47 protein-coding genes and 3 pseudogenes (1 of these 50 only partly in view) are annotated in these 57,671 nt (G+C 46.7%); 9 read left to right on the top strand and 41 right to left on the bottom strand.

What is annotated here, in order from left to right:
• The 4 genes from DFP94_RS04830 to DFP94_RS04815 form a co-directional block, all read right to left on the bottom strand.
• Positions 1–549, bottom strand: the 5' portion of a protein-coding gene (locus DFP94_RS04830; RefSeq protein WP_114495271.1) for an MBL fold metallo-hydrolase. 261 nt of this gene lie to the left of the window's left edge; only the first 549 of its 810 coding nucleotides appear in the window; its start codon is at positions 547–549; its stop codon lies off the left edge, out of view.
• Between the two features lie 101 nt (positions 550–650).
• Complete coding sequence (locus DFP94_RS04825; RefSeq protein WP_114495270.1) at positions 651–1,634, bottom strand: substrate-binding domain-containing protein; 984 nt, start codon at positions 1,632–1,634, stop codon at positions 651–653.
• Positions 1,631–3,430, bottom strand: coding sequence for a cache domain-containing sensor histidine kinase (locus DFP94_RS04820; RefSeq protein WP_114495269.1), 1,800 nt, complete (start codon positions 3,428–3,430; stop codon positions 1,631–1,633). The genes DFP94_RS04825 and DFP94_RS04820 overlap by 4 nt, the downstream gene beginning before the upstream one ends.
• Complete coding sequence (locus tag DFP94_RS04815; RefSeq protein ID WP_114495268.1) at positions 3,427–5,085, bottom strand: response regulator; 1,659 nt, start codon at positions 5,083–5,085, stop codon at positions 3,427–3,429. Before DFP94_RS04815 ends, DFP94_RS04820 begins: the two co-directional genes overlap by 4 nt.
• 260 nt (positions 5,086–5,345) lie before the next feature.
• Here DFP94_RS04815 and DFP94_RS04810 point away from each other — a divergent pair, with 260 nt between their 5' ends.
• The gene (locus DFP94_RS04810; protein ID WP_114495267.1) at positions 5,346–5,933 is read left to right on the top strand and encodes a C40 family peptidase; all 588 of its coding nucleotides are present in this window, start codon (positions 5,346–5,348) and stop codon (positions 5,931–5,933) included.
• A gap of 154 nt (positions 5,934–6,087) precedes the next feature.
• A complete protein-coding gene (locus tag DFP94_RS04805) occupies positions 6,088–6,963 on the top strand; it encodes an AraC family transcriptional regulator (protein ID WP_114495266.1) in 876 nt (291 codons plus the stop codon).
• 60 nt (positions 6,964–7,023) lie between these two features.
• On the opposite strand, the gene DFP94_RS04800 is transcribed toward DFP94_RS04805, so the two are convergent.
• The 14 genes from DFP94_RS04800 to lepB all read right to left on the bottom strand — a co-directional run bounded on the left by DFP94_RS04800 (position 7,024) and on the right by lepB (position 24,934).
• Positions 7,024–7,476 carry a GNAT family N-acetyltransferase gene (locus DFP94_RS04800; protein WP_245954479.1) on the bottom strand — a complete coding sequence of 151 codons (453 nt, stop codon included), beginning with the start codon at positions 7,474–7,476 and terminating at the stop codon, positions 7,024–7,026.
• Positions 7,473–8,654, bottom strand: a complete 1,182-nt coding sequence (gene purT, locus DFP94_RS04795; RefSeq protein WP_114495265.1) for a formate-dependent phosphoribosylglycinamide formyltransferase — start codon at positions 8,652–8,654, stop codon at positions 7,473–7,475. Before purT ends, DFP94_RS04800 begins: the two co-directional genes overlap by 4 nt.
• 131 nt (positions 8,655–8,785) lie before the next feature.
• On the bottom strand, positions 8,786–12,526 hold the full coding sequence (locus DFP94_RS04790) for a dynamin family protein (RefSeq protein ID WP_114495264.1): 3,741 nt from the start codon (positions 12,524–12,526) through the stop codon (positions 8,786–8,788).
• 584 nt (positions 12,527–13,110) lie between these two features.
• A complete protein-coding gene (locus DFP94_RS04785; protein WP_114495263.1) occupies positions 13,111–13,395 on the bottom strand; it encodes an NAD/NADP transhydrogenase alpha subunit in 285 nt (94 codons plus the stop codon).
• 35 nt (positions 13,396–13,430) lie between these two features.
• A complete protein-coding gene (gene nth, locus DFP94_RS04780) occupies positions 13,431–14,099 on the bottom strand; it encodes an endonuclease III (RefSeq protein ID WP_114495262.1) in 669 nt (222 codons plus the stop codon).
• Positions 14,100–14,353: 254 nt separating this feature from the next.
• Positions 14,354–17,083 (bottom strand): S-layer homology domain-containing protein, encoded by a 2,730-nt coding sequence (locus DFP94_RS04775; protein WP_114495261.1) that lies wholly within the window; start codon positions 17,081–17,083, stop codon positions 14,354–14,356.
• A gap of 74 nt (positions 17,084–17,157) precedes the next feature.
• Complete coding sequence (locus tag DFP94_RS04770; RefSeq protein ID WP_114495260.1) at positions 17,158–17,778, bottom strand: GerMN domain-containing protein; 621 nt, start codon at positions 17,776–17,778, stop codon at positions 17,158–17,160.
• A gap of 27 nt (positions 17,779–17,805) precedes the next feature.
• A complete protein-coding gene (locus DFP94_RS04765) occupies positions 17,806–19,251 on the bottom strand; it encodes an N-acetylmuramoyl-L-alanine amidase family protein (protein WP_114495259.1) in 1,446 nt (481 codons plus the stop codon).
• A gap of 176 nt (positions 19,252–19,427) precedes the next feature.
• A complete protein-coding gene (locus tag DFP94_RS04760) occupies positions 19,428–20,036 on the bottom strand; it encodes a GerMN domain-containing protein (protein WP_114495258.1) in 609 nt (202 codons plus the stop codon).
• Positions 20,037–20,079: 43 nt separating this feature from the next.
• Positions 20,080–21,582 (bottom strand): N-acetylmuramoyl-L-alanine amidase family protein, encoded by a 1,503-nt coding sequence (locus tag DFP94_RS04755; RefSeq protein WP_114495257.1) that lies wholly within the window; start codon positions 21,580–21,582, stop codon positions 20,080–20,082.
• Positions 21,583–21,814: 232 nt separating this feature from the next.
• The gene (gene leuD / locus DFP94_RS04750) at positions 21,815–22,405 is read right to left on the bottom strand and encodes a 3-isopropylmalate dehydratase small subunit (protein WP_114495256.1); all 591 of its coding nucleotides are present in this window, start codon (positions 22,403–22,405) and stop codon (positions 21,815–21,817) included.
• Positions 22,406–22,434: 29 nt separating this feature from the next.
• The gene (gene leuC / locus DFP94_RS04745; RefSeq protein WP_114495255.1) at positions 22,435–23,859 is read right to left on the bottom strand and encodes a 3-isopropylmalate dehydratase large subunit; all 1,425 of its coding nucleotides are present in this window, start codon (positions 23,857–23,859) and stop codon (positions 22,435–22,437) included.
• A gap of 209 nt (positions 23,860–24,068) precedes the next feature.
• Positions 24,069–24,305, bottom strand: coding sequence for a hypothetical protein (locus tag DFP94_RS04740; RefSeq protein ID WP_114495254.1), 237 nt, complete (start codon positions 24,303–24,305; stop codon positions 24,069–24,071).
• 32 nt (positions 24,306–24,337) lie between these two features.
• On the bottom strand, positions 24,338–24,934 hold the full coding sequence (gene lepB / locus DFP94_RS04735) for a signal peptidase I (protein ID WP_114495253.1): 597 nt from the start codon (positions 24,932–24,934) through the stop codon (positions 24,338–24,340).
• A gap of 144 nt (positions 24,935–25,078) precedes the next feature.
• Here lepB and DFP94_RS04730 point away from each other — a divergent pair, with 144 nt between their 5' ends.
• Positions 25,079–25,987, top strand: coding sequence for a LysR family transcriptional regulator (locus DFP94_RS04730; RefSeq protein WP_114495252.1), 909 nt, complete (start codon positions 25,079–25,081; stop codon positions 25,985–25,987).
• Here the strand turns inward: DFP94_RS04730 and DFP94_RS04725 are convergent.
• Positions 25,975–26,784 (bottom strand): carbon-nitrogen family hydrolase, encoded by an 810-nt coding sequence (locus DFP94_RS04725; RefSeq protein ID WP_114495251.1) that lies wholly within the window; start codon positions 26,782–26,784, stop codon positions 25,975–25,977. The two genes, DFP94_RS04730 and DFP94_RS04725, sit on opposite strands and share 13 nt — an antisense overlap.
• Positions 26,785–27,277: 493 nt before the next feature.
• Here DFP94_RS04725 and proB point away from each other — a divergent pair, with 493 nt between their 5' ends.
• The 5 genes and pseudogenes from proB to DFP94_RS04695 all read left to right on the top strand — a co-directional run.
• Complete coding sequence (gene proB / locus DFP94_RS04715; protein ID WP_114495249.1) at positions 27,278–28,384, top strand: glutamate 5-kinase; 1,107 nt, start codon at positions 27,278–27,280, stop codon at positions 28,382–28,384.
• A 480-nt stretch (positions 28,385–28,864) separates the two neighbouring features.
• Entirely contained in the window at positions 28,865–30,112 is a 1,248-nt protein-coding gene (locus DFP94_RS04710; RefSeq protein ID WP_114495248.1) for a glutamate-5-semialdehyde dehydrogenase, read from the top strand.
• A 16-nt stretch (positions 30,113–30,128) separates the two neighbouring features.
• Positions 30,129–30,989 (top strand): pyrroline-5-carboxylate reductase, encoded by an 861-nt coding sequence (gene proC, locus DFP94_RS04705; RefSeq protein WP_114495247.1) that lies wholly within the window; start codon positions 30,129–30,131, stop codon positions 30,987–30,989.
• A 136-nt stretch (positions 30,990–31,125) separates the two neighbouring features.
• Entirely contained in the window at positions 31,126–31,788 is a 663-nt protein-coding gene (gene mtnB, locus DFP94_RS04700) for a methylthioribulose 1-phosphate dehydratase (protein WP_114495246.1), read from the top strand.
• A gap of 157 nt (positions 31,789–31,945) precedes the next feature.
• Positions 31,946–32,157, top strand: a pseudogene (locus DFP94_RS04695) (aminomethyl-transferring glycine dehydrogenase subunit GcvPB); the annotation flags it as partial.
• A gap of 217 nt (positions 32,158–32,374) precedes the next feature.
• On the opposite strand, the gene DFP94_RS04690 reads toward DFP94_RS04695, so the two are convergent.
• The 20 genes and pseudogenes from DFP94_RS04690 to DFP94_RS04595 all read right to left on the bottom strand — a co-directional run.
• Positions 32,375–33,289 carry an undecaprenyl-diphosphate phosphatase gene (locus DFP94_RS04690; RefSeq protein ID WP_114495245.1) on the bottom strand — a complete coding sequence of 305 codons (915 nt, stop codon included), beginning with the start codon at positions 33,287–33,289 and terminating at the stop codon, positions 32,375–32,377.
• A gap of 102 nt (positions 33,290–33,391) precedes the next feature.
• Positions 33,392–34,000 (bottom strand): DedA family protein, encoded by a 609-nt coding sequence (locus tag DFP94_RS04685; protein WP_114495244.1) that lies wholly within the window; start codon positions 33,998–34,000, stop codon positions 33,392–33,394.
• A 30-nt stretch (positions 34,001–34,030) separates the two neighbouring features.
• Complete coding sequence (locus tag DFP94_RS04680; protein WP_342768212.1) at positions 34,031–35,959, bottom strand: ABC transporter permease; 1,929 nt, start codon at positions 35,957–35,959, stop codon at positions 34,031–34,033.
• A 4-nt stretch (positions 35,960–35,963) separates the two neighbouring features.
• Positions 35,964–36,734 (bottom strand): ABC transporter ATP-binding protein, encoded by a 771-nt coding sequence (locus DFP94_RS04675; RefSeq protein ID WP_114495242.1) that lies wholly within the window; start codon positions 36,732–36,734, stop codon positions 35,964–35,966.
• 80 nt (positions 36,735–36,814) lie between these two features.
• The gene (locus tag DFP94_RS04670; protein ID WP_114495241.1) at positions 36,815–37,816 is read right to left on the bottom strand and encodes a sensor histidine kinase; all 1,002 of its coding nucleotides are present in this window, start codon (positions 37,814–37,816) and stop codon (positions 36,815–36,817) included.
• Positions 37,813–38,514, bottom strand: a complete 702-nt coding sequence (locus DFP94_RS04665; RefSeq protein WP_114495240.1) for a response regulator transcription factor — start codon at positions 38,512–38,514, stop codon at positions 37,813–37,815. The genes DFP94_RS04670 and DFP94_RS04665 overlap by 4 nt, the downstream gene beginning before the upstream one ends.
• A gap of 143 nt (positions 38,515–38,657) precedes the next feature.
• Complete coding sequence (locus DFP94_RS04660) at positions 38,658–39,332, bottom strand: NAD(P)H-dependent oxidoreductase (RefSeq protein ID WP_114495239.1); 675 nt, start codon at positions 39,330–39,332, stop codon at positions 38,658–38,660.
• A 68-nt stretch (positions 39,333–39,400) separates the two neighbouring features.
• A complete protein-coding gene (locus DFP94_RS04655; RefSeq protein ID WP_114495238.1) occupies positions 39,401–40,084 on the bottom strand; it encodes a hypothetical protein in 684 nt (227 codons plus the stop codon).
• A 140-nt stretch (positions 40,085–40,224) separates the two neighbouring features.
• Positions 40,225–41,007: a VOC family protein gene (locus tag DFP94_RS04650; protein WP_114495237.1), complete on the bottom strand. Its 783-nt coding sequence runs from the start codon at positions 41,005–41,007 to the stop codon at positions 40,225–40,227.
• Complete coding sequence (proC, locus tag DFP94_RS04645; protein ID WP_114495236.1) at positions 41,007–41,816, bottom strand: pyrroline-5-carboxylate reductase; 810 nt, start codon at positions 41,814–41,816, stop codon at positions 41,007–41,009. The genes DFP94_RS04650 and proC (DFP94_RS04645) overlap by 1 nt, the downstream gene beginning before the upstream one ends.
• A gap of 18 nt (positions 41,817–41,834) precedes the next feature.
• On the bottom strand, positions 41,835–42,665 hold the full coding sequence (locus DFP94_RS04640) for a MetQ/NlpA family ABC transporter substrate-binding protein (protein ID WP_114495235.1): 831 nt from the start codon (positions 42,663–42,665) through the stop codon (positions 41,835–41,837).
• Positions 42,666–42,676: 11 nt separating this feature from the next.
• Positions 42,677–43,696: a uroporphyrinogen decarboxylase family protein gene (locus DFP94_RS04635; protein ID WP_114495234.1), complete on the bottom strand. Its 1,020-nt coding sequence runs from the start codon at positions 43,694–43,696 to the stop codon at positions 42,677–42,679.
• A gap of 29 nt (positions 43,697–43,725) precedes the next feature.
• Entirely contained in the window at positions 43,726–44,385 is a 660-nt protein-coding gene (locus DFP94_RS04630) for a methionine ABC transporter permease (protein WP_114495233.1), read from the bottom strand.
• Positions 44,360–45,403, bottom strand: a complete 1,044-nt coding sequence (locus DFP94_RS04625) for a methionine ABC transporter ATP-binding protein (protein ID WP_114495232.1) — start codon at positions 45,401–45,403, stop codon at positions 44,360–44,362. Before DFP94_RS04625 ends, DFP94_RS04630 begins: the two co-directional genes overlap by 26 nt.
• A 34-nt stretch (positions 45,404–45,437) precedes the next feature.
• The gene (locus DFP94_RS04620) at positions 45,438–46,598 is read right to left on the bottom strand and encodes an amidohydrolase (RefSeq protein WP_114495231.1); all 1,161 of its coding nucleotides are present in this window, start codon (positions 46,596–46,598) and stop codon (positions 45,438–45,440) included.
• Positions 46,599–46,618: 20 nt separating this feature from the next.
• Positions 46,619–47,287 carry a GntR family transcriptional regulator gene (locus DFP94_RS04615; protein ID WP_114495230.1) on the bottom strand — a complete coding sequence of 223 codons (669 nt, stop codon included), beginning with the start codon at positions 47,285–47,287 and terminating at the stop codon, positions 46,619–46,621.
• A gap of 337 nt (positions 47,288–47,624) precedes the next feature.
• The gene (locus tag DFP94_RS04610) at positions 47,625–48,269 is read right to left on the bottom strand and encodes a hypothetical protein (RefSeq protein WP_114495229.1); all 645 of its coding nucleotides are present in this window, start codon (positions 48,267–48,269) and stop codon (positions 47,625–47,627) included.
• Positions 48,270–48,428: 159 nt separating this feature from the next.
• Positions 48,429–48,518, bottom strand: a pseudogene (locus tag DFP94_RS04605) (DUF255 domain-containing protein); the annotation flags it as partial.
• Between the two features lie 108 nt (positions 48,519–48,626).
• Positions 48,627–50,408 carry an HNH endonuclease gene (locus tag DFP94_RS04600; RefSeq protein ID WP_114495227.1) on the bottom strand — a complete coding sequence of 594 codons (1,782 nt, stop codon included), beginning with the start codon at positions 50,406–50,408 and terminating at the stop codon, positions 48,627–48,629.
• A gap of 216 nt (positions 50,409–50,624) precedes the next feature.
• Positions 50,625–50,744: pseudogene (locus tag DFP94_RS04595) on the bottom strand (DUF255 domain-containing protein); the annotation flags it as partial.
• Positions 50,745–50,909: 165 nt separating this feature from the next.
• Between DFP94_RS04595 and DFP94_RS04590 the strand changes: the two are divergent.
• Complete coding sequence (locus tag DFP94_RS04590) at positions 50,910–53,249, top strand: nSTAND3 domain-containing NTPase (protein WP_114495225.1); 2,340 nt, start codon at positions 50,910–50,912, stop codon at positions 53,247–53,249.
• Positions 53,250–53,478: 229 nt separating this feature from the next.
• Here DFP94_RS04590 and DFP94_RS04585 read toward each other — a convergent pair whose 3' ends face one another.
• Together DFP94_RS04585 and DFP94_RS04580 are read right to left on the bottom strand one after the other, a co-directional pair.
• A complete protein-coding gene (locus DFP94_RS04585; protein WP_220270888.1) occupies positions 53,479–55,362 on the bottom strand; it encodes a UvrD-helicase domain-containing protein in 1,884 nt (627 codons plus the stop codon).
• Between the two features lie 5 nt (positions 55,363–55,367).
• Positions 55,368–57,656: an AAA family ATPase gene (locus DFP94_RS04580; RefSeq protein ID WP_114495224.1), complete on the bottom strand. Its 2,289-nt coding sequence runs from the start codon at positions 57,654–57,656 to the stop codon at positions 55,368–55,370.
• Positions 57,657–57,671 lie beyond the last annotated feature (15 nt).

The following is a 57,671-nucleotide window of genomic DNA, read 5'->3' as shown; positions in this document are numbered from 1 at the left end:
ATCGCCGGCAATCAACGTGTGATCCTGCTGGCGGTACAGTGATACGTGCCCCGGACTATGTCCCGGAGTAGCAATCCATTTCCATCCCGTTGCTCCTGGAACTGTACCATCTTCGGGTAGCGGTTCCAGCCTGTCCTCCAGATTTATCGCCCGATTCGGATATATCGGTGCCACACCGGCAAGCAGTCCTCCTCCAACTGAAGGATCGCCTTCCGGATAATCCCGGAGTCCGGTTAGATAGGGGAATTCCTCAACATGGGCATAGACCGGAACCTTCCAGTAGTCCGATAACTCAATCACGCACCCGACATGATCAAAATGGCCGTGCGTTAAAATGATCGCCTTGGGCGGCCTGCCGTAGATAGCGTCCGCTTCCTGAATCAATGCCTCTTTAAACGGGCCCAGCCCGGTATCGACCAGTACCCAGTCTCCCTGATCCGGACCGCCCACGAATACCGTATTCACCATGAGAGTACGAACGCACCAGACGTCCTTCAGCACCTTGGTCGTATCAACGGTTCCCGTATGCAGCAAATCCTTATCGCTCATATTCTCCCTCCTAAGGAATGGGAATTTAATGCTAGCCCATAATTTACCCCGAAGATGTAAAAATACTCCCCAGCAGTCTGGGGAGTATCTTATTCATCAACTTATTTAACGAATGGGAACAGCAATTTTTGATTTTCCGGCCAAAGCATATTGTCCAAATCGATCAGCTTCGTGCCCGTAGGAATTTTATCTTCCAGCTTCTCTCCATGGGCAGCCTTGACCGCGGCGGCCACCGCCATATATCCGTTATTGAACGGGTTTTGCACCATCATCGCCTGAACCGTCTCCTCTTGAAGCAGTTCCAGCATTTCCGGCGGATTATCGAAAGCGATCATCATCAGTTTATCGCCATAGTCCATTTCTTCCACGGCCCTGCCCGCACCGATGGAAGATTCCGCACTCAAGGAGACCAGCCCGTCAAGACCGGGATGTTCCTTCAGCATATTCCGCGTCAAGCGATATGCCAGTTCCTCATCCGACCCGCAATATTGGATATCCACCACGGTAATTCCGGAGAATCGCGCCACATAATCCAGAAAGCCTTCTTCCCGCTGGTCGGCGTTACGTGCTCCTTTTACGAAATTAACGATTCCGATATCGCCCTGTTTCCCTGTCAGCTCGATCAACCGTTCGGCGGCTTTCTGACCGGCTTCGTAGTTATTCGTTCCGACATAGGTTTTCACCTTTGTTGACGCTACCTCGGAATCCATGGAGATGACCGGAATATCATAATAGGAGCTCCTGTCGGTGACCTGGCCCAGCGCCTCATAATCGCTTGCAGCCAGAATAATCGCATTCGGCCGGCGGGCGATCGACTCTTCCATCAGCTGAATTTGTTCCTTATAATTATTCTCGTTGCCTGGAGCCAAAAAATTCAATTTCACGTTGTATTCCTTAGCCGCCACTTCGGCCCCCATTTTGATCGTTTTCCAATAATCTCCCCTGTCCATTTTCACGATCATGTCGATAACGGTCATTTTTTCGCCTTTTTGCAAGTTGCCGGAAGGAGCGCAGGAAGCCGTTAGCGGCAGCAGCAAGAGCAGGAGCAGCCAACCTTTACCTAGCATGAAAACCAGCCTCATCATTGATCCCCTTCTTTCCTCGGGATTTCCGGTTTGACGACCGGCAATTTAATCGTTACCGTCGTTCCCTCTTCCGGCTCGCTCTCAAAATACAGCCCGTAGGCTTTGCCGTAATAAAGCAAGATGCGTTCCTGGACGTTGTTCACGCCGACGCCCGAGCCCGAACCCGAGCCGCCTTCGCTGCGAAGTTTTCCGGACACTAGCTTATTAACACTTTCCGGTGTCATCCCGACACCGTTATCCTTGATCACAATTTCCAGATGCTCGCCGGAAATCCCGGCATAGACTCCGATAAATCCTTCTTCGGCCGATTTTTCAATGCCATGATGAATCGCATTCTCGACCAGGGGCTGCAGGATGAGCTTCAGAGTCAAACAATCCATCGTCTCTGCTTCCGCATGGATTTCATACCGGAATTTATTTTTGAACCGGATCGTCTGGATGATGAGGTAATGACGGACATGCTCCAGTTCGTCTTCCAGCGGAATAATATGATTTCCCTTGCTCAGACTGATGCGGAAAAAGCGGGACAGCGAGGTGATGGTCGTGACGACTTCCTCATTCCGGCCCAGTTCGGCCATTCGGGTAACCGAATTCAGCGTATTGTAAAGAAAATGAGGATTAATCTGGGACTGCAGCACATCAAGTTCACTTTTGCGCTTGGCCTCCTGCTCCTGGATGATCTGATCCATCAGTTCCCGGATACGCCGCAGCATCAGATTGAACCGCTTTGATAACTGCTCGACCTCGTAAGCGCCGCTGACATACACATGGGTGCCGAAATCGCCCTTTTCCACCATCTGGACGGAACGCTCCAAGCGACGAATCGGTTGCGATATTTTTGCCGAAACGTACAAATTGATAATCAAAACGACGAAGACCGCTGCCAACAAAAAGCCGTACAGGAAGCCACTCAGCTCTTTTTTCGTAGTCAGGAATTCGTCCGCATAAGCCACACCTACAATTTTCCATCCGGCCGGTTTCACCGTCTGAATCGTGATGAGCCTTTGTTCGCCGTCGGATTCATCGAGGTAACTTCCGTATGCGTAATTCAGCACCGGTTCCAGATTTTCATATTTCAGACCGGCATAAATCAGCTGTTGCTGCGGGTGATATACGATATTCCCGACACTGTCGATGATATACACATATCCCTTTTTACCGAGGCCTACCCTTTGGCTGAGCTCGTCGATCGTCCGGAAATTAATATCCATAACGAGCACTCCCTGTTTGACTCTGGAATCATCCCGGTAAGTGATATTTTTGCTCATCGAAACGACCCAGCGGTAATCCGACTTAAACAGATTTTGAATGTGCGGCGGGGTGAACTGTAGCGTGCCCGGGTTTTGAATCGCCGACTCAAACCAGAGTTGTTCGGTAAGCTTCGTATTTTGCCGCATCGGCAGGACCGGTACCCCGCGCACCAGATTGCCTCCTTTGGTAAACAGCGCAATTGAAACCAGATCTTTACGCGTATTCAGAATGGTCCCGAGCTGTTCTCCAAGCTGCCGGTCGTCGGGAATATCCGAGGCCGCATTGATTTGCTCCTGGGCTACATTGAAAATATCCTGCATCCCGCTAACATACAGTTCCAGATTTGCATTCACCTGCTCAATGATTTGGCCCAAATTCAAATAAGCGTTGTCTTCGGCCGCTTTGGAAAATCGATTGAAGAGCAACATGCTGACCAACACGACGGCTAATAAGGTAATCGTGATCGAAGACATCGAGATAAGCACTTGTATTTTCCGGAAATGAAAACTTCTGAACAACCGGGATATAGCCCTTGCCCATGTCATACCGTTCTGGCCCCGCCCCGGTATTCTTTGGGTGATATGCCGAATTTTTTGCGGAAACAAAAGCTGAAATAATTGGGATCGCCGAATCCGACCCGCTCCGCGATTTCAAACGCTTTCAAATCCGTAGTCCGAAGCAGATGCTGCGCCGACTCCATCCTCACGCCCATTAAGTAATTGACGAACGTCATTTTGGTTTCTTTTTTAAATATATTGCTAAAATAACCCGTGCTGATATGAAGCTGTTTGCACACTTTATTGATCGAGATGTCCGGCTCTCCGAAATGAATTTGTATATATTCCTTGGCCTCTTCCACCAGCTTGTTGTAACTGCTTTGCCGTTCGCTCGCAATGGAATACTTCAGTTTATGGCAGATCCCGGTAAACCAGGACTTCGCCTCACTCGCCTGCGACAATTTGGAGAGTTGGCCGAGAAAAGCGGAACCATCGCCGAACAGTTTGTCCATATCCGCATGGACATCCTGCGACGCCTTGATGACGGCGGTAAGCATCATCAGCAAATAAACCTGGAAATCCTGATACGAAATCCGGCTGTCCAGCAAACCGCTGAACTGCTCATCCAACAGTTCCTGAAGCTCCAGATCGCTGCCGACCTTCAAGCATCGGATCAATTCCTTCTCTTTCACTTCGTCAAAAACGAGCGGGACAACCTGTCGCGACTCCACGTCATTGATCCAGATTACTTTGTTGCTGCCGAGGATCAGTCTATAATCCAGCGCCCGTTGAGCTTCCAGATAGGATGAGAAGACGTCGCCGAGATCCGGGATGGCAGATCCTGCCCCGATCGTAACCGTCAGCTTCAAGTACCGCTCCACACTTATGCGAACTTCCTCCAGCAAGTCGAAAATACGACCTGTCATGCGCTCATTGTCAGTGCTGTCAAAAATGCTGAGCAGCACGACATCGTCGTGGTGAATGAACACCTGGTCCCGCGATGTCCGTTTGATCAGCTCGTCGACGATGTTGAACACGGCGAATAGCTGAAGTTGGGTGTCGTTCGTTTCTTTCAGAGACGGGGAGTAACCGGCTTGCACGGTTAAGACTCCATCGCCGTTACTTGCCCCTAGGGGATCAATTCGCAGCACCGATACCATATAACCTTCACCTTCGAGTTCCAGCTCGTATTGTCGGCTCTTGTCGCGAATCTCCTGTTTCGGCAGGCGCCGGGATACCAGAGAAGATAGAAACAAACTTTGCAAAACCGGAAGGTTTTTCCGGTAATGTTCACTCAACAACTGGACATTTTCCCTTTCCGACCTCTCATCATCGATCTTCCCCTTGACCTTTCCTATAACGGCCGTGAGCTCGCCTGCGGAAAAAGGTTTGAGAACATATTCGTCAATACCGAGCCGGATGGCCTTTTGGGCATATTCGAATTCTTCATAACCGGTTAAAATGATGATTTTCGTATCCGGATAGGATTCCCGGATCCATTCGGAGAGCTGCAAACCGCTCATGAACGGCATCTGGATATCCGTAACGACGATGTCGGGCAGATGCTTCTCCACCATTTCCAACGCCTCTTTCCCGTTCTCCGCCGAGTCGGCGACGACCATCCCAAGAGTTTCCCAATCAATTAACTGAAGAAGCCCTTCCCTTACGTCTTCCTCATCATCGGCCAAAATCAGCTTGTACATTGAAGACCATCCTCTTCCCATTAACGTTGCTTTCCATAGCCTATACTGGATTTCCCCCGATTTTATCTCATCGTCCGTATTTTGTAAACGTGATCAAACCGGGCGTTCCCGGAGCGGCCACGACCTTAGTCCAGTATTATTTCCGCCTTCAGTCCGTTTCGGTATTCCCGGAAAGGCCGTACCATGTTAATATCAAATGAAAGAAGTACAAATGGAATACATAACCAAATAACCAATAATTTAATGGCGGTTGAATAATCATGAAAAATAACAAGCAAATCTTCATTCTTCTTAGTAATCCCAATACGGTTGTTGCGAAAATGATAGGCTTATACACGAGAGCCCCTTATAATCATGCTTCGATAGCATTTGATTCCCAGCTCGGCGAAGTTTACAGCTTTGGGCGAAAACACCCGATGCTTCCCATATTCGGCGGTTTCGTAAAAGAAAATATCCATGCCCGCGTCTTCGAGCGAGCCACCTGTGCGGTTTACAGCTACACCGTAAGCGAGGCAACCTATATCGAAATGCGGGCTTACGTCCGGCAATTCGAAGAGAACAAGGACCTCTACAGCTATAATTTCCTCGGGATTCTCGGCATCGTCTTGAATATGGAGCTCGGCGGAGAGAATTCCTACTTCTGCTCCCAATTTGTCAGCAGCGTATTCCAAAATGCGGGCGTCAAGCTGCTTGACAAGTCCGCCGGCCTTACGACGCCCGATGATTTTTCCACTTGTTCATTCCTGAAACTCATCTTCCGTGGCGAAATGGAAATATACCGGCGCAATTATTGCCATCTTTCCAGTGCGGCAGCCTTGGAGCAGCGCTCCATGTATGCTGCAAACTGACCGCTCTCCGAACACAACAAGGCCGTTATGCAGTCTTATATTGCAAAACGGTCTTTTTTCTGTCCAAGTCGCAAACCCTGCAATATTGTGCATGAAAAGTCGGAAGACCGGAAAGCATCTCAACTACACTAAGACTTAGAGGGAGGTTAACACCATGGATTTGCTGAAAAGTATGAACCGGGCCATGAACTATCTCGAACAGCATCTGACCGATGACATCGATATGTTGGAAGTAGCAAAGATCGCATGCTGCTCGGAATATCATTTTAAAAGAATGTTCTCCTTCCTGGCCGGGATTCCGTTGTCGGAATATATCCGCCGCAGGCGGCTCACGCTCGCTGCACTGGAACTGAGAAACAGCGGTCTAAGAATCATCGACGTGGCGGTTAAGTATGGGTACAGCTCGCCTGATTCTTTTACCAGAGCTTTTACCGGATTGCATGGAGTCAATCCTTCCGAAGCCAGAGATAACGGTTCGTTGCTTAAAGCCTATCCGCAAATGACCTTCCAGCTAACGATCAAAGGAGGAAGCGAAATGAATTTTCGGGTTGTGGAGAAGGACGCCTTCCGCATTGCTGGAATTATGAAAAGAGTGCCCATCATCTTCGAAGGAGTCAATCCTCATATGGCATCGATGTGGGAAAGTTTAACCGAGGAGAAGATCAACAGGCTAAAACAATTAAGTGATGTGGAGCCGGTAGGCCTGATCAGCGGTTCCACCAATTTTTCGGAAGGGCGTATGGAGGAAAAAGGCGGGCTTGATCATTATATCGGTGTGGCAACGACCAAAGAGTGTCCGGACGATTTCGTTGCCTTGGAAGTTTCTGCTTCGACCTGGGCCGTCTTTGAAGCGGTGGGCCCATTCCCCTCGATGCTGCAAGAAGTGTGGGGCCGCATTTATTCAGAATGGTTCCCATCCACCGGCTATGAAGCTACCGAGGGGCCGGAAATACTGTGGAACGAGCATAAAGACTTGACCGATCCCGCTTTCAGAAGTCAAATCTGGATTCCTGTCAAGAAAAGCAGCTAACAAAAAAACTGTGGAGTCAAGGCGGGTCTGCCTCACTCCACAGTTTTTTTACGGGCTAATTTAAAGGTCCTTGCTTAAGCGGTAGCCCGCGCAGGTAAATCCGGAATATTCATAAAATGATTTGGATGTCAAATTGTTGTCTCCTGCTACGGAAACAAACATCTGAGAGCTGCAGCGCTGTCTTCCCCAGGATTCCGCTTCAAGAAGAAGACGTTTGCCGATCCCGTTTCCTCTGTGCTTCTCGTCAACGACCATCGCCGTAATGCGAGTAACAGGCTTCACCATATCATGCGTCTGATGCTGCTTCAGAAAGATCGTTCCGATCACAACGCCATCGACTTCCGCTACCAAACTGCATAGTTGATCGTGGCCTTCCAGCATAGAAAGACGTTCCTTCAATACACTTGGCGTAGTCGGATAGCGAAGCTGGCGCATCAGAGGAAGCATAGCATGCACATCTTCACTGCAACATCTGCGGATCACGAGTGCCGGAGCACAAACCTGAATACTCAATTGGACCATTCCACCTTTAATAGACTCGCCGCTTGCTTGGCGCGGCTGCGGGCTGTTTCTACGTCATCTGCGCTGCTAAGTGCGACAGCCATCCGTCTGCCTGGTTTGGACAACGGTTTGCCAAAGACGCGGATCTGCGTTCTTGGCAGGCTGAGCGCTTCATCCATTCCGCCGATCAGAAAATCTTCCCCTTCACGAACAGCTTTTAAGGTAGCCGAAGCTCCGGGCGTCAAGAGTTCCACCGACGGAATCGGAAATCCCAGAATCGCCCGGACATGCAGGGCAAATTCCGATAGATCCTGACTCACCATCGTCACCATCCCCGTATCATGGGGTCTTGGCGACACTTCGCTAAAGACGATCCCTTCCGACGTTACAAACAATTCCACGCCGAATAATCCGTAACCGCCGAGTGCGTCGGTAATTTTCAGAGCGATGGACTGGGCCTCGCGAAGCTGACCCTCACTCAAAGGATGAGGCTGCCAAGATTCCACATAATCCCCGTCTTGCTGGATATGCCCGATTGGAGGGCAAAAGACCGTACCTGAGGAAGAACGCACGGTAAGGAGCGTAATCTCGCTCGTAAACGGGACAAACGCCTCTACGATCACCCGCATTTTCTTGGCACGGGCACCTTCCAAGGCCAGATTCCAGCAACCGGCAGCCTCTTCCTGCCTGCGGCATACGCTTTGACCTTTGCCGGACGAACTCATCAAAGGCTTGATTACGCAAGGAACGCCGATTTCAGCCACGGCTGCTTCCAATTCTTCGAGACCGTCCGCAAATCGATAGGCGGCAGTCGGGAGACCCAGTTCTTCGGCCGCGAGCCGTCGGATCCCTTCACGGTCCATGGTAAGAAGAGCGGCTTTTGCCGTAGGAATCACCGTAAAGCCCTCCTGCTCCAATTCCACCAGTACCTTTGTAGCGATCGCCTCAATTTCGGGTACGACGAGATCCGGAGAAACCCGGACAATCAGCGCTCTTAATGCTTCTTCGTCGAGCATGTCCAAGCAATAAGCTTCATGGGCCACGCCCATCGCCGGTGCATGCTCATACCGGTCGGCGACAATGGTTCGGAGACCGAGACGCTGCGCTTCAATGATGACTTCCTTGCCCAGTTCCCCACCGCCAAGCAGCATGATACTCTTGGCGCGATCTGATACAGGAGCACCCCACATGAGTTCCGATATCCCCCTTGATTTTACATAGTTCTACTTCTATTTTCATGTTTAATTGACAATAATGCAATAGTCCAAATTTAAACTCCGGTACATTTCGACAAAAAGTTACAATTTTCGAAACTGTGACATTAGTCACCGAAAACCGAAACTAATGAATTTAAGACGCTTATTACCTCATTCCACTGTGTTTCATCTTCCTGATCGGCATTTTCCGGTCCCGCCGCAAGTTGGGCCATGGCTGACTCCCATTCCTCCCATTCCGACTCATACCGGGAAGCCAACTCGGAGAAACGTCGTGCGGTTTCCGAGCAGTAAAACCTTGCAAGTTCCTGCCCTGCTTCCTCCGTCGCCTCTTTCAGGATCTTCTCGATTGGTTCCGAGAGGACTTCGCGAAGTTTTTGTTTGCCGCCTCCCTCAAAAAAAGCTCTCGGGCTTTTAAAGTAGGACAAGTAATCCTCGGCACGCAGGCGCTGCTGCAGCGTTCCCTCCCGGATCTCAGGGGATGTCCAAGCGAAAGAAAAAGGCTCCAGAGTAAAGACGGGAACGTTTTTTAAGCTTTCTTTTACCTTCTTGTACCACTCTATTGCCCCCGATGCCACCAAGTGATCGCACTTCTTCTCCAGCCTTAATGTAGTGGCTTGAAGCTCACGCTCCAGTTCGACGGACAATTGGCTCAGCCATCCGCGGAATGAAGCCGCGAACTTCACTTTAAGATTGCCGCCGTCTTCCTGCAGCAGGGTCGGATGGAAAAATTCGTGAAACATATCTCCCGCCGACAGCCGAAGCCGGTTCCGCACATGAAACAGCAATTCCTCTGCTTCCTGCCGCAAAGTAATGCTTTGATCGTTCTCCGCCAAATTTTGCAGCAAGCCGGTAAGTTTCCGCTTGTCTTCCTGAATAATTGCCAACATCTCCTGCCGTTCCTCGCGGCTCTGAGCCAGCGCTCCGCTCCATTCCCGGGCCCGCTCCATCACGGTTTCCAACTCGCGCCGGGCGGTATTCACTGCAAGCCCGGTGAGCTCTGTGCCAATAAAATCAAAGAACGCATCTTCGAATTGCGCAAATCCAGGTTCTGCAAATGGTTCTCCGTCATCTAAAGTCTTAGCCGTGAGCGCAGCGAGGCTGGAAACGGCATGAATTCGCGGCTCCTCAATACCCGCTCCGCGCAATCCGTCACTCACATGCTCCACGACCATAGCCAGTTCTTCCGGGCTGGAAGCCAAATCTGCAGCATTCACGATAAAAAACATCTTATCGAGTGCAAAGCTCCCCTTTACCCGCCCGAGATGTGCCAGAAACTGACGATCAGCCCGGGAAAAAGCATGGTTATAGTAAGTGACGTACAATAATGCGTCACTATTCTTCATATATTGAAACGTCACGCCGGTATGGCGGGCATGAATCGAATCCGCGCCCGGCGTATCTACAATTACGATCCCCTGTTCCGTAAGCGGACAGGCGTAATAAAGATCCATCTGCTCAACAAAACAGGCTTTACTCTCCTCAGCTACATATGAGGCAAATTCTTCTAATCCGGTTATCCTGACTGTTCCTAGTAAGGGCGCACTTTCGTCCCAGCCGGAAGCGGCGGCCTTCAAAAAGCTGTAATGGGCGCGTCCCGTCGGGGGGACATCCGCCACTCGCAGTTTATGCACGGCATCCCGCCAGTTCCGTTCCTTCCAGCTTCCGAGTTGCAGCGCTTCAAAAGAGTACGCGAGGTCTTCATGCATCGCCTCAGGCGACTTGAAAATAATTTTCGCGCGTCCGTGCTCCATACCGTCCTCGGGAGCAAGGATACGGTTGATCGCCGCCGTGGTCGGATGCGGCGATACAGGCAGTACCGCCCCGCCGAGCAGCGCGTTGGCGAAGGAAGACTTGCCCGCGCTGAACGCCCCGAACAGCGCGACCGTGAAGCGGCCGCCCCGCAGGTGGGACGCACGGGCGTGCAGTTCCCGTACTCCGGACCCGAAGGCCGGATACGGGGACAGTGCCTCCGCCGCGGCATCCAGCGCCGCGGCGGCTGCCATGAGCCGCTGCCGGCCTGCGGTAGCGGCCGGCGGCGCCATGGCTGCGCTGGGCGTTACGCCTGCGGCGGCAGCGGCGGCTGAGTCCGTCGCTTGGGCGGACTCCGTTTGCTGCGGCGCGGATGCGCTCGCACGCGCCGGCGATACCGGTGGCGGCGGCTGCTGCGCAGGCTGCCGCGTCGCCGGAACGCCCCTCACCTCCGGCAGAAGGCCGGGAGGGAGGGACGCGGGGGGGCCGAGCAGCGCGTGCAATTGCTCGGCACGCTCATAAGCGGCAGCGCGCTGCGCTTGCAGCTGCGCTCCGGCCGCAGACCGTGCGAGCAAAGCCTCGCGCTGCGCGGCAAGAGATGCCTGCGCCGACACCAGGCGCGGTGCCAGGGCGTCCAGCAGCCCGTCCAAAAGGACGAGGGCCGCGCGGCGGTACCGGCCGGTAATGCCGGCCGCGACATCCGCGGTATAGCGAAGCGTATACTCGCCGGATAGAACCGCGCCGTCTTTGGCCGGTCCGCTGATCCAGGCTTCCTCCGCCCTAGGGAGCTCCTGCTCCATCCGGCTCTCCCAAGCCGGATCCCAGAGCTCATGGCTACGGCCGAACTTGCGGAGCAAGTCACGGACATGCCAGTCCACCTGGGCGTCCCCCTGTTCTTTCAGCTTCGCTAAGAAATCATCGCTGCGCCGCTGCTGTTCCCGTTCCGTTTTGCCGCGTTGAAACAGCAGCCCCGTCTTGAATCCGGGCTGCCGGCTTTCCAGATAAAGTCCCGCGGCTTCCCGAAGCCCGGGCGTCATTAAATAAGCGCTGCCCAGGAGAGAGTCCAGTTCCATGAGCCACTCGCGGCGCAAAGATTCCATCTTGTCCTGGCTGCTTTCGAGCTCATGATCAAGAGCAAGCAACTCTGTTTTCAATGCTTCAACTTGCTTCTCGCCTCCGACTTCGGCCAACAACCGCTCTTGCTCCTCTTCCCCCGCCGCCTTGCAGCGTTTCAGGTAATCCTCGCCACCGTGGAGAAGCGAGCAGGTAATACTATACTCTAAAAGCCCCTGCGGAGAACTTAAGAGGGATTGTATCGTTTGTTTCAGTATTGGCAGCATATTTAAACGATGCTCAGGCTCTTTCAACGAAATATAAAAAACCCCGGCAGTAACAATATTCCACAGTTCAAAAGCCTGCTCCACCGAGGCGCGGTAATTCTCAAACTTCAACTCGCGTTCCCGGTGCTTATCGATCTGATTAACAACCAGATAAAACGGTTTTCCCCAGTCGGCAAGCCGCCTTGCAAAGGAGAGGTTACTTTCGGAAAGCACATGGTTATAATCCATCACATAAAAAACAACATCGCCCAAATGCAGCGCGGAATTTGTCGCCAAAGCATGAGCCGCATCCCCGGAGTCCACACCGGGAGTATCCAGCAACACGCCATGATCCCTTAACAGAGGGATATCGTCCCAAATCGAGACCATCTCATATGAATTGCCGTCCCGGCAATATTCATCCAGCGAATCCAGAGTAACCTCAAGCGTTTTTGTCCGTCCCTCTCTACCATTCAATGGATCAACCGGCGTTAACATCGCCTTGGGCGGGCCGTGATGCAACGCCGCGATATTGGCCGTCGTCGGGATCGGTCCTGAAGGAAGTACCGCTTTTCCGCACAAAGTATTAATCAAGCTTGACTTACCCGCAGAAAAATGACCACAAAACGACAGCGTCAATTTTCCCGCTGACCATTTTTCGCGCAAATCATGAACCTCCCGACGCACAGCGGCATCTCCATGTAAAGCATACCATTCTTCCAACGTGACAAGTTGTTCATCCAAATTGAAGTCATGTCTCTTTGTAATCGTTTCCATCGGCGCACTCCTTCTTCCAGCCTTAAGCTTGGCTTAAAGCACGAAAGTCCCAATTCAACTTGATCTATTGTAAATACATACATTTTACCCTACCCATTAAGGACATGGAAGCTTTCCCGGATAATTCATTAAAATTGTGAATAATACTAAAAAAGCACTGTACTGCTTGCTAAAAACACCTTATTTGTACGCCTAAAACGGACAAACGCTCAAAAATGTCCACCCAAAAGTGGATATTCGGGTATCCTCTCACGAAAAACAAAGAAATCATTATTTAGTAATCCAATTCGGCTGAAAATACTATATATAGGAATTTTTTAATAACTACGATGTATCTCTCCCGGAGAACAGTGTCCACCCTTTTAAAAACAAATCCCCAAAATATCCGTCCTGGATGGACAAGCTGCACAGCATCAACGACAATGTTTCGGGGTTTCGGGGTTTCGGGGTTTCGGGGTTTCGGGGTTTCGGGGTTTCGGGGTTTCGGGCCTTCCAAACTTCGGGATTATAGGACTGGTCCGAAACACAAAAAAAACGGCAGCCGGGAAGTTGGGCCCGGCAGCCGAGTAAACTCGTCTATGTTATTACAAAGAAGCAGATTCTACTTCATCCGCTTCGGACGGAATCAAAATTTCAAACACTTTACCGTGCTGCAAAATCGTAATTCCTTTGCTACGGTCTTTCATTACAACCACTTCGGGTTTAACCGACATACGCTCAAGATAGTGCTTCGGTACTTCACCAGAGTCGCTGACCGTTACGCCTTCCAGTTCACGCTCGTCATTTTCCTGCAATTCGATTTCAATTACTTTTTCAAAAACATCGGAAAACAATTCAAAATTGTCTGTATAAACGGAAATGCATTTCATGGGTTCTCATCCTCTACAATCGTTGTCTTTTTTTGTCACTCTTCTCTATTTTTACTGACTTGTGACCTTTTCATACGTTTTTTGCCTTCTCTGCACACATCGAGTAGTGGACAAACCTGGCAGTTCGGATTTTGGGCTTTGCAATGGTACCTGCCGAAAAAAATCAGCCGATGATGCGTTAATGTCCACTCTTCCCGTGGAACGCGCTTCATCAATTTCTTCTCGACTTCCAGCACCGAATCGTTCCAATTCGCCAGCCCAAGCCGCTTACTGACCCGCTCTACGTGTGTATCCACCGCAATGGCAGGTACGCCAAAAGCATTGGAAACCACCACGTTGGCGGTTTTTCTACCTACGCCCGGCAGTGTCACCAACTGATCATGCTCGCTCGGCACATCTCCGCCATACTGCTCAATCAAAATTCTGCACAGGTTCTGAATATGCTTCGCTTTGCTGCGGAACAGGCCGATTCTGCGAATATCCTGTTCCAGTTCTTCCAGCGGAACGGAGATGTAGTCTTCGGGTGTTTTGTATTTTTGGAACAAATCCACCGTGACTTTGTTTACCGTCGCATCGGTGCACTGTGCCGACAACAATACAGCGATCGTCAATTCGAAAGCGTTACTGTGATCGAGCTCGCAATGCGCGTCCGGAAACATAGCGGCGATGGTGTCCAGGATATGGCGCACCCCGGCAGCATTCATTCCTCCACCCCCTAGAGGTAATTTAATAATTTCTCTTTTGATCACGATGTATTGCTCCGAAGCATACTCGACATCGAATCTTGCATTCAGCCGGGCCTTCCGGTGCTCACGTAGGCTTCTCCTACGTTCCGCTCCTCTGTCCCTATCTTCTTGCAACCTTCTCGGTGCTACCTTTGGATACCTTCTCCCGACGTTCAAAAAACCGCCTTGAGCGGAAATATCCCGCATCAAGACGGTTATTCTCACGAAAACGATTATTGTTTTTCTACTTCAACCAGCTTGTCGCCACTGAAATACAGAACAATTTTATCATTTTCTTGGAGGGATTGCACGGATAATGTCGTGTCACCTTGGTGAATATATGTTTCCGGTGTCACAACAAAGCGATAATTGTTTTCGGCGAGATTGGATCTGAAGATAATAATTTCTTTGCTTACCCCGTCATAACGCGACATTTTCCGCTCTAGCGGAGTCAATACCTGAATGACAATCGAACCATCGGTATCCTTACGGACTTCGACATGATCCGACGTTGTCAGGCTGGCAATGCCGGTGCTGACCGCTGTACCGCGCACGACCTTGACTCCTTTACTCAAGGAGAACGTCTCCTGTGACCCGGTAAAAGACTTCACGATCAAGTTCGATGCATCCACGCTCAACACTTTGCCCAGCGTCAGCTTGACGATTTGGAGCGAGCTTGCATTCCAGCCGTTAAAGACAACATTGATCGTTTGACCCGCTTGGATGTCAGAGACTTTGATGGCCATTCCGTTATCCGCCAGCAATGTCGCTTGATCTACATAGAAATCTTTCGAGATTCCGTTGGCCATCACACGAATCCGGCTATTCGTATTATTCACCGAAACGACCTGGAATTGAACCGCCGTCTTCACGGCCAAAGTTTGCAGGACGTCCTGATTCGAGGACAAAATAGCGGCTACCGGTTCGCCGACTTTGATATCAGCAAGCGTAGCGCTGCTCTTTCCATAAATTTCAATGGATGGCGCGGTTCCTTGATAGGTCAAAGTAGTCGTTTTGCCGGAAGGCAGAAGGATGGAAATTTTCTTGGCGTTCGTATCCGCTGACAAGAAGGTTCCTTCGTATTTATAAACAACCTGCAAAGATAATACCCGGTCTCCAATATGCGTTACGCTGATTTTTCTGCCTTCGGACAACAAGGACTCCGCCCCTGACAGTGTTGGCGTCGTTGAATTGTACTCGACTTTTGTCTTGTCATCCAACGTAAAAGCGTGAACCTTCTTTGCCGAATCGACAACCATCAAAGCTTTATACTTTGCTTCATACTTCACGACGGACAGGTCGTTAAGCTGCTCCGATTGACGGCCAGTAACTACGATTTTGGTAATTTGATCGTCCGGGCTCAGCGTTAACTCCACTTTGTCGCCGCCGTTTACATCCGCGATCAGATCAGTCAGCGCTGCTTCGGCTATGCCGTTGATAACAATGGTCGGCTTGTCTGCAAGAGATTTAATTTCCGCCTTGCCGGCAGAATTCGTAAAGCTCAGCAGTTTGCTTCCTTCAAGGCTCAGCAAGGTTCCGGTCACGGTCCGTTCCATCCCTTGGGTAATTTCCAAACGTGTCAACACATTGTTTTCAACGGCATACTTGACAGAAGCCCCGGTTTGAATTTCACCTGCATTGTTCAGAAGCTGATTTTGGTAGACGATCACAGAACTGTCGTTGAATTTGTAAGTTTCCGTATTCCCGGATGCATCTTTGATCCGGATAGTCTTATCCGTCAGGCTGACCGCATCCACGGTCCCATTGCCGGTTTTGTTGACGATCGCGGATTTCACTTGAACGATCACCGGCTTCTTCTCCGCACTGAACGTTTCCCGCTGTACAATGATGGTGCTGTCGTTCGTTAGATTTTCCACACTGATTGGATTCCCGTTTTGATCCAGAAAGCTTGTACTGCTGTCGAACGTGTAGGTTATTGAGTCATTGTTGATCAGCATGAGCAGTTTGTTGCCCGAAAGCACACGGAGCAGCGTTCCTTCGGTCTGTTCCAACTGCTGTTTCGCATCCCGGACTTCTACATAAGCCGCAGACCCGACTTTATCGACTGCGAGAACTTTCGTATACAGTTGAAGTTGATTTTTGGAGCTCTTGGTTTCGGAATCTTTTGTAAAATACACGGAGCGGCTATCAAGCGTAAAGCTCTTCATTTTACCGTTCGTATACAACGTCAGCTTATTGTCCGTCAGTTCCGTTACAATACCTTCGTAGACGGTATCGTAGCCCGGAGTGACATATTCGCCGCCGCGGCTGAAGAACGTGGCAAGTTGCGCCCGCGTCACCTTGCCTAGCGGATCAAACTTGTTCCCCTCCACCCCTTTGGTCAACTCAAGCTGCACCGCAACATTGACATAACCGCGGGCGGACGCCGTAATACTGGCTTGGTCGGCAAAACCGGTAGCTGCTCCGGCAGCTGCTTTTGCTTCGGCATCTTTGCCCAGCGCACGCACCAGAATTTTTGCTACCCACTCACGCGACGCTTTTTTCTCGCCCCAGGATTCTTTGGCTCCCGTTGCTTTGACTTCCTCACTTTTATCGATCAGCTTCTGCTGAACCGCAAGTTCCAGGTAAGGTTTGAAATAATTGCCCACCTTCATGTCCGAAGGAGCGCCCGCGCCGTCCCCGAGCTTGGATTCCAGATTCATAAAACGGATCGCCATCGTAATCGCTTCCTGTTGGGTTACGCTGTCACCCGGGCGAAACTTTCCGGCGTCGCCAAGAATAATCCCTTCGGCAGCCAGCTTGTATATATGCTTTTCCGCCCAGAATCCGTCTTTCACATCGCTAAAAATCAAGGAGGTAGCAGCAACTTGCTTAGTCGTTGCCGAACCGGCAGCCTGATCCGCAAATGCAGCCGCTCCTCCGCTAAGGCACATTGCCGTCACAAGCATGGTGGATACTGCCTTCTTGGTGCTTCGTCTAAAAGTACGTTTATAAGATGACATTACATTCTCCCCTTTTAAAAAATGTTCACTTTACCATGTTCGACGGCCGGCCCCCCGGTTCCTTTAAATATCGACTAATTTCTTATCATCGGATGTTCAAGCTCTTCATGACCCATCAAGGTATCGACTTGCTTTCCGTCAACTAGCAGTTCAATCGACTTTACTTCCTGGAACTGAAACATCGTCTGTTTCAACGCGTCCAGGGCTAACACTTCGCCCCCGGCACCCAGACGGGCTTCATCCGGAAGCGTAATGTCGATACTCAGTTCTCCATTCTCAAGCTTGGCCGTGTGAAACTCGACTTTCCCCCACAAAGGGATCAAATCCGAACTCCCGCTCTCTTTTAGCGTTTTCAGAGCCGCCAAATACTTGTCTTGCTCTTCCTTGTACGTAATCTCTGCGGACACCTTCTTAAGCTCAAGCAACTGATCATCCGTAAAGAACGAATCGATCGTTTTCTTAATCGATTCCTCTTCTGAAGTTTGACCACCAGAAGCTTGTCCCGGTGTCTGTACTCCCGATGATCCGGAAGTAACCGGATCTGAAGATGTTTCGTCTTGATTTGTCTCGGTGCTATTCCCGGCAGCCCCGCTAACGGGGCTGTCAGCCGGAGCAGCTCCAGGCTTTTGCCCGCACCCGGTACTCAAAGCGAGTAGGAGAACGAGCATCCCGGTGATATAAAATTTTCTGTTCATTGTCGCTTCCTCCTTAACCGAATGCGGTCAATTTACACCCAGGTATTCTTTGATTCCTTTAACGATCCCCTCAGCCACCCGATTCTGAAAATCTTCCGTATACAGCTTGGCGTTATCATTCTTGTTGCTAAGATAGCCGCATTCCAACAGTACGGCGGGCATTTTGGTCTCCCGCGTCACGTGCAAACTCTTGGAGCGTACGCTTCGATCACTGAGCCCGGAAGATTCCACAAGATATTTGTGCATGACTTTGGCCAAAGGTAAACTATCCGCCCGTGTGTAGTAGGTTTCAACTCCGCTCGCGGTGGCACTGCCGGCGTTGGCGTGGACCGAAATGAACATATCTGCTTTCAGATCATTCGCGATCTTGACCCGGTCCTGTAAAGTCGGATAGGTATCACTGCTGCGGGTCAGCACAAAATCAATATCAGATTCTTGTTTCAGCAACTCCTGAACTTTTAGTACGACTGCGAGGTTGAAATCTTTTTCCTTCTTCTTCGTAACGCTAATTGCGCCAGGGTCGCTCCCGCCGTGACCGGCGTCGATGACGACCAGCTTTTTACCGTTCCCACCGGGAGCCGTGCCCGGGGTCGAAGCATCCGTATTCAGATTTACGATGATCAGCCCATCGTTGTTATTGATCAGCTCATATTCTTTCGCATAGTTCATATCCAAGACGATCCGGATGGTTGAAGGCTTGTCGCTAAACAGCGCATAACGCACCTTGGACAGGTCCGGATATTCGGTAACGTCAATATAGCCGTTCAGGGTTGGATCCAGCATTTGACCATTCGAAAATGAGTCAGCAAATTTCGTGTTCGGCAAATCGATGACGATCCGGTCCGGTCCGCTCATCGTGAAAATGCTTGGCTTCACATTTTTGTCGACAGCGATCATAAGCCGGTTGTCACTGAAGCTGATGCCTCCGACATTCGCCAGATTGGCCGAAGTATCAGGAACTTGTCCGGGCTCTTGCCCTTCGTTACCGCCGCTTCCTTCGTTTTCTCCGGAACCTGTTCCGTTTCCGCTACCGGAATTCGGGGTAATGAGGTATGCAGACTTCTCTTCATTGTTCCAGTTGACCTTTAGTCCCATTTGCTCCCCGACAAAGCGAAGCGGAACAATAGTGGTGTCGCTGATTAATTTCGGCGCGACAGCAAGCTTAATCTTTGTGCCGTTCACCATAGCCGTGCTCTGACCCACGACCAGTTTCAATTCTGTATTGGACTGCTGTATGGTTATCGTGCGCGTCTCTTTTTCCCAGTCGACATCAAAACCCAGCTCCTCTACGACGACACGAATTGGAATCATCACATTTCCATTTACGTTTTGGACTTGGCCGTTTTTAGACAATTCCAGCGCTTTACCATCCAGATAAATGCTGGTCCCTCCCGCGGCAGCTTGTCCCCATTGCGGAAAAACAAACATGAACATGGCAAAAAACAAAAACATTGTAAAACCTATTTTTTTCATCCGTCACCCCTACCATCCTTAGATTTTGCCTCATGATGACCGGGTGAAAAGCCTAGAGTCCCAGGCACCACCAGACGACATATTAGACGCCCAAAAACATCAAAAGTTGCGATATAATGCTATTTTTCTTGCCAAAAAAAGAGAGCCCCGGAATTCCTACGAGGCTCTCTTGTCTATTATTTTTTGAACGGATGTTCGAGGTCCACATGTCCCATCAGGGAATCCAGTTTTTCTCCATCAACCGTCAATTCCAACGTCTTCACTTCATCAAACTGAAAATATGTCTGTTTAATGGCATCGATCGCCAGCGATTCTCCTCCGGCTCCTAGTCTGGCTTCATCAGGCAGCGAGATATCGATGGCAACTTCGCCTTCCGCAAATTGAACGGAATTCAGAATTACTTTTTCCCATAACGAGATGTGTCCCGGGTCAGCGGTTTGAAGCGCCTTAAAAGCTTGTTTGTATTTTATGAGATCCTCAGTGTATGTAATTTCCCGCTCCACTGTTTTTAGGTCTGTTACCTGATCATCCGTAAAGAAAACTTCAATCTTCTTCGTGATCACCTCCGGGGTCTGGACATTCGGTTCAGACGATGTTCCTTCATCCTTTCCCGCCGTTCCTTGTTCACCCTCGCTCCCGCCCCCCGCATTAACTGTGGCAGGGGTCGTAATCGGGCTGTCTTTACTTGGCTCCGCCCCGCCGGGGGAAGCTTGCGGTTTTTGTCCGCATCCCGCCGCAACAATCAATAAAAGCAGGAGAAGTCCGGTAACTCCTATTTTTTTCATGCCTTTACCTCCTATTCGAACACTTCAGATGATTAGGTACGATCTACATGCCCACATATTCCTTAATCCCCGCTACAATGCTTGCAGCGACACGCTGCTGGAAATCTTCCGAATACATCAGAGCTTCGTCTGTTTTGTGCTTAAGATATCCTACTTCAAGCAAAACGGCCGGCATTTTCGTTTCACGCGTCACATGCAAGCTTTTATATCGGACTTTACGGTCCGGAAGCCCCGTGGCTTCGACAAGGTGTTTATGCATCACATTGGCAAACGGAATGCTCTCATCCCGTGAATAGTAAGTTTCGGTACCACTTGGGCTTGTCTTTGCATCTACGCTGTTGCCATGGATGGACACAAAAACGGTCGCATTCAAATCATTAGCCATCTTGGCGCGATCCTCCAAAGACAACGTAGCATCGGTAGTGCGGGTGAGCACATAATCCAGCCCGGCTTCTTGCTGAAGCAATTGGTCCACTTTTAAGGCTACGGCGAGGGCGAAGTCTTTTTCCTTCTTGTTCGAAATGCTAATTGCTCCGGGCGCACTGCCTCCATGACCCGCATCAATTACGACAAGCGGTTTCCCGCTGCTGCCCGGCTGTTCGACAGGGGTTGATGAAGTTGCAGCCAAATCGACAATCACTAACCCGTCCCCGGCGTTTGTAACTTGAAACTGACTGGCCTGGTTCAAATCCACCACGACCCGGACCGTTGAAGGATTGCTGCTGAACAGGGAATACCGGACCTGAGAAACTTCGGGGTAATCCGTAACGGCAAATTGCCCCCTAAGCGTGCTGTCCAGTTGATGACTATCTTTGAAAGTATCAGCAAAGGTAACGTTCGGGATATCGACAACAAGCCGATTCGGTGCACTCATGGTGAATACATTCGCTTCAATTCCGTGAGATGCCGAGATCATAAGCCGATTTTCACCGAAACTGATTCCATTTATGTAGCCAATATCTGTCACCGGTGGTGTATCCGTTCCGTTAGAGGCTCCGGGGATGTAAGTATCTTCTTCTCCGGTACCTCCTTCCTCCAGTTGCGAAACCTCGCCGGCTCCATTCTCCGGTGAAGAACTACCCCTGCCTGGGACTACTGTACCTGCGGCTCCCCCATCCGGGCTATAGAGATGGGCGGATTTCGTTTCATTGTCCCAACTGACTTTAAGCCCGGTTTGCTCGCCTACAAACCGTAGCGGTACCATCGTTGAATTATTTTGAAGGAGTGGGGAAGCGGACAAATTTACATCCTTGCCGTCAACACTAGCCTTGCTGCTGCCCACGGTCAATTGCAAATTCTTGTCGCCCTGACGGATCGTTACGACCCCGGTTTTTTGCTCCCAATTCACATCGTATCCCAGACTCTCAATAATAACGCGGAGCGGAACCATCACATTCCCCTTCACATTGCCAGCCTGTGCCTGAGACGGCTGCTCCAGTTCGACTCCATCCAGGAAAATATGCGTGCCGCCTGAAGCGGCTTGGCTCATCCCGGGAAAAGCCAGCAGAAAAAACATCAACATCATCAAAAAACCGATTTTCTTCATTTTGGAATCCCTACCATTCTCGTTATTTACCGGATGAGCACCGGTATGCGCGAGGAATTGACACATTCTGCGGCAACAGCAACGACAAAACCAGCACAATTTACTAATTGCTTCCATAATATCAGAAAAAACTTCACACTGATAGACTTATATTTTCATAGACAGACAAAAAGGGACAAAAAAAAGCCGCCCGGATTCAGAAGAATCCTGTGGGCGGCACTTGCTTTACAAATTAGGCGAATTTCTTCTGCTCATAGGCTGCGATCAAATCTTCATGCTGCAACGTAAGTCCGATATCATCCAAGCCTTGCAGCAGAAACTGGCGGCGATGCTCGTCAAGATCGAAGGAGAGATTCAGTCCATAATTGTCGCTGATCTTCTTGTTGTCCAGATCGACCGTCAATTGATAGCCTTCATGCTCCTCCGTGCGCCGGAATAAGTCCTCGACTTGCTCTTCGGACAATTTGATCGGCAGAATGCCGTTCTTGAAGCAGTTATTATAGAAAATATCCGCAAAAGAAGGAGCGATTACACACCGGAACCCATAGTCTAGAATCGCCCACGGTGCATGTTCCCGCGAGGAACCGCAGCCGAAGTTGACGCGCGAGATCAAGACGGAGGCGCCCTCGTAACGCGGCTTGTTAAGTTCAAACTCCGGATTCACATTGCCCTCTGTATCAAAACGCCATTCGTAGAACAAAAACTGTCCGAAGCCGGTTCGTTCTATACGTTTCAAAAATTGTTTGGGTATAATTGCGTCGGTATCGACGTTCACGCGGTCCACCGGACCGACGATACCGGTCATTTTTTTAAATGCTTCCATAGTTTATATACTCCCCTCTTCGCCTCGAGTTAGCTAACGACTTCGCTCTTTACGTTCCACTCGCGCACATCGACGAACCGGCCCTTGATCGCTGCCGCCGCCGCCATTGCCGGAGAGACAAGATGCGTTCTGCCGCCGCGCCCCTGACGTCCCTCAAAGTTACGGTTGGAGGTGGAAGCGCAGCGTTGCCCCGGTTGAAGTACGTCCGGGTTCATTGCCAGACACATGCTGCAGCCCGCTTCGCGCCATTCAAATCCGGCTTCGATGAATACTTTGTCGAGCCCTTCTTTCTCCGCCTGGATCTTCACGCGTCCGGAACCCGGAACAACGATAGCCGTTACTTTGTCGGACACTTTGTATCCTTTGGCAACTTGTGCAGCTGCGCGCAAGTCCTCGATCCGGCCGTTTGTGCAGGAACCGATAAAAACATAATCAATTTCAATATCGGTTATAGGCGTTCCTGGGGTAAGACCCATATATTCAAGCGCCTTTTCGGCTGCTTTCCGTTCGTTGTCGGACGTAAAGTCCGCCGGATTCGGCACGCTTTCGCTGATGCTGGTCCCCATGCCCGGGCTCGTTCCCCAGGTCACTTGCGGAATCAGGGAATCAACGTCGAAGTCCACTACACGGTCGTAAGTCGCTCCCTCATCCGTCGTGAGGTTCTTCCATTCAGCCACGGCTTGATCGAAAGCTTCACCTTGAGGCACATGCTCACGGCCGCGCAAATAGCTGAACGTCGTTTCGTCCGGGGCGATCAGGCCGGCTCTGGCTCCAGCTTCAATCGACATGTTGCATACCGTCATACGCTCTTCCATCGACAACTCGCGAATCGCTTCGCCGGTGTACTCGATGACATAGCCGGTCGCAAAATCCGTGCCGTATTGGGCTATGACACCAAGAATCAAATCCTTGGCCGTAACGCCAGGTTTACGCTTGCCAACGAAACGTACTTCCAAAGTTTTCGCTTTGGCTTGCTGCAAGCATTGAGTCGCCATTACGTGCTCAACTTCACTCGTCCCGATCCCGAAGGCAAGAGCGCCGAACGCCCCGTGCGTTGACGTATGGCTATCGCCACAAACGATCGTTTTGCCGGGATGCGTCAGCCCAAGCTCAGGCCCCATAACGTGAACAACACCCTGGTCGATCGTATCCAGATCGTACAGCGTAACCCCGAAATCGCGGCAATTTTGCGACAGCGTATCAATCTGCTGTTTGGAAATCGGATCCGTAATATTATAGCGGTCTTTCGTCGGAACATTATGATCCATCGTAGCGAATGTAAGCTCCGGACGGCGGACCTTACGGCCGCTCAGGCGCAAACCTTCGAACGCTTGCGGCGAAGTTACCTCATGAACGAGATGCAAATCGATGTACAAAATGCTTGGCTTGCCTTCTTCTTGATAGATCACATGATTATCCCAAATTTTCTCATACATTGTCTTTTTGCTGGTCATAGAAATCACCCCACACAAGAATTCGAACATGTGACGAACTAAAAGTCATGTCCGTCTGCTGAAATCAATATATCATCTCCTATCTCATTGTTCCAAGATATAAAAACTATAATTGTAATAGGTTAAACCTATCGACAATTCAAATGGTCCGTTTATTGATTAAAAAAAACAGGCGAAGAGTTTCCCTCTTGACCTGTTAAAGTTAAATTCTATGGTTTCCATTTATGTCTGCAGGAAGTGCAGCGATTCACTCTGGGCATCATGAAGCTGAAAATGGATACGATAATAAAAAGAAATCCCGCAATCATCGCCGGCCAGTATACTAGCAGTCCGGTCCACATCAGAATTCCGCCTGCCGCGAACCAAAGCAGGAAATAATACAGCTTTCCTCTCGTAACAACCTGATCGGATTTACATCTGGGACAAGATTCCCACATATCTGCCATTGCTTTCTCTCCTCTTTCATAACTTGCGGCGTTTAGAATGAATCGATTCCCATCACATGATCCTGGGGTACAGGGCCGATACTCCGGCTATCGTTGCTGTTGTTGCGGTTGTCTCCCATCACGAAAATGTGATCTTCCGGAATTTCCCACACCTGATCCATGCCGCTTTCCATTTGCTCCTTGATGTACGGCTCATGCAGTTCCTCTCCGTTGCGGTAAACGTGGCCGTTTCGGACTTCAATTTTGTCGCCCGGTAAACCGATCACTCTCTTGACGTAAAAAATCTCTTCTTCGCCGGTTCCCGAAAGCAGCTTGATCAACGGATGTTCCCGGAGATCGTCCATAAATGACCGTTTGCGGTCCACCCGGCTATCTATGATTACGATTTCTCCATACTCCGGCAGTTTGTCGAGCGCATGCCGCACTTTCCAGGCATAGATCCGCTGATTGTCATTCAGCGTCGGCTCCATGGAATGCCCATCAACCTTGTATGGCTGAATTACAAAAATGCCGATAAACAGGCTAAGCACGAAACCGATTACGACAGCAATGCCCCACCCCTGTATCTCTTTCCAAATCTTTTTCAATAGACTTACCTCCAAAGCAAATCGTTTGATTCTATTATACATAGAATTCCAGTTGCATCTCAAACTTGTTTACGGGTCTGAAATATGAACAAAATAATATCAGGTTTCTTCTATTTTGCCTATGTAGTATATAATATCCATAGGCAATACTTATAAATAAATCAGAACAAATTATGAGGTGAAAGTATGGAACTTCGTCAGCTTCTATATACTTTGCAGATCGCCGAAGAGCGGAACTTTTCCCGGGCCGCCGACAAGCTGCACATCGCTCAGCCTTCGCTGAGCCAGCAGTTGTCAAAGCTTGAACAGGAGCTTGGCGTAAAGCTTTTTCAACGAAATACAAGCACTGTCGAGCTCACCCACGCCGGAGCCAGCTTCATTGAACACGCCCGGAAAATCATGGATTCCGTGGAACAGCTTCGTCAGGAGATGGACGATATCTCCCAACTCCGGGCTGGTCGGGTCGTCATCGGAAGCATGCCGATTACCGGATCGCATTTGCTCCCCTACGTGCTGCCTGCATTTAATGCGGCATACCCTGAAATAAAAGTGACGTTGCTCGAGGATACGTCGCTTAATCTCGAAAAATTAACCGCCGGCGGGGGAACCGATCTCAGTCTCCTTTCGCTGCCTTTGCAGGAGCCGAGCCTTACTTACGAACCGATCGGCGAAGAGATCATCGACTTGGCCGTTCCTCCGCAGCATCGATTGGCCGCAATGGAACCGGATCCCGGCGGCATCGATTTGGAACAACTGAAAGACGAACCTTTTATTGTCTTGAAGAAAGGACAGGGCTTCCGCAAACAGACCATGGACCTGTGCCGGGCAGCGGGCTTTGAGCCCAACGTCGTTTTCGAGAGCAACAATATCGAGACCGTGCAATCCCTGGTCGCGGCCGGGATGGGGATCACGCTGGTTCCCCGGTTTATCGCCCGTGCCAAACGAAGCGAGTTGATTCCGGTATATATCCCGCTGTCCTCGTCTCCAAGCCGAACACTGGTGATCGCTTACCGCCGGGGCCGGTATTTATCCAAGGCAGCGGAAGCGTTCATCGAAACGTTCAAAACAACACTGGCGGAGCGCTACAAATCATAAAGCTGACTCTGTCTGTCGGCAAAGACGGGGATACGCTCACGCACCTGAGTCACTAGCGTCAGATCGACCCGACCGGTCATGATCTCCTCGCCTTCCCCGCCTTCGGCCACAATTTCTCCCCATGGGTCGATGATGAGCGAATGGCCGAAAAAGGCGTCACTGCCGCTGATCCCCGTACGGTTGCATGCGACAACGTACATTTGGTTCTCGATTGCTCTGGCCATGAGCAACGTCCGCCAATGTTGAAGCCGCGGATGGGGCCATTGCGCAGGAATGAACAGCGCCCGCGCTCCTTTTAGAGCAAGCGTGCGGGCCAGTTCCGGAAACCGGATATCATAGCAGATGGAAGCGCCGGACTTCACCCCGTCGAGTTCAAACAGCACCGGTCGTTCGCCGGACGTCAGATATTTCTCTTCCTCCATCAGCCGGAAAAGATGGATCTTGGAGTAAGCATCCACTTCCTGACCGTCCCGGTCAAAAATCAACATTGTATTGTACACTCGGCCATCCCGTTTCTCGGCGATCGACCCGGCAATGACCTGAATGCCGTGCCGCCGGGCAAAGTCCGAGATCCAGGACCGCGTTTCTATGCCACCGGGATCGGCGAGCTGTCCGATTTGCGCAAGCGCGTACCCCGTGTTCCACATTTCCGGCAGCATGATCACATCCGGTTTCACGCTGGACGCCGCGGCTTGCTCCATTCTAGCTTCAAGACGTTCCCGGTTCAATTTCGGATCTCCCAAAGCAATATCGCACTGCACTAATGCTATCTCCCATACGATCGTCTGCCGACTCATCCGTTTCGCCATCCTTTCAGTTTATGATTTTATTCCGGGTCCATCTATCTGCTTTTCATCTTAAAGGGCTCTTGTAGACTGTGCAAGCGCATCAACAGGAAAAGGCCCCTTCACCGGGATCAATCCAACGAAGGCTTGCGAGATAGGCAAGCGGGAATCTCTAATTAGACTCCGCCATTTTCTTTTGCAATGGCTTGTTCCGCATGATATCCTATCAGTAAACGTAATGACGGGACCAGTAAGAGATTGCCGCGGACCACCAGAGAGCAAATTCCCGAGGCTGAAAGAATTTGCAAATCCGCCCCTCCGAATCCTATCCCCGAACGGCCGGCCGCAATGCCGGACAGCACCCCTGTTACCGGGTTTTCGAGTCGGATGTTGAATCATCAATAAAGGTGGTACCGCGGAAGTCAAACTTTCGTCCTTTGCGTGCAAAGGCGGAAGTTTTTTTATTTTCCAGAATGCATTGTACATCTAATAAGGAGTGATCTCCATGCAACGCCGTATAGTGGTCAAAATCGGAAGCAGTTCGCTGACTACCCCGGAAGGAGGTTTGAATCGCGATTCCATCGCTTACTTCGCCGCAGAACTAGCCGCCCTGAAGTCGGCGGAGATTCAAGTGGTGCTTGTTACGTCCGGTGCCGTCGCTGCCGGGTTCCGCGAAATCGGCTATCAAGAACGGCCGAAGCTTCTGCACGAAAAACAGGCCGCCGCGGCCGTCGGCCAGGCGCTGCTCATGCAGACCTACCGTGAGGCGCTCGTCGTCCATGGCGTTTCAGCAGCCCAAGTCTTGCTGACGCGCTCCGACTTCCAGAACCGTAAGCGGATGGGAAACGCCAGTATGGCACTGGAGGAGTTGCTCACCCGGGGCATATTGCCGATCATTAACGAGAATGATACGGTGTCCGTCGACGAGCTGAAATTCGGGGATAACGATACTTTGTCCGCTTTGGTGGCCAATCTGATCAAAGCCGATCAGTTGCTGATCCTGACGGATACGGACGGGCTTTATACCCGTGATCCCCGAATCGATCCTTCCGCCGTTCACATCGGCACCGTGAAGGAAATCACCGAAGAAATTTACGGTATAGCCGGCGGCGCCGGAACTTCTGTCGGTACCGGGGGCATGCGGTCTAAAATCGATGCGGCCAAAATCGCTTCCCGAGGCGGGGTGCCGGTTTTTGTCGGGAAAGTGAATCTCCCGGGCGAACTTCGACAGTCGGTTGACGGGCATGGGCGCGGGACCTATTTTGAAACCCACAGCTCCGCCCTGCCAAGAAAAAAGCAGTGGCTTGGCTTTATATCTACCCCGATCGGAACGCTAACAGTCGATGCCGGAGCCGAGGAAGCGCTCATTCACGGCGGCCGCAGCCTGCTTCCGGTCGGTGTGCGCGGAGCCAAGGGACATTTCCAGACAGGGGATGTCGTGGAAGTGCAAAATCCGGACGGCGAAGTGCTCGGGCGCGGAATCGTCAACTATGACGCCGAACTGCTTCAAGACATCCTCGGCCTGCCGAGCAGCGAAGTGATGAAGCGGGTCAATGATGTTCACCGTTTGGAAGTCATTCACCGAGATGAATGGATTTCATTAAAATCATAAATTAACACCAATTTTAATAAAGCCATCAGGAAGCTTGCCAATATGCAAAAAAACGCTTGGCTACCTGGATGTTAACGGCCGGACATCCCTTTCCCCAACTGGCGAATGACTGTTTGACCAATCCTTGTTTTTTCTTTGCATTGCAGCATTTTGCATGGTATTCTATCAGTAATCAAAACGGATTAGTATACAAACGTGTTGACGGGACCAGTAAGAATGTGAAGCGGCGTTTTCCAGAGAGTAAATTCCTTTGGCTGCAAGAATTTACCGCCTGCCCATTCCGAACCTATCCCCGAACGGCCGGCCCCCAAAAGCCGGACAGCGCCCCTGTTACCGGGCCAAAAGATGAATGACTTTGTCATTAATTAAGGTGGTACCGCGGAAGTTAAACTTTCGTCCTTTGCGCTGCGAGGACGAAAGTTTTTTTGCTATCGCTATAACTAAGGCAAGCTTATTAAAATGAATAACGGAGGTATTAAGATGAGTGAAGTGATTCAAAAGGCAAAGCTGGCCGGCACAACGGCTCCCGTATTGAACCGGCTTACGACAAAACAAAAAAATGACGCGCTGCTTGCCGCATCAAACGCCCTTCTTGCTAATGCTGACGCTATCATCGCGGCCAATGGCGAGGATTTGGAGCGCGGACGAAATGACGGCACCTCGGATTCTCTGCTTGACCGTCTGAAGCTGGATCAATCCCGGATCGCCGGGATTGCCGAAGGGCTGCGGCAAATCGTTGAATTGACCGATCCAATCGGCGAAATTCTTGAGACCATCGAACGTCCTAACGGCTTGCATATCCAGAAAAAACGCGTTCCGCTTGGGGTCATCGGCATCATTTACGAAGCCCGCCCGAACGTTACCGTCGATGCCATCGGACTTTGCCTCAAAACCGGAAATCCCGTTGTATTGCGAGGCGGATCCTCCGCCATATCGTCCAATAAAAAAATTGTTGAAATCATTCACCATGCTTTAGAAACGACTGCGGTGCCCGTAGAAGCGGTGCAATTGATCGAAGATACGCGCCGCGAATCGGTGGACGTCATGTTGCGGGCCAACGGTCTGCTCGATGTAGTCATTCCTCGCGGGGGCAGTGCGCTGATTCAAAACGTTGTCCAAAATGCCACGGTACCCGTGATTGAGACGGGGGCGGGCATCTGTCACACTTACGTCGATGAATCGGCCAACGCGCAGATGGCGCTCGACATCGCGATCAATGCAAAAGTGCAGCGTCCTTCCGTTTGCAATGCCATGGAAACACTGCTCGTCGACGAACAGTTTGCGGCTAATCATTTGCTGTCGATAGCTGAAGCAATGCAGGATGCCAAAGTAGAACTCCGGGGATGTCCGGAAACAAGAAAGCTTCTCCCTTCGGCGAAGGAAGCGACGGAACAAGATTTTGCCACCGAATACAATGACTATATTCTTAACGTAAAAATCGTGTCCGGTTTGGACGAAGCTTTGGCACACATTGCGCAGTTTGGCACGAAGCATTCCGAATGCATCGTCACGGAAAATAAGGAACATGCGGAGCACTTTTTGCAAGAAGTGGATGCCGCGGCGATATATCATAACGCTTCGACCCGCTTTACCGACGGATTCGAATTCGGGTTCGGGGCGGAAATCGGAATCAGCACCCAAAAGCTGCATGCGCGTGGACCTATGGGTCTGCCTGCCTTAACTTCAACGAAATATATCATTCAAGGAACCGGCCAGGTCCGGCCGTAAAAGGAGGTAAAATCCTATGAATTTTCCGCAAACAGCCAGCGAGGAGCATATTGCGTTTTACGGGGCCGGTTCTATGGCAGAAGCAATCGTACGGGGCATGATTCATCGTTCTGTCGTTAATCCCGGACAAATTTCTATGATCAACCGCAGCAACCGGGAACATCTGGAATATTTGACTAACCGTTACGGTGTAGTAACCGGCCAAGATCCGGCAGCAAAAAATGAGCTGCTGCGCGGCGCATCCATCATCATTCTGGCGATGAAACCGAAAGATGCCGGGGAAGCCATCGGCCAACTGCGCCCGCTGCTATCCGAACATCAACTCATCGTCTCGTTGATCGCAGGGTTATCCATTAGCACCATTCAACATCTGCTCGGTCGTAAACAACCTATTGCCAGAACCATGCCCAACACCTCCTCTTCGATCGGCCTGGGTGCAACCGGGATTTCCTTTTCCCCGGAAGCAGATGCCCGGCAGCGTCAAGCCGCGTTGTCCATCTTCGAAGCCGTCGGTTCCGTCGCGGTCATCGATGAAGACAAGCAGGAGATTTTGACCGGCGTATCCGGCAGCGGTCCGGCTTATATTTATTATATGATGGAAGCTATGATCGCCGCCGGAATCGAAGGCGGACTTTCGCCGGAACAAGCGCGCGACCTGACGGTTCAGACCGTGCTCGGCGCGGCTTCCATGATGAAAGAAACCGGGGAAGATCCGGCCAAACTTCGCAAAGATATCACATCCCCTAACGGATCGACCCAGGCAGCGCTCGAAGTGCTAGCCGATAAGGGATTTACCGAAACCGTCAAAGCCGCCGTTCACCGCTGCGCCGAACGCTCCCGCGAAATGGGCGAATCGGTAAGAGAGTCGCTGTTATAAGTTACTGAACGGTGACCTGGTTAAGATAGATACTGTGTCTGACCCAAAATGCCGCGAACCGGGCATTCCGCTTACTCCTATTGAAACTTCTACCGAGATCAGGACCAATTTTGCCCCTTGGGAAGGAGAACAGTAAATGAACTTTTCAGCCATTTCTTCGGAGGATAAACAGGCCGCGCTGAGCGAACTCCGCAGCATAACAGCCGATTTCGCGGCACGCGGCTGGTTCCCCGGCACCAGCGGTAATTTGTCCCTGCGGGTTGGAGGCTTCTCGCCGGACCGGTTTCATTTCGCCATCGCCGCCAGTGGCAAAGACAGGTCCATAGGTAATCACGAGGACTTCCTGTTTGTTGACACCAACGGCGAGCCGTGTGAAACGACGAATCTCAAGCCGAGCCCGGAGACGATGATTCATGCCAAAATCTACCGTGTGACCGGCTGCGGCGCCATTTTTCATGTGCATACCGTTTATAACACCATGCTCAGCGAATATTACGGCGACCAAGGAGCTGTTCCGGCCAAGGGCATCGAACTGATCAAAGACCTCGGTATCTGGGAAGACGATGACTCTATCCAAATTCCGGTGTTGCCGAATTACAGGGATATTTCTAAGATCGCCAAACTGATTTCCGGCTCGCTGAAACCCGAGGTTCCCGGTATTCTCCTGCGGAATCATGGCATCTATGCATGGGGAAAAAACGCCCTTGAAGCGAAACGCCATCTGGAATCGTTCGAATTTATTTTCGAGGTGCTGTACCGCAGCTTGCTGCTTCCGCCCGGCCCCGCGAAGAAGGGGTAAGGGTTTTTGTTAATTACATTTCCCGCCTGTAACTGGCGAATGCAAACAACATTATACGGCGTTGTCCCGCCGATATTTCGGGATGGACAAACGGTTTTATTTTGCGGAGATTTCTGAATTGTGCACACTGCCGGATTACTGCTGTATTATGACGGGCAACGTAGCGGAATGCACGATGATCGAGCCGGACGGAAACCGAAAGCAAGAAAACGATCGACGAATTTATCGGCACGATGATCTTCATTGCCGAAGAAGCCAAAAAACAATCCGGATCGGCTGCTGAATGCCCCATACAACTCGCCGGTCACCCGTCTCGACGAAACCGGGGCCGCCAGAAAGCCGGTGCTGAACTGCTCGTGCGGATATTAACTGGATTTTCTCCAGTTAATTTCACCATTTTGACTATTCATAAAAAAATAACTGGAAAACCTCCATCTATTCAGCCGCTATTCCCCGTAACAGGCCTTTTATGGCTCAATTAACTGGAGGTTTTCCAGTTAATTTACGAAAATAGCTTACTTGCTGAAAATTAGCTGGAGGTTTTCCAGTTAAATTGATGATCATTAGCACCAACGATAAGCCAGCCTCACCAGAAGTAAAGCACCCCGATCACCGCCGCCAGGAGTATCCGATACACCGCGAACGGCACCAACTTGATCCGGTTGATCAACTTCAGAAAGAAGCGAATCGACAGTAGGGCAAAGACAAAGGCGCTAATAAATCCTGCGATGAAGAAAGGCAGCGCGTCCAGCGTGAAGTATTGCCAGTTTTTAAGCAGCGACAACATGCTGGCCCCGGCCATGATCGGAACGGCCATAATGAATGTAAAATCCGCAGCCGCCCGGTGGCTTAACCCTAGCAGCACCCCGCCGGATATCGTCGACCCGGATCGCGAGAAACCCGGCCAAATCGAGAAGCATTGGAACAAACCTACGGCAAAAGCTTGTTTGTACGTGATTTGATCTACGGTTTCTATCTTTGGCTGCTTGGGACCGAAACGATCCGCCGCGATCATCAGCAGGGCTCCGACAACAAGTCCGATCAGCACGGTGGCCGTGGAGAACAGATATTCATCGATTACGTCCTCCAGCAGAACGCCCAATATCCCGGCCGGAATCAATCCGACGATCACTTGCGCCAGTTTCAGTCTGGGACCTCGATTAGCTATAGCACCGACACCACCGTTCCCTTCGCGGACCGCGACTTCCGCATTCCCTCCAAGGCCGATGCCATCGGCTTGCTTCCCCTGTCCTCTAAACCGGGACAATCCCAGCAAATCGATGAAACGGTCTTTAAACACGACCAATACGGCAAGTATGGAGCCCAATTGTACGACAACCTTAAACGTATTGGCCACATACCTCGAAGCAAACAGTTGCTCTGTCTTCAACCACATATCGTCCACAATAATCATGTGCCCGGTCGATGAGACCGGAGCAAATTCGGTCATTCCTTCCACCAAGCCGAGAATAATCGCTTTGATTATAGCAATAATGTCCATTCGTTAATCTCTCCATCTTCCACTTAATTCACTTCAGACTTCCCATTTGACATTTCTCGTCCCACCAAATTCCCCCCATAATAGTAACCATCGGGCTTCGACCTAAGCTCTCTTTCTTTTTCGCAAAAACAGATAGATTCCCCCGAGACCGCAAACGGCGATTAACGCATAGGCGATGTTCGAATAAACATCCATAAACTCGACGATTTTCTCCCACGATCCGCCTACCGCAGCGCCTACGGAGACGAGCACGATATTCCAGATCAAGGTACCGATCGTCGTATATAACAGGAACAAACCGAATTTCATTTTCGAGATGCCCGCCGGAATCGAAATTAAACTGCGAATGAGCGGGATCATCCGGCAAAATAGCACCGTCCAGTAGCCGTACTTATCAAACCAGGCATCCGCCCGGCGGATATCCTCTTTTTTGAGGCGCAAAAAGCGGCCGTATTTGTCGATCCAGCCCTCCAGGCGGTCCACGTTGATCAAATACCCGGCCCCATACAAGATCACCGCACCGAGTACGGATCCGACCGTAGCCGCGATGACGACCCCGGTCACTGTCAAGCTGGAATAGGTGGTCATAAATCCGCCGAAAGTCAGGATCACTTCCGACGGGATCGGAGGAAATACATTTTCAAGCGCGATCAGAAGTAAAATTCCGGCATAGCCGAACTGTTCCATAATATTCGTTATCCAATTTTCCACGGGTAACCTCCAGCATGTTAATGATTCCAATTAGGGATGTACTTTTTGTAAATTGCGCAAATAGCGGGCGCGGATGAACCAGAAATAGATGACCTGCACGAGGCAAAAGCTGGCCAGGATCGCCGCTGCTTCCCAAGCAATTGATATATACACATACCGTTGCAGCGCGATAAAAGCAAACAAGCTGTGCACCATGGCTACACCGACCGGTAGAAAAAACAGCAGGCCCAACTGGCGGGACACCATCTTTTCCATCTCCTTCCGCGTCATTCCGATCTTGGTTAGGGCCAGGTACTGCCTGCGATCATAGTCCAGGTCGCTATATAAACGGAAATAGAGGAAGCTTCCTGCGGCGATGAAGAATACGGTGCCTACCAGCAGAGCAAAAAACAAAAGCGCTCCAAACGTCGTTCGCTGGACCTCGAACAAGGTTCCGCTCACCGTCATGGCATACGGCTTCCCCCGTTCATAATCCATTCTTCCGTTCTCCGTCAAGCGGGATGCGATCCCCTCGGTCGATTCCATGCTATCGGTGTAATAAGCCGTATAGCGTTCAACTTTGGAGGAATCGTCATCCATCCGCAGCCGTTCTTTCACGGCGTCGTTTACGACGAGCCCGGAGAAGACTCCCTCCCGCTGATTCCCGAGTTCCGGCGTCAGATGGTCGGCAATGGACACCCGCCCGGTGATCCCGATTTCATGCAGCAAGAGGCCGCCCTCCCCTAATCGATAACTCGCCGGTTTCCTTTCCTGAAGAAGCAATTTTTCCCGGTGCGAGCTCATCAGCACGAGAGCCTCATCCTCTGCCGGTGACTGCTCGCTGACGGAGTACCCCGCAGCCGACAAGGCACGGCTATAATCGGAAAAAGAGATCACCGGGAGCCACTCCGGCCCAGAAGCAAGCGAAGACGACAACACGCGGACATAGACCAAATCTATCTTTTCCGTACGATAAGAAGCTCCCCTGGCAGTCAATTCTCCCGAAATTTCCTCCAGGTGTTTCTTCTCCAGACTTCCGTCTTCCTTGGAAACATAGCCGATTTGAGCAGGATGATCCAAGGCAAAGTCACCGGACAACCGGTTGATGGACGCAAATACCCCCACGGCGCAAAACGTGATCGTCGTTATAATCGTAACGAGAAAGAACATTCTCGCATTATCCTTCATCCGGTAAGCCAGGTTGGATACCAGTACCAGATTGCTTTTCTTCCAATACCGGGCAAGATTTTTTTTCATGAGCCCGAGCAAAGCCACGCTGGCCTGGGTAAAAAACAGATACGTCCCCACGATCGTCATCGCGGTCACCGGCAGCATCCGAACCTTCACGGTGGAGGCCGTCGCCGTCGCCGCCAGCGCATAACTGACCAGAAGCAAGACGCCTGCAAGCAGAGCCAACACCTTCGAAAATTTCGGTTTGACATCCCGCTTGATTCCCGATTGGAACAGATCGATCAGTCGGGTAGAACCGAGCAGCATCGTCGTACAGAGCGAGATGACGAGAAAGAGCATCAGGAAAGACAGGATCGTCAGCAGCAGGCTATAGAGCGAAACGTGAAAAGAGAGCGGATTGATACCCAGCAAATTGGACCCGGCCAGCAGAAACAGCTTGGCGGTTAATAATCCGGCAAGGATGCCGGTTCCGAGCGATCCCGCCGCGACCAGCATATTTTCCATGAACACCATCTTGCGCAGCTGTCTCACCGTCATCCCGTGCATCAGCAGGATTCCGAACTCTCGCTTGCGCGAACGCAGAAACGAGCCGACGGAATAAAGCACGAACAAAAAGCAAAATAGAAACATGATCACTTCCGCTTGCGCCAATACCAACAATGCGGAATTCCACGCCACCTGGGCTTTCAAGTCCGGATGAAACAGGAACAGGGCACACACGAAGAAGACCATGACCGAGAAGGCGCTACTCAGAAAATAAGCGGCATAGGTGCGTTTGTTGCGCAACACATGGCTAAAGGCGAATTGACGAAAGGTGATCGGTCTCTCCTCCCAGCAGCGACATCATATCGATGATTTTTTGAAAGAAGGCCTGCCGGTTCTCCCCGCGGTAAATCTCGTTATACAACCTACCGTCTTTAATAAAAAGTACGCGGTGGCAAAAGCTCGCGGCGAAGGCGTCGTGCGTGACCATCAGAATGGTAGTCCGCTCTTCACGGTTCATCATGCCAAAGGCCTCCATGACGTCTTTGGATGCTTTGGAATCGAGATTCCCGGTCGGTTCGTCCGCCAGCACCAGCGAGGGATGGTGGATCATGGCCCGGGCGATCGCGGTCCGTTGCATCTGTCCTCCGGATATTTCCTGAGGATATTTTTTGATCACAGACTCGATACCCAATCTACGCACCATCTCAAGAGAACTGTTCTTCATATCCGCGACGGGTGCACCGTCCAGGGTTAAAGGAAGGACGATATTTTCTTCGACCGTCAAGGTATCGAGCAGGTTAAAATGCTGAAAAATGAAGCCCAGCTCACGTCTCCGGAACAGCGCCATTTCTTCTCTGTCCAGCCCATGCGGATTGTGCCCCCCAATCCTTACAAGGCCCGATGTAGGCTCATCGATCGTCGCGATCACGTTTAGCAATGTCGTTTTTCCGCTTCCCGACGGACCCATAATCCCGACGAATTCCCCTTGCTCCAGGGCAAAACTCACATTATCCAGCGCCCTTGTCGATATCGTTCCTTCATAGATTTTGGATAACTCCCGGACCTCCAAAACAGCCACAGGTGCACCTCCTTGTCGGTGATGTTCTCATTATACCGGTGTCTTAAACAAGCAAACTATGGATCAATCTTACAAACACCTTACTCCTTTGTAAGGTGGCTATGTTCCGTATGGAAGACGAACCTGACGAGCGTACCTTGATGGACGACGGATTCCAGTTCCACCCGGTGGCCCAGTTGATCGCAAATCTGTTTTACGAGATGCAGGCCCATCCCCGTTGATTCTCTAAAGTTTCTCCCGTTCTCACCTGTAAAATAGGCATCAAACACGCGCGGCAAATCGCTGTCCGGTATGCCCACGCCTTCGTCCCGGATTTCCAGAACAGCCTCTTCTTCCCGCCGGAAGCCGCGGATCGTTATGGTCCCCGGTTCTTTTGCGGTATACCTGACCGCATTCGTCAAAATCTGCGTGAGCACAAAAGTCAGCCATTTCTCATCGGTCGCAATGATTATCGGCTCCTGAGCAAAATCCAATTGCGGAAACACTTTGCTGCGGATAAACAGTCGCTTCTGCGCCGACACGGCCGCGCGTACAAGACACTCCATATCCAGTTTCTCCACAACGAAATCATGTGAAAAGGAGTCCAGCCTGGCGGTATATAGCACCAGATCCAGCCCTTTGCGAAGCCGGTCCACCTCATCGCCTATAGCCGTTGAGCGTGAGTCGTCGCTATCCTGAACCATAAGATGAATGACGGCAACCGGCGTCTTCATTTGATGGACCCATTGGGTGATAAACTGAAGATGGTGATTGATTTTATGTTGCTGCCGGTTCAATTCGGATACATAATGGCGGTATTGTTTTTTCAAGAATTGGTGCAATGACTCGGACAGCGGGGTTTGAGGCGACACCTCTTTAAAAGCGTCCAACCCTTCGCCCTGTTCCAGGCAGCGGTAAAACGACCGGTTCGTCAAGTAGCGGAATACGAGATACACCGCCAGCAGGCATCCACTAAGCAGCGCGGCATAAAGCACCATGGCCATGTTGCGGTAGCCGTCCAGCCAGTATACCCCCGAAACGGTCAGTAGCTGGAGGATATAAACCGTAAATAGCGGCCGCTGATCTTTCAGAAACAGCTTCATTGTTTCTCCTCCCAACGGGAGACGAGCCGGTAGCCTTGTCCACGCACGGTCAGAAGCGCATCATCGATGCCCAAAGCGGACAGCTTTTTGCGCACTCGGGTCACATACACATTCAACGTATTGTCGTCCACAAAAGTCTGGTCATCCCATATTTTTTCCAGCAGACGGTCGCGGCTGACGATCTGTTCTCCCCGTTGCATCAGTTCCTCCAGCATTTTCACTTCGGTCAGGCTGAGCTCCACTTTTTCATCGTTCAAGCTTAGATAAAGGCGGTCTTTATCCAACCTTAACCCATCGAAATTCACGCCCCGTTCCCCGCCGGCAACGGCATAAGTCCCGTACGCCCTGCGCAAATGACTCATGATTTTCGCGATCACGATATCATAATCAAACGGTTTCGTTATATAATCATCTCCGCCGTTTTCCAGCGCCATGACCTGGTCCATCTTCCCTTCGCGGGCCGAGATAAACAGGATGGGACATGTGGAGACGTTACGGATCTGCCTGCACCAGTAATACCCGTCGTATTTCGGCAAATTCACGTCAAGCAATACCAGATGCGGGGCTGCCGCTTCGAACTCCCGCTTCACTTGATCAAAGTCTTGTACGGCATGCGTACTATAGCCGAATCTTTGCAAATATTCCTGTAACAGCATGGCAAGCTGATGATCGTCTTCGACGATAAATATTTTGAACATATGATATTCTCCTTTAAGAATAACCTTTACTTGAACCTTAACCCTGACAGCATTGTAACAAAAATAGACCCCAAAAAGGAAATAGAGAGGCACCGCAGCCAGTGCAGCCCTCCCTATCTCTTCTTCTATTTAAAAAAGTCTATCTATTCCAACCATTCAACCACTTCCTGTGCACATCGACGCGTCTTCTCGGATGGGTTATATAAGCGATAGCCAAAAGCAGCCATAACGGAAACGCCAAAATGTTCAGGGTCCATAATCCCCTCCGCAGCTAACAGTTCATTGATCTTCGCTCTGTTGAATCCTTCCATGGGGCAAGAATCAATACCAATTAGAGCGGCCGCAGTCATCATGTTACCTAGTGCAATATAAGTTTGACGGCAGGCCCATTCGAACATTACTCTAGGATCATCTTCGATTGCAAAACTCGTTTTCAAAAAATGGTCATAGTTAGTCCGCTTCGCCTGTAAAGTTTCGGGTGGCAGCTTCTGGACATGCTCCAACATGACCTCAATATAGTCCGAACTGGCGACCATATCCTTCGGTATTCTCGTCAAAATAATCATAAAATGACTGGCTGACAGTAATTGCTTTCTCGCTCCTGATGCATACTCCGCAAGCTTGGAACGTACGTCCTTATTTTGTACAATAACAAACTTCCATGGTTCAAAGCCATACGAGCTTGGAGACAAACGGCCCGTCTCTAATATGTACTCAAAGTCGGCGGCACTTATTTTCTTATCGGGATCAAAATCTTTAGTCGCATGTCTAAAATGAAATGCCGATAGAATCTCATTTTTCTTAATTTCTTGATCCATTATATAAAACTCCTTCGTTATAATTGTCGCTAATTACACTTTATCAGCTATATTATCACATTACATGCTCAAGAGCTCAGTTCGGTTTCATATTGCCCAAGCTTCTCCATTACACCGTCAACCCATTCCCGGTCATCCCACAATTTAGGATTATCAAGGCTTCTTGCCGCAGGATGACCCGTTGCCATCGTGTCTACACCGTCTTTGTTTCCGAAATACAAATCTACTATTTGTAATGACTTATTAACAGATCGAACTAACAGCTTACAGCTCATTCCGGACCCCTGGTTTAAAAAAGATAATTGCAGATGGTAAGTATTGTTATCCAACCTCTTGAACTCTGCTTCCTTAAACTCATTGCTCAGGCCGAAAATCACGCCATTGGCCCCCATCAAGTCCTGCTGTTGTTCCAACTCCAACATTTTATTAGTGAATTGAAGGAGATTTTCATTAGAGATGTAGTTTTCAAACGATACTCGTTCCTGAGTTGCAACAGCTCCGGTATAAAGATTTACGAAGGCTTTTCCGAAGGCCTCCATAGAACTATAATCATCTTCACTTATCTGATCTGCTTGGATTGAAAACTCTTGGTTAGCTAGATCGCGTAATATCTCTGCTGCTGATTTCTCGGGCAAATCAGCAGAAGCTTCTATATTGGATATAGATTTTTCTGTTAAATGATTTTCTTTCTGTGAACAACCTACAAGCACCACAAATGCCAATACTGCAATACCTAACGGGATTTTCTTCATAGTACCACCTTTCCCAAAATTTCTCTCCGGTTTTCCTAATCCCAGAATACACTATATTTCCGCTACATGGGAGAATATGAAAATAGGCTTGTTATCGCATTTGACGATAACAAGCCTATTTTCAGACCAAGGATATCCCTTTACGGGGTTGCTTTTTCAATAAAAACATACTCCCCCGCACCAATATGAATACTCTTTCCTTGTAATCCGATGGAATCCGTTTCAAAAACGACTTGTTTGAATTGATTCTCATCCCCTTGCACGAAATCAAAAGACTGATCTCCAATCTTAAGGGTGAAGGTGTCGTTACCTTCCGACTGTGCAATCGGCAGTCCAAAACACTCTCCCCAATGTTCGGCGGCAGCTGCAGGATCGGAGACGCGGAATATCGCCTTCTTGATTTCGGCTTGACCCGCAGGATGGGATTGAATGACTCCGGATGCGGTTAACCGTTCCAGTCTCTCTTCATCCGTCCCGTTCCATTGAATGACAAACGGATAGACCAGCCCTTGAAAGTCGCCATCAATGGTCATCATCCGCCACTCTATTAATCTGCCCTCGTTATCCAGACGGCGGCCATCGATGATAGGAGATAATGATAAACCTGCCGACTTCAAGGAAGCAGCGGTTTCTTCAATATCATCGGTCCGGATCACAACCCTGCTCAAGACTTCATGACCCGGAAGAACTTTAACCGCATCCCTCACAACGACATTGTGCTCGGTTGCCTTCGCTAACTCCAGATTCTCAATACCGAGAAACTCGATATAGGTTAGCCCAAAATAACTTAAGGCATTATAGGTTCCCCAATCCTTATGAGAACCCCCCTTAAAAGCAACCAAACCATGATCTCCGAAGATCTCAACCGGTTTATCCAGATCATTGACATAATGAACCAAATGATCCCATTTCATGATGGCCATTATTCCTTCACTCCCAGCTCGGTAGTCCGCTTTACGGCTGCCAATACGCTTCTCTGCAGTCCGGCCGCGAAGTCGCTGTTGTTCAGTTCGTATAACCCATGCATGCCGACACCGCCGGGTGAATTGTTAATATCGAGCAGCTGTCTTGGGTGCAGGCCGGTTTGCTGCAGCATCATTACCGCCCCCATCATATTCTCCAACGCTACCTTCCATGCCTGTTCCCGCGGCAGTCCGGCAAGGACACCGGCATCCACGAATGATTCAATGAAATAATAGATATAGTTAGGCCCGGCCACACCGAACCCGGTGAAGATATCGATGTACGACTCCTCCAGATACTGCACTTTGCCGAACCCGAGCAGGAAATCCTCTACTTGATCACGAATGACGTAGGCATTTAAGGCGACGCCGCTATATCCGTAACCCGTATCGGTTAATGTATTGGGAATGACCCGGGTAATCGGGCGCTCCGTTCCAAAATAACCGCCTAACTTCTCAATCGTTACCCCCGCCACAATCGACACGACTGTGGCAGTAGGTGAAGCGAATTGTTGTACGATTTGTCCGAGTGCATTCAAATCATCCTGCGGACGAACTGCAATCACGATCAATTCTGCCGCAGAAAGACCTTGCTCTTGCGAACTTTCTGTATTTACGCTGTACTTTGCCTTCAACAACTGAAGACGTGCTTCGTTAATATCCGATACGCTGATTTGATCTGCAGATAGGGTACCCTTGGCAATGCTTGCGCGGATGATCGCTTCCGCCATCTGTCCTCCGCCAATAAAATGAATCTTTTTCTGTGTCACTTGCGCTCACTTCCTTACTTAATTGTTCTTCCATGCTTCCGGCAGAATGAAACCGTCATACTTTTCCAGACCAAGGATATATTCCTCAAACTCTTTGGATTCATACGCAGCCTTCAAGTCTTTGGCCCACTGGGAATTTTCATCCTTTTTGTTAACCGATACGATGATTCTGTGCTGCATTGGCGTATTTTCGATTTTAAGAGCATCCGTAATCTTTCTGTCCGGTGAATTCGCAATGTAATTACCGTTTACAACACCATAATCTACGTCTTGAAGGGAGACCAGAATTTGAGCGGGGTCCAGCACTTTAATATCGATATTGAACTTATCCGGCTCCATACTGTTAATGTTGAAATCCGCTACCCCTGCTCCTTCTTTAATTTTGATCCAGCCCAATTCTTCCAGAATACGAAGTGCACGCTCCTGGTTCACCGGATCGTTGGGAACAGCCACCGTCGTACCGTCTTTGACATCATCAAGAGTCGTATGATTTACGGAATAAAGACCTTGCGGGGCACCTGGCACATATGCAATTCCAGTCATATCCGCATTAATTTCTTCATTAATGGCCTCCATGTAGGCCGTACTTTGAAAGATACTTGCGTCAATGGAGCCTTCCTTCATTGCCGGATTGACCTGCATGTTTTGCGAGAAGGTTTTAATATCAACGGTATAGCCTTGTTTCTCCAGGATCGGCAGAATCGATTGACGGAATTGTTCCTCGTAGGTACCGACACCAAATCCAACTGTGATTTTTTTCTTGTCTCCAGCATTATCGGCTTGCTTATTGCCGCAAGCCGTCAACACCGCCAAAACACCTATCAACATCACTAACATGAACTTTTTCATACACTCATCTCCTATTCAAATATCGATCTTTTTAATTGTTCCAATGCCTCATCCGTTACATTTAACGGAATTGCACAATTTGGCGAGAGGATAAAGGGCTGGTCTTTCATTAAGGTCAAAGCTTCTTTAGCTTGCTTGCGAATTTGTCCAATGTCGTTTACGGCAAACAATCCATGATCAATCCCGCCTACTTTAGTAGCTTTGAGATTTGCTTCCAACCCCGGATTTCCTTCGGCTATAGTATCCCAACTGATCCCGTCAATCCGATAATCGTTGAATTTCTCGGGCTGCGCATGGGCACCGCAAGTATGAAGGATGTTTTTCCCGTAGCTAGCGGCCTCCAAAACAATAGAATCATAAGGTCTGGACAGCTCATCAAACATCGCTTCATCAAATAATCCGGGATGCGCCGTACCCGTCACCGCATAGAACAAACCATCCGAACCCGCTTTCTGCAACTCTTGCACATAATCGGCCAAGGTTAGCGAAATCGCATGCAACGCATGGTGGGCCGCCGCTCTATGTTCTTTAAACAACGAATCCAAAGTAACGGGTTGCTCGATGCCGAACACGGTTTTTGTTACATAAGCCGAACGCCCTACGATAAACAGCAACACCGTTAATGGCGAAAATACCGTTTGGATTAACGGAGTGTCCGGTAACCCTTGGCGGATTTTCCTAACCGCCTCCAAATGCTCCTGCAAGGATGCGGTTTGGGTTGCCTTTTTCACTTCGAGATCCCAAAGATTGTCGGCTACAGGAACAACCGTCGTTTTCTGCCTAGGAAATACGGTCTGATAATCCGTAAAGTCATACTGATTTCCCCAGGCTTCAGCCAAGTAGGTCGCTCTTGGGTTGATTTTGACCCAATCCCAATCATATTTTTTCGTAAAAGAAATCGTTGTTGCCGCCAAATCTTCATCATTTTGTTCCTTGTCGATAAAATGACGCCATCCGCTGACAATATGACGATCCGCACGTTCTCCGGATAATAGGGCATTAAATCGATCTTGCTTACTCCATTCACTCATCTGTCGATCCCTCCTTGTGTTAGTAATCACTAATAACGGCGAATTTTTCTTGCCAGCATGTTGCCTAAAGATTGAATGCCTTGTACCAAAATGATGAGAATAAACACGGTAGCCACCACGACTACAGTGTCAAATCGTTGGTATCCATAAACTATAGCCAAGTCTCCAACTCCTCCGCCGCCTACGGTTCCGGCCATGGCGGTTGCACCGATCAACCCGATCGTTGCCGTGGTCAAAGACAGGATCAAGGAGCCTACCGCTTCCGGCAACATAAAATACCAGATAACTTGTAAAGGGGTTGCCCCCATCGCTTCAGCGGCTTCAAGAATTCCCGGGTTCACTTCCAGCAGGGAGTTCTCTACCAAACGTGCGATGTAGGGCGCGATATAGATTATCAGCGGCACGATCGCCGCGCTTGTCCCAATCGAAGTTTGAACAATGAGCCGGGTAAACGGAATAATCGCAACCAGCAAAATAATAAAGGGCAGCGAGCGAACGATGTTGATAATCGGGTTTAGTATGGCGTAAAGCGCTCTGTTCTCCAAAACCCCACCTGAACGAGTGATTACAAGTAATATCCCTAAAGGGATTCCTAGAAGGGAACCCACAAAAAGGGATACCCCTACCATTTGAATGGTTTCTATGATGGCTTTCAGAAATTGATCACTTGTTATTGTGGTTGAAAACATTTGATTCTACCTCCTCTACATTAACCCCATGTCTTTTCAAGAAAGCCAATGCATTCTCAACCTGCGATCTATCGCCGTGAATTTGAATGATCGCCGTTCCCAGTGTCGTTTCTTGAATCTCCGTCATATTCGCAAATAAAATATTGACCTTGATTTCAAAGGAACGAATCATCTCGTACAGAATAGGCTCAGATGCGCTTTCCCCGACAAAATTGAGTTTATAGAGCAGACTTCCGCGCTCTGCTTTTAATGATTTTTGAACGCTCGACGTCATGCTGTTTTGAATAACCGTCTTCACAAAATTTTTCGTGGTCTCATGTTTGGGATGGCCGAATACATCCAGAACGCTTCCTTGTTCTATAATTCGTCCCTCTTCCATCACGGCCACCTTGTTACAAATCTCTTGAATGACGGACATTTCATGCGTAATGATCATCACGGTAATGTTATATTCGGCATTGATTCTTTTCAAAAGCTGTAAAATCGATTGCGTTGTCTGCGGATCCAAGGCGGAAGTCGCTTCGTCACACAGGAGAATAGATGGATTCGAGGCAAGCGCTCTGGCAATTCCGACCCGCTGCTTCTGTCCACCCGATAATTCGCTGGGGTAACTTCCGGCTTTGTCACTTAATCCAACAAACTCCAGCAGTTCCAATACCCGCTGACGGATTTCTTGTTTATTCTTTTTCAGTAGAACTAGAGGAATCGCAACATTATCGAATACTTTTTTGGATTCCAGCAGGTTAAAATGTTGAAAAATCATGCCTATATTTTTCTTGGCCGTTCGCAGCTCTTTATCGTTATAGGTTCCTAAATCATGCCCATCTACAAAGACCTGTCCTTCCGTAGGTCTTTCCAAATAATTGACTAAACGAATCAATGTGCTTTTCCCCGCGCCGCTATAGCCGATCACCCCGAAGATGTCGCCTTTTTCTACCTTTAAATCGATCCCCTTCAGCGCATCAATCGCGATCCCTTTCCGAGTGAACGTTTTGTAAACATTCTTTAATTCAATCATGTTCATTCCCCTCAATCATTTTGTAGAGTTAGGATTAAGCTTTCCCTTGCAGCTTCGCAAGTGCTTGTTCTGCCAAGTTAGCGAAATATTTAGCGGCAGGTAGTATAGCTGTCTCATCCACGTCGAAACGCGGGTGATGCAAAGCATAGGCCGGTCCTGTTCCGATATTTACAAACGCCCCCGGGATCTGCTGTAAATAGAATGAGAAATCTTCTCCGCCCATTTGGAGCGGGATATCATGCACATCATATCCGGCTTCTAAAGCGACCTCTTTGGCAAAATCAGCCCATTCCCCGTGATTTATCGTTGCCGGCGGGCCCGGATACCAATGCAACTGCGCCTCAGCCCCGGCTCCTGCGGCAATCCCTTCGATAATTCGCGTCATTTGCAGCGGAATTTGACGGCGAATCTCTTCATTATATGTTCGAACCGTACCTTCCAATTCGACTTTTTCCGGCAATACATTCCAGGTGAACCCCCCGTTAATTCGGGTAACACTTAACACAACCGGCTCTATCGTATTATTTTGACGGCTTACGATGGTTTGCAGCATGGTAATGATTTGAGCCGCAGTCACAATGGCATCCACCCCTTTTTCCGGAGTGGCGGCATGAGCGCCAACGCCTTTCACAGTTATCTCAAACCGGTCAACACCTGCCGTTAAAGCCCCGGTTCTCGTTCCAAAAGCTCCCGTAGGCAGATCCGGTGAATTGTGCAAACCGAATATGGCAGCTACATCCTTTAAACCTCCGGATGCCAATACGTTTTCCGCCCCGTGTCCTGTTTCTTCCGCAGGCTGGAACAATACTCTAACCCTTCCCGTCAATTCGCTTTCACGTTCTTTCAACAACAAGGCTGCGCCTAAGATGGTAGCGGTGTGAAAGTCATGACCGCATGCATGCATTTTCCCTGGAATCTCTGATGCAAAAGGCAATTCTGTTTGTTCTTCTATCGGAAGTGCATCTATATCACAACGAATAGCCACAATAGGACCACTGCCTTGTCCGATCTCTGCGATCAGCCCGGTTTCCAAAGGAAGGTCCAGGATATGTATATTCGCATTTGTCAGCCATTCCCGCAGTTTCCCTGTTGTTTTAAACTCTTCATAGGCCAACTCCGGTTCTCGATGCAGGTTTCTTCGAACCTCGATCAATCGACTGGTTAAAGCTTGGTCTTTCTCATTAAGTGGATTCATTGAAGAGTACTCCCCTTTCATTATGAATCGATACGGTCGATTCCCTTGATATATTTAAGCGCTGTGGATAAACTGCTTAAAATATGGTCACGCATTGCTTGTTCCGCACCGTCTTCATTCTTGTCCGCTATCATTTGCAAAATATAATTATGTTCTTCGTCCGCTTGTGTGTTCCAATCCCCATGCATGGAAACATAGCGGCAGTAGCGTAGCGAATGGCCTCTTAATTGATTCAGAACTTTTTCGAACGTTTTAAGTTCGCTTATTTCATATAAATAATCATGGAATTCAAAGCCATACGATACAAAATCCTGTTTCTCACCCAGTTGAAAGGAATGTTTGATTCGTTCCATCATCGTCGTTAAATGTTGAATATCTTTGTCAGAAGCATTCTTAGCCGCACTTCTTGCAATATAGCCTTCGAGCATGCTGCGGATCAGAAACACCTCTTCAACCTCTTTGATCGTGATGGAGGCTACCCGCAACCTTCCATTTGTCTGACGAACGAGAAAATCCTCGTTCTCCAATCTCTGAATGGCCTCTCTTAGCGGAGTGCGGCTTACCCCGAGCAGCGCCGCCAGATTTTCTTCGTTTACCGCTTGATTCGGCTCTAACTCACTATCAATAATTTTTTGTTTTAATGCATAGTAGGTATTATCCTTTGACAACCTTCGGGATCTTATCACCATACCTCTATTGCTCCTCATCGAAATTTATAGGTGCCTGAAAAAAATTGTATAATTGTATACAATTATGAAATTAAGAGTTCAATGGATTGTTGAAGCTATTATCTAAACCATCTTTCCGTTAGCTTTTTTCATACTATAAACCCATTATCCCACCTAGTCAAGTAGGATTTATAGGTGAATAATAAATTATTCGACATAATCCGTCAAACACGCAACATTATCCGGAAATTAAAGATTAATAAGAAAAAACAAGCTCCTGTGACGAACCAAGGAAGCTTGTTTATCAATCAATATATATCGGCTCAATAGGTAAACATCACCAAACAGCAATTGATGCCTATCCCTCCGCCTGCCCCGATTTCCACGCCATATTCAGACCGAGCATGACAAACCATGCGGAGAAAACCAACTGGGAAACAAAGACCATCACCGATCCAATCAGCCAAGGATAGGCCCCGACCAGTTCCAACAGACCTGCCGTAAATCCGAAATAGGCCATAGGCTTCCCAAGTATACTTTTTCCAATAACAAGACACAAAATGATGGTTGCCATGCCCAGTATGATCGCTACAGAGTGCAAACCTCCATAGTAGATGCTGAGTACCAGCTTGTAGATCTCCGGCGAAAGTTCAATCTCATAAACGGGATAGACCAAGCGCCCCAGGATTACGACCAATAAGATATTGACCGGCACGGTAGCAGCCAATAGACCGCATCCCAGTACTGTTTTGATTTTGTCCGCCTTCACCAATATCCGGTACAAAGCAAAGAGGGAGGGGATCAATAACAATGCGGCGAAAAACATCAGTTCGTCCGCCATGGAGATGTTAAACCGCCATTCCTGCAGCCATTTTACCAAGTCCGCATCGCTAAGCGGCAGAGTGGGGATGGGCAGAACAAACAGATATTGGGCGAAAAAGAGAATACCTGAAAGGATGAATGTAATTCCGCCAAATTTGATCGCGCCGATTTTTGGTTTCATGCAGGCTCATCTCAATTCCATAGATATTCTATTCATAATTTAATGCCTACTGCCAAAACATCGCAGATATTCCTGTAAATCTTGACCCACACGAACATCCCATCAACGGGAGGTTCGTGTGGGTCAATAACTAGCTATGCACAATAGATAAGAAAAATGCTTGGCGATTTCAAAAGCCTCTTCTGACCAAGGGAACCAGTTCACCGGGTTATGTGCGTGTTGCAGCAGATATGGTGATTTTCCCTTGACTGTGAGTTGTCATGGGTCATTACCTTGTCTCGGTATGATTGGTTAAAGTAAAGCTTAGGTTATTTTACACGAGAGGGAAAATCATAGAATAAATAACAAAATATACTTCTAATTGTTATCTTTACCAATTCGCTTTATGTATTCAATAAAATAATATCTTTCCCAAATTGGTTCAAGTAGTTTAATAACTTCTTTAATGACTATTTTATTTAGATTATTTATTGCACTTTTACATTTAAGTGCTTCAATATAGCACTTAAATAACTCACCAATCTGCCCCAAAGTTATATTTTCTTCAACGATAGTCTCTAATTTATGATTAATTAAAGCTATTGCATCCATATGATCATTTTTTTCAAGCATAGAATAATCAATTTGCTTTCTTATGTAATAGTAAGAGTAGTTTGGTAACTCTATATTCATCAGAATATACTTTATTCCTAAAAAAATAGATTTGATCTCTTCTAGAGATAAAGAAATCCTTGGGTTAGTACTAAAAAACATCTGTAATGAATACATCTCAGATAACAAATCATCAGCACTGTCAATAAGTTCAAAGTCTCTTGTTATCTGAAAACTAGAACTTATTATGTAGTTGTCAATTTTAAAATTGTTACTGAATTCAAGAAAATCCATACTTTTTCCAAACCAGCGTTTCTTTATATTGACTAGTTCATAATAATAGACTACATAAGGAATAAACTTTTCTGTCAACCAATGAAATGTCTGTTCCGCCGTCCAAGGTTCTTCGTCAATTATAAATCGATTATCATACCTCTTCCATTTAATCCATAAAGTTTCATCGGGATTCATATAAGATGCATAATGATACGATTCTATGTTCTCAGGTTCTAGTCTTGTCAAGATTATACGATTTGGATAAAGCATTATAGTGCCATTTGTACGATTAAATATATGCCATTCTGAATTTCCATTTGCATAATCAAATTCCCACGAAAACTCAATCATCTTCCTCCATAAACTTCTTTTAATTTCAATAAGTTTTACTGAACATTCATATGGATCAAACTCACAAAAATTTGATACTCCCCATTTGTTTTCAATTGATTGAAATCGTCTAACAAAAACTCCTCCAAAGTCATCAACTATTTTACATAGTTCTTCAACTTCTTCTTCCTTTAATGTAAAGCGATTATTACCAAGTTGTATATAATACAGATTTGGAAGATTAAAATGCTTACCTACTATAAAACCTCTTTTCTCTAATTTGTAATCAGTATTCAAACCTAAAAACAGTTGTTGGGTAATTTGTTTATGAGAAAGTGTGATCATACAGTCGCTAACAAAGACACTCCTGAATTCAAAACAACAACTACCACACTGCTCATAAGGCCTAGGTAAAAATGCCATAAGACTTACCGAAGGCAGACTTCTTGAAAAATTCTCAGATGTAACTTCTCTTTTTTTCTCAAAAGGACCAAATTGTTCAGGTAATAATTCTACTATTTTTGAAAACTCTATCCTTGGGTTATTTGAACTACTAATGTAAGCGCTTATTGCTGTAAGATATCTTTCGAAATCTTTAAAATTCCTCAACTCTTGGATTCTTTTTATTATTTCTGGAGCTTTTTCTTTTGCCCGATTTATTAAAAAAATTGCGTGTGGTACTTCGTATAATTTGTTGCTTTTTAATAAATTTATCTTCCAGGTTGCAGGAACCAAATTATACAAATGATTTATGTCTACATCATGGCCAAGTACTCTCTTATATTCATTTAGTTCGTCTAATTTACCTTCATAAGATTGCGGAACTATATGATCTATTGTTGCATTAAACACATTCAATGATTTTTCAGTATAATAGCACTGAAAACCGTGTGCTTCCAAAATTGCATAACGAACAATAGGATCTTTAGGATTAACCTCCATTCATAAAGCCCCCATTTCAATAGTAATTTTTTGTTTCCTGCAAGCGAATTTTATTTGCGGCTGATTCTGATTTCTTCTAAAATGGATATAGAATTAGTAGAAGGTTCCTCTACATTATGTACCTTTATTATAAATTAGCCACTTATTGAAAAAAAAGTGGATACATTATATTGGTGAATTTTTTTATTATTTAGAATTTTTTCGCAATAAAGCTATCTTGGCTTTGTCAAAAGCTTGTTCCGACCAAGGAAACCAGTCAACTGAATTTTGAGCATCTTGGAGCAAGTACGGCGATTTTCCATTGGCTAATCTATTGGGTACTTTTAGAGTTGTCATGGGGTACCATCTCCTTTAAGCAAATTTCGAGCTTAAGGATATTTTACGCATATCGGCATCACTACTTATTCTGTTATAGGGTATACTAATTAGGATAACTTTCCATTAACGAAATTAATATAAATTAGCGTAATTAACCAATTGCCTAACGTAAGGGTGAATAAAATGTTTAATTATCACAATTTAAATGACGTCGAATTTGAAGAACTATGTAAAGATGTAATGGAGAGGAAACTCTCCGCTTCCTTGCGATTATTTTCGAGGGGAAGAGATGGGGGTATTGATTTAACAGACAATACTTACACACACAATATTATCGTGCAAGTCAAGCATTACATTAGAAGCAAGTATTCCAATCTTCGCACGTCTCTAAGAAATGAAGTCGAGAAGGTTCGTATGTGGCACCCTAATCAATATTTTGTATGTTGTGGGATGGAACTGACTGATGGAAACATCAGAGAAATATACGAGATGTTTTTGGATTTCATGCCGACAGATAAAAATGTAGTTACTTTAAACGAAATTGATGAATTTCTTCAAAATCCAGAAAATACAGACATAGTTAGAAAGCATCATAAGTTATGGTTGTATTCTTCAAATATTTTAAGTGAAGTATATAACCAAAATATATTTATAGACTGTGAAACACTTTTTTGTGATATAGATGAAGATAGTAGATTTTTTGTGCCAACCAAAATTTACGAGCAATGTGTCGAACTTTTAGATAATAATGGATTACTCATGATAACAGGAGGGCCAGGAGTCGGTAAAACCATTACCTCAAAAATGCTTGTTTTATACTACGCCACCCAAGGTTATAGAGTAAGATATACAACCAACGGAGATATCAACGACATTAAAAAATCACTCTCAAGTGAAAAAGAAACCAAAGAAATAGTGTTGTTAGATGATTGCCTTGGCCAACACTATTTTAATATGAAACAAACTCAAGAAAATGAGTTACTCTCTTTGATAAAATATGTGAAATTATCAAATAATAAGAAACTTATTTTGAATTCAAGAATTACTATTTTTAATGAAGCAAAAGAACGATCTATAGACTTCAATATTTTCTTTCAACAAAAAAAAATAAGAATTTACACTATTAACATGGATGATATAACTCCACTTGAAAAAGCCAAAATATTTTACAATCACTTGAAATTCAAAAATATACCAAGCGATTATTACAATTCAATAAAAGAAAACAAACATTATTTAAAAATTGTTCAACATAAAAATTACACACCACGCATTATAGAGCATGTTACCTATGAGCATAACTACTTAAAAGAAACGCCAACTCTGTATTTTAACTATATTTTTGATACTCTTGCGAACCCAAATGATATTTGGAAAAATGAATTTGAACAACGACTTCTAGATATTGATAGGGCTTTTTTATCAACTTTATATTCTTTAACTGATACTAATGTTGAACATGACATTTTTAAAAAATGCTTCTATAAACGTCTATCAAGAATGAAAAATATTGATTTTACAATTGACAATTGGAGTTTGGTATTATCACGTCTAAACCAGTCCATCATTAATATTATTGATTTAAAAGGTAAGAAACACATTGGAGTAATTAACCCTTCTGTTAATGATTACCTTAAAATTGTTTTTATGAATAACTCATTAGAATTAGATGAAGTTCGCAATTCAATATGTTATTTCGCGCAATTTGAGCGATGCTACTCAAAAGAGGAACTCCCCCACATTTATCATCAGTACATTGTTAGCGAAAAAATTAACGAGATTGAGTTTTTTAGTGTAGATCAAAAAAATTATTTTATTACAGCTCAAATTTGTAAAAATGGAATAATTAATGTAAATTATAGCGAAATTATTACCGATTATTTAAACAATTCATATTGCTATAACTATTCAACTGTTAATTGGTTGACTCATTTTGAGATAATCAATAGTTTACTTAGTGATGAATTATACTCATTTTATTCAATTAATCAATTTATCAACAAACAAGACAATATTAAGAATTTAATGTGTAATTTAAATTTGGATGAATTAATTTTCACCATAAATCTATTAAATGATTTTTTTAAAATCAAAAAGATGAATTTCTATTGGTTTAAGTTGATTTGCAAAGAATTGATGGAGGATACGATAATAGATTATATAGAAAATATAGACACCTCGGATTATTGTGATAACTACGATATTGGTGAGTTGATTAGAGAAAATACGAAGAGATACTGGTTTAGAGGCGATGAAGAAGATGATATTGATAAAGACTCTGCAGTGTCCGATTTGGAGAAAAAAATAAGTGCAGATATCGAAAAGGAGATTCAAGAAAAACTATCTTCATTAGAAGAAAATATAATCAATATTTTAACTCTACCAGAATCATATAGCCTTAATACAATTGGAATTGAAAATGCAATTGATTCCTATTTAAAAGATACCGATTACGACGATTATGACCGTTATAGTTCAAGTGAGGTATTTATCACTGAAATTGAAGCTATATTTGAACGTTAAATTTTATCAAACCTCTGGAACTTATTCCAGAGGCTCATATTTTTGCCAAGGTAACCATAATAAAGTTGGATTACCATAATAGTTAGAATGTTTATGCTACATTAAAGCAGTACTAAAATTTAATTGGGGAATACCATTTACAAAAAGGTCACTTTTTTTCAAAGTACCTTTCTTATGCATCAAAGTTCAAACCTATTTTGAAATAAACATCAGGAGAAAAGTTCATATTCTATAAAAAAATCTCCACTTCAAAATCTTCAAACCATTCTTCTTCCAATAAATGTTTTTTGACCAATTTTGGATTTTCAGAATAAGCAGTAATAGCAAGACTTTTTTCTGCACGACTGCATGTAACATAAAATAAACGTCTTGTTCGCTCAATACTTGTATCTTTACCTGCTGCTTCATTCTCTATATCTGCTCTGGTTCTTTCTTTTGCCCCAAATAACTTATCATAGCTAAACAAAAAACCGCGCGCTTCGTTATCATCAATAATTACCATCACACGTGGAAATTCAAGCCCTTTAACTCCTTGGTGAGTCATAAATTTCAATTTACCCTTTACATAAGAATCATATGCTGATATCTGGCTAAAAGGAGCATTTAAACATTCAGACCAAGCACTTATTAAGTCGTTTTCATGAAAATCACTTGGATTTCCCTCATTATCCTGATCATTTTCATTTATGTCAATAGTAAATGGGTGTAAACTTTCTGGAATATCAAACAAATTCAATTCTTTTACACACTTTAAAACATCAACGCAACGTGGATTATTATCTTCACTCCAGAGGGAGAGGAACTGATTTATCGATTCTTTTGCCTCTTTGATTTTTAATAGTTGTTCAGTTTCATTTTTTTGAATCTTTAATAAAGGAGAATATTTTCTTACAGTATTGGTTATGGCAAATTCATCTCCATTTTTATTTGCTTGCACTATAGGTAGAATAACTTGTGTGAAAAATGTCAGTTCCGGAAGTGAACCATCCAATAGCCCAGTTTTTAAGTTATCCATCTGGTAAAGCGGTCGAAAAAACTCTAAAAAACCTAATCGATTAGCAGCCATATGATGTTCAAGAATTAGTGTTGTGTAATCTGCATCAGTACCAGACCATTGTTTATCACCAGTAATTTCTGACATTCTATCTTCAACCATTTTTTCTGCCTTAGCTTTATCAGTATTGAGAGGGAATACAAAAAAACGAGCAAAACCAAATTCTTTATCCGTTCTTGCCCTCTGCTGTTGACCATCCACAATATAACGGATTCTATTTAACACCTCAACGATTCTTGGTGCGCAACGATGGTTCATTATTTTTATAGGTTTTTCCCATATTTCCGGTAAATTCAATCCCAAATCCAGTTTACCATCAGAATATATCCTTTGCATTGTATCACCAAACAAACCTAGTAAAAAAACACCAGTGTTTTTCTTTTCAACTTCAAACAGCGCGTCAATTAAATCTTTGTTAGTATCCTGACTTTCATCAATGAATAAAATAGGATATTTATTAATTAATATCTTTTGCATTAATGGCTTATTGTTTATGAAATAAGCACCAATATTTATTACCTCAGTGTGACTTAAAGATGATCTATCTTGATTAAGACCAGAAGGATTATACGTAAACTGTTTAACTTTATCAATATTTCGAAGGCGAATTTCCTTAGTTTCAATACTTAATTGGCGTTCAATGAAAATTTTCGTTCCAAACCGTCCATTTTCTTGTTTTATTTTTAATTCTTCAATTTGTGTTTTCAAACTGGTACATAGCCAGTCTCTAATATCCGTGTCAAATCCTCTTATTAACTCCCAGATAAAGGTGTGAATAGTAGAAACGGAGAATAGAGGATCATAGTCAAGCCGACGACCAATTTCATCGCAAGCAGCGTTAGTATACGTAATAACTGCTACACTTTGCCCTCTAAATCGCAAATGTTGATAATATAGTTTTCGAATTTGATTTAATGCAAAAACAAGTGATCTAGTTTTTCCTGATCCAGCTCCCGCAAATAGAAAGAAGCTTTTTGGATTATTAAAATTCAAACAACTAATAATTTCTTTATCCACATGATTATCAATAAAATCATCTTTATTTTGGTCTATATCCATTTAATTCACACCACTTCTTCTACTAAAATTTCAACGGTATTTTGATTATCAATATTTTCCGATTCTCTTTGTTGTAATTGTTCCTCTAACCAAGTTAGCCCTTCATCTATGTACTTTGGTACCTTAAGGTCTTTCAGTTCTTCTAAATAGATTAACTGGAGAGCAAATTCGGCTTTTTTCCCAGTTCTTAGATCGTCAAAAAATTGTTTTCCTAGGTCAGTAATTGTCTTTTGTTCAAAAATCGCATTTTTAAACTTTTTTAGTAAACCCGTTCCCTTAAGATTTTTAAAAAGTGATAAATTTTCAAAAACTAATGCATCTTCAAAAGTATACGGAAGGGCTTCTACCTCTGGACCATCAGGAACCATTAATATTTTAATTGGATATTGATAAGCAACTTTTATTGCAAAGCGATCTTGCTTGTATCGTTTTATTTTTTCTTCAAAATTTAAATCAAATAAATCGTCAATCTTCGTTTTGCAAGGTACCCAGGATTTCAATGTATCATTCACAGAAATATAATTTTTATTTCGAAGAGGAGGCATAGCTGAGTTATTTATAGGCTCTGCTGAATCCAAATCAGTTATTATTAAACTCGTCAGACCCAGTCTCTCAATTAATGGTCTTAAAGTATGGGCATGACTCCCCCCAATTTCCAGTAAAGATATATATTTTTGATTCAATACTTGAAAATGTTTACGAATAAAATGCGGTATTAACATACGCTCAGCAGGTCCCTCCACTATTATGACCGCATCTGCAAAGAGCAAATCAAAATGAACTATTTGTAGGTATCTAGTTACAAAGCGTTCTGTCTCCTTTTCCTTTCCAAATACATTTGAAAGATTAACTACAGTAGATATAGGGACTTCATTGTTTAGCGTTGATGGTTGTTTACGAAAATAACGTAAACTTGAAAAGGGCATTTCATGAGCAATGTGGCCTGAATGTGTGCTTACAATTAGTTGGGTCTTAAAGAACTCATTTCCTAAACGTTCATGGTTACATAAAACATCATATACATGACGAATAAAAACTTGCTGAACTTGAATATGAAGATGTGCTTCCGGTTCCTCCACTAATACTATATGCAATGGTGGTATTGAAAAATCATCTTTGTTGCTTGGGACGATCTTAGATAATTTCCCTACCTTCATCCATTCATCTCTAAATTGCATCATTTTAAAAATAATAGATATTAAATTTTGATACCCCAGTCCATTGTACTGCTCAGGAAGTCTTAAATGTTCGTTAAATTGCCTATTTTCCGGCATTAAATCAAATTGTACGGCAGAACTATGGTTAAGCCCATCAATTGGTTTAAATTTAGTTGAAATGGTTATTCTAGGATCGGAAAAACCTGGATATCCTAAACTCTGGAGTTCAAACAGTGCATTTTCAAATCCTTTATGTAGTTTGGAATCAAAGATGTCTTGAGCAGATTCAATAGCTTGTAGAGCGTCAATATCTGTTGGATCTGGTGATTCAGTTGGATTCAAATGCAAATTATAATACTTTCGCAGTTGTGTTGAAAGATTTCCCACTATTCCATTTGTAGATTCATCGTTTTCATTTGTATTAGTAGGATCAGAAAATCCTCGTTGTGCACCAATATAGTGCACTAAAAAAAGTTTCTTAAATGGGTCTTCATCTATGTAATCACTATCATAGGGTAAAGTTTGAGGTTGAGCTAATCCATTATTTGGGTCAGGAGTTGATAGTTTCTCTGGATCAAGTATGTATGCTCTAACTGTAAAATGGGAATGGAACTTTTTGTTTAAATAATCTTTAAGATTTCTTGGCCACAACGATAACGAATTCGTTGACTTTAATGCAGAAAGCGTTTCTTTAGCAGAATTAACCGAATCAATAAAATCCTTATACATATACTCAATATCTTTGGGTTCTAGTCTCAATCTAACTCCAATTAATCCCCCTTTCCAATTCAAGGATGGAATTAAATGAGTTACATAATGAACTTCATTTTCTGTTACTTTTATCCACACATCCATAGTAGGTACGAGCTTTTCCAAGTCCTCTTTAAGAAAATTTAGTATTTCTTCACTATTATTCATCCACTTTTCTCCAATTTTATTAATACCAATCCAATTAGATAATGTGAAATCATTAATTGTAAATTTATTTTTTTTATCAAGAAATTTTATTAGTGCATCCATAGCAGAAGTTTTCCCACTATTGTTAGCTCCAACAAATATTGTAGTTTTATCTGTAAGTTCTACTTGACAAGATTTCAATTTTCTATAGTTTTGTATTTCTACGCATTCAACGTGCATTTTTGGAACACCTCC

It is taken from the genome of Fontibacillus phaseoli, assembly GCF_003337355.1.
GTDB classification, from domain to species: domain Bacteria; phylum Bacillota; class Bacilli; order Paenibacillales; family Paenibacillaceae; genus Fontibacillus; species Fontibacillus phaseoli.
Note: the sequence above shows the minus strand (reverse complement) of the source record. Positions and strands in the feature narration are given on the sequence as shown.

Coding starts and splice junctions, on each gene's coding strand:
- DFP94_RS04665 (WP_114495240.1), bottom strand. CDS start 38,514: ATGTTCAAAATATTTATCGTCGAAGACGATCATCAGCTTGCCATGCTG.
- DFP94_RS04655 (WP_114495238.1), bottom strand. CDS start 40,084: ATGAAGAAAATCCCGTTAGGTATTGCAGTATTGGCATTTGTGGTGCTT.
- DFP94_RS04760 (WP_114495258.1), bottom strand. CDS start 20,036: ATGAAAAAAATAGGAGTTACCGGACTTCTCCTGCTTTTATTGATTGTT.
- DFP94_RS04640 (WP_114495235.1), bottom strand. CDS start 42,665: ATGAAAAAGTTCATGTTAGTGATGTTGATAGGTGTTTTGGCGGTGTTG.
- nth (WP_114495262.1), bottom strand. CDS start 14,099: ATGAATGCTGCCGGGGTGCGCCATATCCTGGACACCATCGCCGCTATG.
- DFP94_RS04630 (WP_114495233.1), bottom strand. CDS start 44,385: ATGTTTTCAACCACAATAACAAGTGATCAATTTCTGAAAGCCATCATA.
- DFP94_RS04635 (WP_114495234.1), bottom strand. CDS start 43,696: ATGAGTGAATGGAGTAAGCAAGATCGATTTAATGCCCTATTATCCGGA.
- DFP94_RS04790 (WP_114495264.1), bottom strand. CDS start 12,526: ATGGAAACGATTACAAAGAGACATGACTTCAATTTGGATGAACAACTT.
- leuC (WP_114495255.1), bottom strand. CDS start 23,859: ATGACCAGCAAAAAGACAATGTATGAGAAAATTTGGGATAATCATGTG.
- leuD (WP_114495256.1), bottom strand. CDS start 22,405: ATGGAAGCATTTAAAAAAATGACCGGTATCGTCGGTCCGGTGGACCGC.
- DFP94_RS04660 (WP_114495239.1), bottom strand. CDS start 39,332: ATGGATCAAGAAATTAAGAAAAATGAGATTCTATCGGCATTTCATTTT.
- DFP94_RS04610 (WP_114495229.1), bottom strand. CDS start 48,269: ATGAAACCAAAAATCGGCGCGATCAAATTTGGCGGAATTACATTCATC.
- DFP94_RS04765 (WP_114495259.1), bottom strand. CDS start 19,251: ATGAAAAAAATAGGTTTTACAATGTTTTTGTTTTTTGCCATGTTCATG.
- DFP94_RS04775 (WP_114495261.1), bottom strand. CDS start 17,083: ATGTCATCTTATAAACGTACTTTTAGACGAAGCACCAAGAAGGCAGTA.
- DFP94_RS04710 (WP_114495248.1), top strand. CDS start 28,865: ATGAGTGAAGTGATTCAAAAGGCAAAGCTGGCCGGCACAACGGCTCCC.
- DFP94_RS04825 (WP_114495270.1), bottom strand. CDS start 1,634: ATGATGAGGCTGGTTTTCATGCTAGGTAAAGGTTGGCTGCTCCTGCTC.
- DFP94_RS04815 (WP_114495268.1), bottom strand. CDS start 5,085: ATGTACAAGCTGATTTTGGCCGATGATGAGGAAGACGTAAGGGAAGGG.
- DFP94_RS04620 (WP_114495231.1), bottom strand. CDS start 46,598: ATGAATCCACTTAATGAGAAAGACCAAGCTTTAACCAGTCGATTGATC.
- DFP94_RS04600 (WP_114495227.1), bottom strand. CDS start 50,408: ATGGAGGTTAATCCTAAAGATCCTATTGTTCGTTATGCAATTTTGGAA.
- DFP94_RS04590 (WP_114495225.1), top strand. CDS start 50,910: ATGTTTAATTATCACAATTTAAATGACGTCGAATTTGAAGAACTATGT.
- DFP94_RS04690 (WP_114495245.1), bottom strand. CDS start 33,289: ATGGACATTATTGCTATAATCAAAGCGATTATTCTCGGCTTGGTGGAA.
- DFP94_RS04740 (WP_114495254.1), bottom strand. CDS start 24,305: ATGGCAGATATGTGGGAATCTTGTCCCAGATGTAAATCCGATCAGGTT.
- proC (WP_114495247.1), top strand. CDS start 30,129: ATGAATTTTCCGCAAACAGCCAGCGAGGAGCATATTGCGTTTTACGGG.
- DFP94_RS04770 (WP_114495260.1), bottom strand. CDS start 17,778: ATGAACAGAAAATTTTATATCACCGGGATGCTCGTTCTCCTACTCGCT.
- DFP94_RS04585 (WP_220270888.1), bottom strand. CDS start 55,362: ATGGATATAGACCAAAATAAAGATGATTTTATTGATAATCATGTGGAT.
- purT (WP_114495265.1), bottom strand. CDS start 8,654: ATGTGGGGTGCTCCTGTATCAGATCGCGCCAAGAGTATCATGCTGCTT.
- DFP94_RS04725 (WP_114495251.1), bottom strand. CDS start 26,784: ATGAGTCGGCAGACGATCGTATGGGAGATAGCATTAGTGCAGTGCGAT.
- DFP94_RS04730 (WP_114495252.1), top strand. CDS start 25,079: ATGGAACTTCGTCAGCTTCTATATACTTTGCAGATCGCCGAAGAGCGG.
- DFP94_RS04615 (WP_114495230.1), bottom strand. CDS start 47,287: ATGGTGATAAGATCCCGAAGGTTGTCAAAGGATAATACCTACTATGCA.
- lepB (WP_114495253.1), bottom strand. CDS start 24,934: ATGTATAATAGAATCAAACGATTTGCTTTGGAGGTAAGTCTATTGAAA.
- DFP94_RS04755 (WP_114495257.1), bottom strand. CDS start 21,582: ATGAAGAAAATCGGTTTTTTGATGATGTTGATGTTTTTTCTGCTGGCT.
- proB (WP_114495249.1), top strand. CDS start 27,278: ATGCAACGCCGTATAGTGGTCAAAATCGGAAGCAGTTCGCTGACTACC.
- DFP94_RS04810 (WP_114495267.1), top strand. CDS start 5,346: ATGAAAAATAACAAGCAAATCTTCATTCTTCTTAGTAATCCCAATACG.
- DFP94_RS04650 (WP_114495237.1), bottom strand. CDS start 41,007: ATGGCCATCATGAAATGGGATCATTTGGTTCATTATGTCAATGATCTG.
- DFP94_RS04805 (WP_114495266.1), top strand. CDS start 6,088: ATGGATTTGCTGAAAAGTATGAACCGGGCCATGAACTATCTCGAACAG.
- mtnB (WP_114495246.1), top strand. CDS start 31,126: ATGAACTTTTCAGCCATTTCTTCGGAGGATAAACAGGCCGCGCTGAGC.
- DFP94_RS04785 (WP_114495263.1), bottom strand. CDS start 13,395: ATGAAATGCATTTCCGTTTATACAGACAATTTTGAATTGTTTTCCGAT.
- DFP94_RS04580 (WP_114495224.1), bottom strand. CDS start 57,656: ATGCACGTTGAATGCGTAGAAATACAAAACTATAGAAAATTGAAATCT.
- DFP94_RS04625 (WP_114495232.1), bottom strand. CDS start 45,403: ATGATTGAATTAAAGAATGTTTACAAAACGTTCACTCGGAAAGGGATC.
- DFP94_RS04820 (WP_114495269.1), bottom strand. CDS start 3,430: ATGACATGGGCAAGGGCTATATCCCGGTTGTTCAGAAGTTTTCATTTC.
- DFP94_RS04670 (WP_114495241.1), bottom strand. CDS start 37,816: ATGAAGCTGTTTCTGAAAGATCAGCGGCCGCTATTTACGGTTTATATC.